The organism is Paraburkholderia sp. GAS333 (genome assembly GCF_050435665.1).
Lineage (GTDB): Bacteria > Pseudomonadota > Gammaproteobacteria > Burkholderiales > Burkholderiaceae > Paraburkholderia > Paraburkholderia fungorum_A.
This window is the reverse complement of the sequence record NZ_JBNDKS010000003.1, coordinates 57,672-114,469: the sequence shown is the minus strand read 5'-3', so window position 1 is coordinate 114,469 and position 56,798 is coordinate 57,672. Positions and strand designations below refer to the sequence as shown.

Genomic DNA, 56,798 nt, shown 5'->3' with positions numbered 1-56,798 from the left:
ACCACATCGCCCCGCCCGTATATTGGCAGCAACCTTGTAGTCACAGCAGCATCACAACAACTTACAGAGGCACGCCGCTCGGGCGGCCCACAGGAGCACAGCGATGAATCGGATCGATCTGGAGGGGCGCGTAGTCGCCATTACGGGCGGCGCGCGCGGTATCGGCTACGCGGTGGCGCAACGCGCGTTGAAGTCGGGCGCATCGGTGGCCTTATGGGACGTCGACAGCGAGCGTCTCGCGCGCAGCCAGGCCGAGCTTGCCGAACTGGGCAAGGTGACGGCCGTCACGGTCGAGTTGACTCAGGAAGCCGCCGTCGCGCAGGCCGCTAGTCAGACCGTCGCCGATCACGGTGCGATCGACGTGCTGGTCAATTGCGCCGGCATCACCGGCGGCAACGGCACGACGTGGGAGCTGGAGCCCGATATGTGGCGCCGCGTGATCGACGTCAATCTGATCGGACCGTATCTCACCTGCCGCGCCGTGGTGCCGCAAATGCTCAAGCAGGGCTATGGCCGGATCGTCAATATCGCGTCGGTGGCGGGCAAGGAAGGCAATCCGAACGCGTCGCACTACAGCGCTTCGAAGGCGGGTCTGATCGGGCTGACCAAATCGCTCGGTAAAGAACTCGCGACGAAGAACATTCTCGTCAATGCAGTCACGCCGGCTGCGGCCAAAACCGAAATCTTCGATTCGATGTCGCAGCAGCACATCGACTACATGCTCTCGAAGATTCCGATGAACCGCTTCCTGTTGCCGGAAGAAGCGGCGTCGCTGATTCTCTGGCTGTCGTCCGAAGACTGCGCGTTCAGCACCGGCTCGGTGTTCGATCTGTCAGGCGGACGGGCGACTTACTGAGTCGCGGTGGCGTAAGCGGGTATCGAATACAAGAAAGGTGAAGCACGTCACGCGTGCTTCGCGAAGGAGACGACATGAATTTGCACGCCTGGCGCGAGCAAGGCGGTGTGTCGCGCGTTGGCGCGGCGTCCGTGAGCGAAACCCTTCGTATTCGTCGTGTTCGTGATCCGCAGCGCTGCTGTTTCGAGACGCCGTCTGACCGGCAAACAATCTTTCCAGAACTTATTGCATCGCGCCCGCGAGGCGCATTGTCGACTGCACGTTCGACGCATCCCTAACGGAGCCCTTTTCATGGCCATGCCTACTATCCGGCACGTGCGTGCCTTCATCGTCCGCGGCGGCGGGGCGGATTATCACGATCAACCCGGTGGACACTGGATCGACGATCACATCGCCACGCCGATGGCGCGTTATCCCGAGTATCGCCAGAGCCGTCAGTCGTTCGGTATCAACGTGCTGGGCACGCTGGTCGTCGAGATCGAGGCGAGCGACGGCACGGTCGGGTTCGCGGTGACGACGGGCGGCGAGATCGGCGCGTTCATCGTCGAGAAACATCTGGCGCGCTTTCTCGAAGGACAACTCGTCACCGACATCGAGAAGATGTGGGACCAGATGTACTTCTCCACGCTGTACTACGGCCGCAAAGGCGTGGTGCTGAATACGATTTCGGGCGTCGATCTCGCGCTGTGGGATCTGCTCGCGAAGGTGCGCAAGGAGCCGGTGTATCAGCTATTGGGCGGCCCGGTGCGCGACGAACTTATCTTCTACGCGACCGGCGCGCGGCCCGATCTCGCGAAGGAGATGGGGTTTATCGGCGGGAAATTGCCGTTGCAGCATGGACCGGCTGAAGGCGAAGCGGGTCTGAAGAAGAATCTGGAAAAACTCGCGGACATGCGCAACCGCGTCGGCGACGACTTCTGGCTGATGTACGACTGCTGGATGAGTCTCGATGTGCCGTACGCCACGAAGCTCGCGCAGGGTGCGCACGAATACGGCCTGAAGTGGATCGAAGAATGCCTGCCGCCCGACGACTACTGGGGTTACGCCGAACTGCGCCGCAACGTGCCACGCGGCATGATGGTGTCCACCGGAGAACACGAGGCGACACGTTGGGGCTTCCGCATGCTGCTGGAGATGCAGTGCTGCGATCTGATTCAACCCGATGTGGGCTGGTGCGGCGGCATCACCGAACTGATCAAGATCTCGGCACTCGCCGATGCTCACAATGTGATGGTTGTGCCGCACGGTTCGTCGGTCTATAGCTATCACTTCGTCGTCACACGGCACAACTCGCCGTTCTCCGAGTTCCTGATGATGGCGCCGAAAGCCGACGAAGTCGTGCCGATGTTCACGCCGCTTCTGCTCGACGAACCGGTGCCGGTGAATGGAAAAATGAAAGTGCCGGACACGCCGGGATTCGGCGTGCGGTTGAATCCGGAATGCGCGTTGGTGCGGCCTTATCCGCGTTGATTTTCGCGGCGCGCATCGAATCGATGTTCGTACCGCTTTCAATCAGTATTGGTGTTGACCTGCAAAGGAGAATGACGTGCTGCTCAAGGACAAGGTCGTGATCGTCACAGGTGGTTCGCGCGGTATCGGCCGTGCGATTGCCGTCGCGTGCGCCGCCGAAGGGGCGGACGTGGCGATCAACTACTGGGGCGATAACGACGCATCCTATGGACGCCGTTCGGCCGTTGAAGAAGTGGTCGGCGAAATCGAGGCGCTGGGGCGGCGCGTGATCGCGGTCGAAGGCAATGTTGCTGCCCGCGAAACGGGCCAGGAACTCGTGCGTCATACGGTCGACGCATTTGGCAAAGTGGACGTGCTCGCGAGCAATGCCGGCATCTGTCCGTTCCATGCGTTTCTCGACATGCCGCCGGAAGTGCTGGAATCGACGGTGGCGGTCAATCTGAACGGCGCTTTTTATGTCACGCAAGCCGCCGCGCAGCAGATGAAAAAGCAGGGAACAGGTGGCGCGATTGTGGCGACGAGTTCGATTAGCGCACTGGTGGGCGGCGGCATGCAAACGCACTACACGCCGACCAAAGCAGGCGTGCATTCGCTGATGCAGTCGTGCGCGGTGGCGCTGGGACCGTATGGCATCCGCTGCAATTCGGTGATGCCGGGCACGATCGCCACCGACCTGAACGCTGAAGATCTCGCGGATGAAGCGAAGAAAGCGTACTTCGAAAAACGCATTCCGCTAGGCCGTCTCGGCCGCCCGGAAGACGTGGCCGAGTGCGTCGTGTTTCTCGCCTCGGACCGCGCGCGCTATGTCACCGGCGCGGCGTTGCTGGTCGACGGCGGTCTGTTCGTCAACCTGCAATAACGTGCAATGCCGAGTTCAATGCACCGGAGCCGGCACGACCCGCAAGTCCGGTTCGGGCGTGGCGGAATCGTCGCGCGTGAGCTTGCGCGAGAAACCGCGCAACAGGTCGATGAAACGCAGCGCGGGTTCAGCGAGCGTTTCTCCCTTGCGCGTCAGAATGCCGAAGCCCGCGAGGCTCTTGCCGATTTCAAGCGGCAACGCGACCAGCAGCTTGCCGCGCAAGTGATCGCGCACCACCGACTCGGGCAGCATCGCCACCGCATCGTAATTTTCGAGCAGTTGCAGCGTGGCGAAAATCGACGCGCATTCGGTCAGGTTCACCGGCGTGGCGAGTCCATCGCGCGCAAGTTCTTCTTCGAACAGCACGCGCGCCGGACTGGTGACGGGCTGCGCCACCCACGGCCAGTCGATCAGTTCGCGCAATGTAATGCGCGAGCGCTGCGCCAGCGGATGCACCGAGCGCACGACCAGCAGCAGGGTTTCGCGCGCGAGCGGCTCGAAGCTGAAATCGTTGTGCTGCAGCGGACTGGTCAGCCGCCCGAGCGCCAGATCGATCTCGCGGCGATGCAGCAATTGCACGACCTGGTCGCTGGTTTCGCCGAGAATGCGCACGTTCAGCAACGGGCTTTCGGTTTTCAACGCGGCCACGGACATGGCGAGCAGATCGGGCGCGGCGCCCATGATCGCGCCGACCGTCAATTGCCCGTGACCGCCGCGCCGCTTGACGTCGAGATCTTCGGCGAAACGGGTCAACTCGGTCAGCGAGCGGCGGGCGTAAGCAAGGGTGACGACACCGAGCGGCGTGGGCGTCATGCCGCGCGCGTTGCGCTCGAACAGCAGGAAGCCGAACGCTTCTTCGATATCGCCGAGCATGCGGCTCGCGCTGGGCTGGGCGACGTTGACGGCTTCGGCGGCCTGGTGGAGATTGCGCGTGTCGTCGAGTGCGACGAGCAGCGCGAGGTGCTTGAACTTGAGCCGATTGACGAGTGCGACGGCAGCGGAATGTTGGCTCATGGATGCGGTGCGATTCGGTTTGTGGATCGCCCAATCCCAACAACGGATTGAGATGCTATCGACGCAGGAATTATAGTCGCATCAGACGCTTCTAAGTTTCACAGGAAAGCGCCCGGATACGACGGGAGACAGGCCGCAATGGAGACAATCGCTTTCCGCATGGTGCTCAACCCCGGCATGCGCGAGGAATACGAACGACGTCACGCGCAAATCTGGCCCGAGCTGGTTGATGCGCTGCACAACGCAGGGGTGCGCGACTACCGGATCTTCTTCGACCCGGATTCCAACTATCTTTTCGCCGTGCTGACGCGCGCCTCCAGTCACACCATGGAGGAATTGCCGCAACTCGACGTGATGCGCAAATGGTGGGATCACATGGCCGACATCATGCACACGGCGCCGGATCACACGCCGCTTCAGCAAGCGCTGGAGCCGGTCTTTCATCTGAATTCGCTAAGTTGACGGCTGTCGCCCTTGCACGGGTTTATACCGGTTCGAGTTGATTGACTTCGAAGTGACTTTCACTGGACGGAGAGTGTTGCATGCAGGTTGTCGATTCACATATCCATCTGTGGGATCTGAAGACGCATCGTTATCCGTGGCTCGAAAATCCGGACGTGTCGTTCGTCGGCGATGCGCGCGATCTGAAGCATGACTACCTGCTCGACGATCTGCTGCGCGAAGCCGGCGATATCGAGGTGCTGAAACTGGTGCACGTCGAAGCGAATTACGATCCCGCCGATCCGGTTGGAGAAACGCGCTGGCTGCAGTCCATCGCGGATCGCAGCGAATCGCGCGGCATGCCGAACGCGATCGTGGCCGGTGTGGATCTGTCGTCGCCGAATGCGCCTGCGTTGCTCGAAGCGCACGCGTCGTTCGCAAATACGCGCGGCATCCGCCAGATTCTGAATGTGCACGACGACAAGCTGTTCGATTACGTTGGCCGTCATTTCATGCGCGAGCCGCAATGGCGTGAGCACTTCGCGTTGCTGCGCCGTCATGACATGTCGTTCGATCTGCAACTGTATCCGTCGCAAATGGAAGAGGCGACCGCGTTGGCGCGCGCCCATCCCGACACGCTGCTGATCGTCAATCACGCGGGCATGTTCGTGGATCGCAATAGCGTCGCCGGTTATCGCGCCTGGCGTGACGGGTTGCGCCTGCTGGCAGGCTGCGAAAACGTGGTCGTGAAAATCAGCGGGCTTGCGATGTTCGATCATCGATGGACGGTGGAAAGTCTGCGGCCTTATGTGCTCGAAACGATCGATACGTTCGGCGTCGGGCGCGCGATGTTCGCGTCGAACTTTCCGGTCGATCGTCTGTTCGGCTCTTATACGGATGTGTGGCACGCGTATGCGGCGATCGTCGACGGTGCGAGCACGAGTGAAAAAGAGGCGCTGTTTCGCCGCAATGCGGAGCGTTACTACCGGATCTGACTGCGGGCGACCAACTCGTGCTTAGCAGGTAGTAATCAGAATCGCGAATAAAGAAGGAGACAGGCAGTGCAGCAGACAACATCCGCAGTGCCACGGCTCGAACTACGGCATGCGAGCAAATCATTCGGCCGCGTGCGTGCTTTATCGGACGGCGACCTCGCGCTGTGGCCTGGCGAAGTTCACGCATTGCTCGGCGAGAACGGCGCGGGCAAGTCGACACTCGTGAAGATTCTCGCGGGCGTGCATCAACCGGACGGCGGCGAATTGCTGGTGAACGGCACGGCACGCCGTTTCGCGACACCCGCGGAAGCACGCGATGCAGGTCTCGCGGTGATCTATCAGGAACCGACGCTGTTCTTCGATCTGTCGATTGCCGAGAACATTTTCATGGGACGCCAGCCGGTCGACCGGATCGGCCGGATTCAATACGACGCGATGCGCCGCGAGGTGGATGGCCTGCTCGCGTCGCTCGGCGTCGATCTGCGCGCGGATCAACTGGTGCGCGGGTTGTCGATCGCCGATCAGCAGGTGATCGAAATTGCGAAGGCGTTGTCGCTGAACGCGAACGTGCTGATCATGGACGAACCAACGGCGGCTCTTTCTCTACCCGAGGTCGAGCGGCTGTTCGCCATCGTGCGCAAACTGCGCGAGCGCGATGTCGCGATTCTGTTCATCACGCACCGGCTCGACGAAGTATTCGCACTGACACAACGCGTGACGATCATGCGCGACGGGGCCAAGGTTTTCGACGGACTCACCGTCGATCTCACGACCGAATCGATCGTCGCGAAAATGGTCGGACGCGATCTGGAAACGTTCTATCCGAAAGCTGACCGGCCGCCTGGCGAAGTGCGTCTGTCCGTGCGGAATCTGACGCGGATCGGCGTATTCAAAGATATTTCCTTCGACGTGCGCGCGGGAGAAATCGTCGCGCTGGCGGGGCTGGTCGGCGCAGGGCGCAGCGAAGTCGCACGCGCGATCTTCGGCATCGATCCGCTCGACTCGGGCGAAGTGTGGCTCGCCGGCGCAAAGATGACGACTGGACGACCCGCCGCCGCAGTGCGTGCGGGTCTCGCGCTGGTGCCGGAAGACCGGCGTCAACAAGGGCTGGCGCTGGAGTTGAGCATCGCGCGCAATGCGTCGATGACCGTGCTCGGACGGCTGGTCAGGCACGGCCTCATTTCCACGCGCAGCGAGACGCAACTCGCGAATCAGTGGGGCACGCGTCTGCGGCTGAAAGCGGGCGATCCGAATGCGCCGGTCGGCACGCTGTCGGGCGGCAACCAGCAGAAAGTGGTGCTCGGCAAATGGCTCGCCACCGGGCCGAAGGTGCTGATCATCGACGAACCCACGCGCGGTATCGACGTGGGCGCCAAGGCCGAGGTCTATAGCGCGCTCGCCGAACTGGTGCGCGAAGGCATGGCCGTGCTGATGATCTCGAGCGAATTGCCGGAAGTCCTCGGCATGGCCGACCGTGTGCTGGTGATGCACGAAGGCCGTATCAGCGCGGATATAGCGCGCGCCGAAGCCGACGAGGAGCGCATCATGGGCGCCGCGCTCGGTCAACCGCTTCCACCGTTGGGACACGCCGCATGATGCGCCATTCTTCAACTCATCCCGCACCGGTGCAGCCGCCGCTGCCCAAGCGCACCGCCAGCACGCCGGGCGGCTTCGTCGCCGGTCTCGCGAAAAGCCGCGAGACGACGCTGTTCGTCGTGCTGATTCTGCTGATCGTCGGCACCGGGCTCGCGAAGCCGCAGTTCCTGAATCTGCAGAATCTGCGTGACGTATTGCTCAATGTGTCGATCATCAGCTTGCTGACGGCAGGCATGACGGTCGTGATCCTGATGCGGCATATCGATCTGTCGGTGGGTTCGACGGTCGGTATCAGCGCGTACGCGGTCGGCAGTCTGTACGTTGCGTTCCCGCATATGCCGGTGCTCGTCGCGCTGCTGGCCGGACTCGCGATCGGTCTCGTCGCGGGCGGCATCAACGCGGTGCTGGTTGCGGTGGGGCGCGTGCCGTCGCTGGTCGCGACGCTCTCCACGCTCTACATCTTCCGTGGCGCGGATTACGCGTGGGTTCACGGCGGCCAGATCAACGCGACCAGTCTGCCCGACGCGTATTCACATCTCGCCACCGGCACGTTGCTCGGTATTCCGAATCTCGCGCTGATCGCCATCGTCGTTCTGCTCGGCCTGGCCTTCTATCTGAAGCAGTTCCGCGCGGGTCGCGAACACTACGCGATCGGCTCGAATCCCGAGGCTGCGCGTCTTGCCGGTGTGAACGTCGAGCGTCGCGTGATGTCGGGTTTTTTGCTGTCCGGCGCGATTGCCGGGTTCGCGGGCGCGTTGTGGCTCGCCCGTTTCGGCACCGTCGACGCGAGCACCGCCAAGGGCATCGAATTGCAGGTGGTCGCCGCGGCCGTGGTCGGCAGTGTCGCGATTACGGGGGGCGTGGGCACGATTCTGGGTGCGACGCTCGGCGCGCTGGTGCTCGGCGTGATCAGCATTGCGCTGGTCGTGCTGCACGTATCGCCTTTCTGGGAGCAGGCCATTCAGGGTGCGCTGATCGTCGCCGCGATCACCGCCGATACCCTGCTGGCCCGCTCCGTCGCCAAACGCATGATGAGGAAACGCGATCATGGCTAAACCCGATTCCGCGCTGCTGACGCGCAAACGCGAAACACCGTTGCAATGGGAAGTGCTGCTTGTCATCGTGCTGGTGTTGTCGCTCGTACTTGGACGCGTGCTGTCGCCGGTATTTCTGACGGGCGCGAATCTGAGCAACGTATTGGCCGATCTGACCGAAATCGCGCTGATGGCGTTGCCGATGACCTTGATCATCGTCGCCGCTGAAATCGATCTTTCGGTGGCGTCGGTACTGGGGGCATCGAGTGCGTTGATGGGCGTGCTCTGGCACATGGGCTTGCCGATGCCGGTCGTGATCGTGCTGGTCGTGATTGCCGGCGCGCTGGCAGGGCTGCTCAACGGCCTCGTGATCGTCAAGCTGAATCTGCCTTCGCTTGCCGTCACGATCGGTACGCTCGCGCTGTTTCGCGGCCTCGCCTATGTGCTGCTCGGCGATCAGGCCGTCGCGGACTTCCCGGCCGGATACACCGCGTTCGGCATGGACACGCTCGGCGCGAGCTTCATTCCGCTGCCGTTTGTGATCGTGATCGTCGGCGCGGTGGTGTTCACCGTGCTGTTGCAGTCCACCGCGTTCGGCCGCAGCCTCTATGCGATTGGCGCGAATCCGACCGCCGCCGCTTTCTCCGGCATCGAAGTGGCGAAGATCCGCTTGCGTCTGTTCGTGCTGTCCGGCGCGATGAGCGCATTGGCCGGTGTCGTCTACACGCTGCGCTTCACCAGCGCGCGCGGCGATAACGGCGAGGGCTTCGAACTGTCGGTGATCGCGGCGGTGCTGTTCGGCGGCGTGAGTATTTTCGGCGGACGCGGTTCGATGATCGGCGTGCTGCTGTCGCTGCTGATCATCGGCGTGCTGAAAAACGCGCTGACGCTCGACGACGTATCGAGCGAAACGCTGACCGTCGTCACCGGCGTGCTGCTGCTCGCGTCGGTGCTGATCCCGAACCTGGTGGCCCGCTGGCGTGCTGCACGCGACCGGCGTTTCATCGCGAAGTCCGCTGCTTCTTCCTAACGATGTCTTGAGAGTTGTTCACGAAAAGAAAGTCCAACGACTGATAACCCGGACACCACCACGTCCAACAACAAAGCAGGAGACGCAACATGTTCAAACCTCTACGTCACACCGGCAAGGCCGCGCTTTGCGTCGCACTGATCGCGATGAGTTGCGCCGCATCCGCCGCCGATCTGAAGAGCGGCCTGAAAATCGCCTTCGTGCCGAAGCAGATCAACAACCCGTACGAAGTGATCGCCGACGACGGCGGCATGGCCGCGATCAAGGAATTCGGCGGCGTGGGCAAGGTGGTGGGGCCGTCGGATGCGGGCGCGTCGTCGCAGGTGCAATACATCAACACGCTGATCACGCAGCATCAGGACGCGATCGTAATTGCCGCGAACGATGCGAACGCGGTCGTGCCGTATCTGAAGAAGGCGATGGGTCAGGGCATCAAGGTCGTCACGTTCGACTCGGACACCGCGCCTGAAGGCCGTCAACTGTTCGTCAATCAGGCGAACGCGGAAGGCATTGGACGCGGCCAGGTGCAACTCGTCGCGAAGCTGATGGGCGGCGAGGGCGAGTTCGCGGTGTTGTCGGCGACGCCGAACGCGACCAACCAGAACACGTGGATCAAGTGGATGCAGGAGGAGTTGAAGAAGCCGGAGTACTCGAAGATCAAGCTCGTGAAGATCGCCTACGGTAACGACGACGACCAGAAGTCGTTCGTTGAAACGCAGGGTCTGCTGCAGGCGTATCCGAACCTGAAGGCGATCGTCGCGCCGACCACCGTCGGTATCGCGGCCGCGGCGCGCTATATCTCGACGTCGTCGAGCAAGGGCAAGGTCGCGGTGACCGGTCTCGGCACGCCGAACCAGATGCGCGCGTTCGTCAAGAACGGCACCGTGACGGCGTTCCAGTTGTGGGATCCGAACCAGCTCGGCTATCTCGCGGCGTATGCGGCGGCCGCGCTGGCATCGGGCAAGATCACGGGTAAGGAAGGCGAGTCGTTCGATGCGGGCAAGCTCGGCAAGCGCACGATCGGGCCGCAAGGCGAAATCATCCTCGGACCGCCGACCACATTCGACGCAAGCAATATCGACAACTTCAACTTCTAAACGCGAACGCTGCGCGCGATGCGTCACAAGCCCCGGGCAATGAAATGCCCGGGGCTTTTTTATCGGCGGATCGTGAAGTGCTTTGCGTAATCGGCGGACTGCGTGCCGCTGCCCCAGACCTCTCCATCGATCAGCGTCCGCGTCACATCATCGCCCGGCACCGCGACGTTCACGCGAGCGGCGGCGTCGCGATACAACTGCGTCTGGTTGATCCGGGCGGCGATCTGCGCGTAATCCGTGCGGGCGTCGATCATGCCCCAGCGTTCGAATTGCGTGAGAAACCACGCGCCTTCGAACGGATGCGGATAGTTCACCGCGCCGCCGTCGAAGAAACGGACCGGCAGACCTGTTTCGACATCGGCGCCTAATCTTTCTGCAATCAGCGCCTCATCAATACCGATGTAATCAGGCCGCGCGAGCCACCGCGCGATCTCCTCGCGATGCCCCGCGCCATCCAGCCAGCGGCACGCTTCGAGCATTGTCTGAACGAGGGCGCGCGTGGTATTCGGATTCGCGTCGACGAAATCGCGCCGCGCCGCCAGCACCTTCTCGGGATGCTCGGGCCAGATATCGCTGGTCAGCGCGACGGTCCGGCCGACCCCTTGCGCCTCGGCCAGCGCATTCCACGGCTCGCCGACACACAGGCCGTCGAGCTTGTCGTCGGCGAGCGCGGCGACCATTTGCGGCGGCGGAATCGCCACGCTTTCAACCTCGCGCAACGGATCGACCCCTTGCGACGCGAGCCAGTACTGCAGCCACATCGCATGCGTGCCGGTCGGGAACGTCTGCGCGAACACCGGCTTTCGACCGAGCGTGCCGAGCGCTTTGCGCAATGTGCCGTGTTCGGCGAGTGCATCCGTGAGACGGGTGGACAGCGTGATCGCCTGGCCGTTGCGGTTGAGGACCATCAGCACGGCCATGTCGGTTCGAGGTCCACCGAGACCGAGTTGCACGCCATAGACGAGGCCGTACAGCGCGTGGGCCGCATCGAGATCGCCAGACAGCAGTTTGTCGCGCACGGCGGCCCACGACGGCTGACGGCATAACTCGAGCGTCAATCCATGCGCGTGACCGAATTCAAGCAGCTTCGCGGCGACCAGCGGCGCGGCGTCGGACAGCGCGACGAAACCGAGCCGCAAATGGGTCTTCTCGAGCGGCCCCGAGGAAGACGACGCGACAGACGACGCAGCGGAAGTGGAAGAGTTCATAAGCGGCACTTCATTTGAGCGAGTCGGCCAGCGCGACGATCGCGCGCGCGACTTCGGCGAGTTTGACGCCCTGGTTCATCGCGCGTTTGCGCAGGTTCGCGTAGGCGGCGTGTTCGGTGATTTTCTGCTGATCCATCAACAGACGCTTGGCGCGGTCGATCAGCTTGCGCTCGGCGAGTTCGTTTTCGACCTGTGCGAGCCGTTCGCGCAACTGCGACTCCTGCGCGAAGCGCGCGAGCGCGACTTCGAGGATCGGCGCGAGCCGTTCGGTGGCGAGGCCTTCGACGAGATAGGCGGTGACGCCCGCGCCGACCGCGTCGCGAATCAGCTGCTGGTTGGCGTCGTGGCTGAACATCAGTACCGGGCGCGGCGCGGTGGCATTCATCACCGCGAGCTGTTCGAGCGTGTCGCGCGACGGCGATTCCGTATCGATGATGATCACGTCGGGCCGCTCGTTCTGCACCACGCGATGCAGCGCCTGCGGCGTGGCGGTGCCGGCCAGCATCTCGTAGCCGAGCCGCGCGAGGGCATCGCGCAGATCGCCGATGGGCTTATCTGTGTCGGTAACGAGGAGAACGCGCAGCATGGGGAAGTTTTATGACGACTGGCTACGTTTAAAGCAATAACCGCGCCAAAGGCGTCTTCATGCCGTGACGGTCGTGCAATCATCGACTTACTACCGCGATGGCCGGCCGTTATTGCACCCGCACGGGGCGCAAGGGGCGAATGCACCGAAGTGGCGCACGGCCTTGCGCCCGGATGCGGTCAACGCCACCGACCGTAGCTGCGCGGCGAGAACAGCAGCGTCACGGCCATCATCGCGACGACGCAACCCGCGAGCATGATCCACGCAGCGCCGAACGCGCCGCTCCAGCCGCGCACGATTCCCGCGACCATCGGCGCGACGGCCGCCACGATAAAGCCGACTCCCTGCGTGAACGCGACGAGTTTGCCGGCCACGCGGTGATCGTGAGCATGATCCATCGCGGTGACCAGGGTCAGCGAGAACGTGCCGCCCAGTCCCGCACCGGCCACGCCGACCCAGATCAACGGCGCGGCGTCCGGCGCGACGATCAGGCCGAGTAGGCCGATCAGTTGCGCGGCGAGTCCGAGCATCAACCAGGGACGCCGATCGCGGAACGACGCCGCAGCCAGCGGCAACAACAGCGCGGCGGCCGCCTGGAAGACGGTCATTCCCGCGAGCAGCGAACCGCTCTGCGCGACACTCGCGCCGTGCTGCTGGTAGAACGCAGGCAGCCACGCGACGAGACTCGTGTAACCGCCGTTGACGATGCCGAAGTAGAGGCCGAGCGTCCAGGCGCGGCGGTTGGTCCAGAGCGATACGGTGGCTGATTGGGCCGAATGAGCGGGTTGTCTCGCCGTGCCCGGTCGATCCGTCGTGCAGCTTTTGCGTTGGAGATTCAACACCCACCAGCCGAGCAGCGCGACGCAGGCAGGCACGGCCCACACGGCTAGCCCGGCGTGCCACGATTGCATCGTGCGACTCACCCACGGACTCAAACTGGCGCCCAAGCCGCCGCCGCCCATGATCGACGCTGAAAACACGCCCATCGCTAACGGTACGCGCGCGGGAAAGCGCTGTTTCATCACTGCCGGTAATAGCGCCTGGATTGCCGCGACACCCGTGCCCGCGAGGATCGCCGTCGCAAGCAGCGCAGCGCCGCTTGCTGCCGCCCAGCGCGCCGCGCAGGCCAGCGCAATCGCGAGCAGGCCGAGCGCAACACCGCGAGTCTCGCCGATGCTGCGGTTCAGCGCACCCGCGCCGAACGCGCCGATACCCATCGCGACGACCGGCAGGCTGGTCAGCAGGGACGCCCCGTAAAAGCTGAGACCAGTGGCGTCGCGGATGGTCGTCATCAGCGGGCTGATCGACGTCAGAAGCGGACGTAGATTGATGCCGATCACGACGATTGCGCCCAGCCAGACGACGTCCTGCCAGTTCAGCGCGGCGGCTTTGTCGGCGGGAACAGGGGAGGAGGTGGCGCGGGAGGGCGAATTCACGGATAGACCTTTGAGTTGACAGAAAACGTGGGCCGTACAAGGCCTGAGCGTGTGGGATGCGGACTTGTCCTCGAATCGGCGTCGCTCTGGACGGCTCATGGTTTGCAGCACATCCCCGCCGTTTCAGGCCATCAAAAAACCCTTGGGCACAGGTATTTTGGTCAACCATAATAACCTGGAATGGTTAACCATTTTACCAATGTCCGGTATAGCTTCCGGCGTAAGCCGATGGCGTCGTCTATCGTCGGCCGCTAGAATGCTCGCCGATCCCGCTCTGTTTCCGCTCCCTGAATCCATGCCCACACGTACGCGGCGCCTCCCGTCCATCGACACTGAAACGCCCACTCCCGCTGCAATCGAGGACGACCCGATCAGCGTCGAAGAGCGCATCTACACGTCGATCACCGCGGCGTTGCTGCAGGGCCGACTGCGACCGGGCGCGCAACTGGTCGAGCGGGATCTCGCGGCGGCGTTCGGCTGCACGCGCGGCGCGTTGCGCAAGGTACTGGCGCGGCTGGGCTTCGAGGGCAAGCTGGTGCTCGCGGCCAATCGCGGCGCGTTCGTGCCGTCGCCATCGGAGGAGGACATCCGGCAGGTTTATCGGGCGCGGCAGATTGTCGAGGCGGGGATTGTGGCGTCACTGTGCGGCGGCTTGAGCGCTGCGGACAGGCGCCGCCTGCGTGCGCATGTCCGCAGCGAAGAAAAGGCGCTGCGCGCGGGAGCGATCGAGGAATCCGTGCGCCTCGCCGGCCAGTTTCACGTGCTACTGACGGAATTGGCGGGCGGCACCGAGTTGCTCGGACTGGTCGGGCAACTGGTCGCGAAAACGGAGTTGTATAAGGCGTTATTCGATCCGTCGAAAGGGTCGACGTGTTCCGCGGACGAGCACACGCAAATCATCGACGCGCTCGACGCCGGCGATTTGCACGCGGCGTTAGCGGCCATGCGCGGGCATCTGTCGGAACTGGAGGGGCGGGTGGTCGAGCAGGTGCGCAAAAGCGCCGCCGGAGAGGATCTCGGGACGGTGTTCGGCGTGTAAAGACGATGAGTTGCTACGCGAGGCGCGCGAAACGCTCGTCGATGGAAAGGATGGGGTGTTGAAGCACTGTGCAGTGCGAGAGGCAGCCCGAGCGGCAAAAATCACCCAAGCTCCGGGCCAGAAAGGCTGGAACCGGCAGCGCCAGCTCCGTGAACCGCCTCAGCGATCCACAGCGAACCCAGCGCGCGGATAAAACTCATGCGATGCCACAGCGCGCCGCCCGGGACAGAATCGGCAAATTAGCGAATTCAGCCTGAGAAGGCGCGCGAAAGGCTTCGCGTACAACCTGTTTCGCAATCAGTCACGCAGTGATCGTGCAAAGCACGACCCGTGCGCCGTCAGAACCTTAGCGGCGACGGAATTGCGAATTGGCCGGACGGGGACCACCGCCGCCAGCACGTTCGTCTTTGTGACGGAAATTGATCCGACCCTTGGTCAGATCGTAAACCGACAGTTCCAGCGTCACGCGGTCGCCCGCGAGAATACGGATGTGGTTCTTGCGCATGCGTCCGGACGCGTAAGCGCCAACCACGACGCCGTTGTCGAGCGTCACGCGGTACCGGCTGTCCGGAAGTACTTCGTCGACGATACCGTCAAGTTCAAGCAGTTCTTCTTTCGCCATGCATAACTCCTGGTCGATGGGATAAGGGTGGCTGGTCCCCGGAAAAGCCGGGTGGCACAGCGGTAAATATAGTTTGCAGCAGGTTTTCAGGCCCGTTGCGTCGCGGTATCAGCCAATACGCTGATATTACCGCTCAAAGATCGGCGACGGACTGGCCATCTACGCGGCCGTCGATCAGTTGCTCTGCATGGGCCATGCACGCAATGCGCGCCTTGCCCGTGCCGTCGAACGGAAACAGGTACTGCAGACGGAACACGCGCCCGTCGGCTGCCGGATTGGCGCCCACGCGGCAGATACGCACCGAAGCGTCGTAGCCAGCGTCCGGGTTGCGGCTCGTCTGGCCGTCAGCCGGGCGGCGCGGATAAACGAGCGGGTGAATTTCGTAACCCTTGTACGTCTTGACAACAGAATTCATAAAGCTCGTGTCCTGTATTACGTGGTCCGCATGTCACGCGTGTTACGCGCGGCAAGACAGGCCGGGCAGCGCAGCACCCAAGGGCGCGCCGCCATGGAAAAAGGTTGGCACAGGCCCGATGGCAAGGGCTTGAGCGCGGCCGCGCAAAATCGCGGATTCGATGGAGAAGAAACACGCTGATGTCGCGCAGACATCGGACGCGTACAAGCTGAACACTCAGCTGCACAACTCGCGACGGCGAATGCATGCGGCGCATTGCCGGATTGACGGGATCGCCGACAGGCGGCGGTCAAACAGTCGGGGGTGGTGCGGAGATGCCGGTTTGAGACTGCCCGCGGTTGCCCGCAGTTGCCAAACTGCCTCGGTTACCCGAGTTGCCAGATACTTCCGGTGCTACGAATGCGGATTGCAACTATTCCCAATATGATGCCCTAAATGGGCCTGATTGGATAGCAAAAACTTCCGGACAAGCGCAAAGCGCCCGCCAGGCGGGGCTTTGTATGCATCACCGGTGTTGCTGGCCGCGCAAAGCACATGAGCTAAACGCCGAGTAGGCGCTGTAACGGGGCAGTGCTGGCGTAGTTTACCGGACAGGGGCGGTGGGAATCACCTGTCAGCGGGCAGTTTCCGCGACGCGTTTCTGCAACTCGCGGGCAGCCGCGAGCGGAATACGGGCGTCGTCCCATTTGGCCAGCCATTCGACTTCCTTCGACGTGAATACCTGGCCGTAATTTCGCAGCGCATATTGCAGCGAATCGATGATGTGGTTGCGAATGATCTCCGGCGTGCCTTCGTCGTCGAGCACGGCGCGAAACGCTTCGAGCGTGGCCATCTGTTGCTCCGTGAAATAGAGGCTTCTGTTATCGCACGAAAAAAAAAGCCTCGCCACGCGGACAAAAATCGCCGCGAGTGTGAAGCGGCGTGGCTGCATGAAAAATATCGGTATCCGCGCGCCGGCCTTTTTGCGGACCCAACCGGCGCAAAGGTCGCGGCCGCAAGTCGAGGTGGCTACAATGGCGAGTCGATTTTTTCATGCGCAAGACCAACGTGCCTCCTGTCCAAGACCTGCTGCTGGAGCGCTATGCTCCGATCGCCGACGGCATCGCCGCGCTCTTCTACCCGTGCGCCGAAGTGGTGATTCACGACTTGCGCACCCAGACCGTCGCCTATCTGGTCAACAATCTGTCGAGGCTGGAAGTGGGTGCTCCATCGGTGCTCGACGACGTGCTGTTCGCCGCGCGCGGCCGCACCATCGGACCGTACGAGAAGCTCAACTGGGACGGCCGCCGCATGCGCTGCGTGAGCAATATCCTGTTCGACGACACCGGCAAGCCGGCCGGCATGCTGTGCATCAACTTCAATATCGCGGTGTTCGAAGACGTGCGCTCCACGCTCGATCTGTTCATCAAGGGCGGCACGCTGACGGACGCACCCGCCGAAGACCTGTTCCGCGACGACTGGCAGGACCGCATCAACACCTATCTGCACAACTGGCTGCGCGAGCGGCAGATCGGCATCAATGCGCTCACGCGCGAACACAAACGCGAAATCGTCGAGGCGCTGCATGCGCAAGGCGCGTTTCGCGGACGCAGTTCCGCCAACTACGTGGCCGCCGTGCTGACGATGGGCCGCGCCACCGTCTACAAAATTCTCAAGCAGATGAAAGAGGCGGGGTGAGGCCGGCTTTCGCACGGAACCACTGCAATTTCAACCATTCAGGGGAATCAGAAATGGTGCAATACCGGCACTACAAAGGCGGCATTTACGAGCACATTTGCGAGGCCACGCTAGAGTCCGATCCGACGATCACGATGATCGTCTACAAAGCCAGCAATGGTACGATCTGGACGCGTCCCGCTTCGGTATTTTTCGAGTTGATCGACAAGGACGGAGTCAAGGTGCCGCGCTTCGAACCGATTTAACCCGGCGCGCGCGTTTGCATTAACGGGCACGTGCGATGACCGTCGCGAACATGCGTAAAACGTCATTGCCATCGCCCTTTACGACCGCACGCGGTCACGCTTACGAACAGGACAATCTGAATGCGTTTATTGCTTGCCATCATCTTGCCGTGGTTCCAGTTTTTCACGATCGGCCGTCCGTTCGCGGGCATCATCTGCCTGATTTTGCAGATCACGCTGATCGGCTGGATTCCGGCTGCCATCTGGTCGGTGTATGCATTGAGCCAGTACACCACCGACAAGAAAATCGCCCGCGCAATGGGCGGCGGCCGCTAACGCCGACAGCCGTGCTCGCGCTATTCAAAGCGCGAGCAATGCAACCGGTTCTGCATGGCGGCGCTCACCACAAGTTTCATTTCGACGACGATAAATCGACGGTATCCGGCGCTTCTATCACCAGGTCAGTTTCGGCTATTGCCACGCACGGCAGGATATAGCCTTCCATTTTTTCTTCACGGCTAAGGCCGGGCCACTCGATCGTGTAGCGCACGCGTCCCTCTGTCATTTTGCAAAGGCAGGTTCGGCAGGTACCGTTACGGCACGAGCGCGGCAGACGCAGATTCGCGAATCCGGCGGCTTCGAGAATGGTCAGCGAATCAGGCGCTTCGAAGCTCTGGCCGAGCGGCTCGACGCGAACCAGAGGCGGGCGGGTAGGGTCGGACATCGTGTGACGTGAGTGGCTGCGTGCGCGACACTTTACACGCTATAGGCAGTCCCGTTCCGGGCGGTTCGACGTGTTGAAGTTTTCGGGGGGTGACACGTCGGACTATATCCGCGATGGCGCACCCGGCGTAAGCAAATCTTTGCGTTGTCTCGCCGTGATGGCTGCAATGCCACGCGCCGTGTGTCTCGGGATCTTTGTACCGCGCTTCGCACGAAACTCGCGGGATGAGCCGTCGATCCCACAACGCGCTCAGCGCGAAGCCATGCAAGAAGCCGTCACTTTCTCACGCGACAACCTTCAGTGCGCGGCCTCACTGCGTCGCAAATACCTGTACACCGTGTTGCGCGCCAGCCCCAACTCGCGCGCTGCCGCCGATACATTGCCATCAAGCCGCGCAAGCGTCTGCGCGATCAACGTGGTTTGCCAGTCCTCCATTCGGCCCGGTGCGTGTTGCTGCGCAGACGCGGCACCGTCTCCATTGCAGGCGTCATTGTTGTTTGAAGATGCAGCGGCCGCCGGATTCGCGTTCTGATCGACACCCACACAATCCTGCAGGAAGTCTTCCGGCAAATCCTCGATCTCGATCTGCGCGGCGCCTTCGGCCATGATGCTCGCGGTGCGCAGCACGTTTGCCAACTGCCGCAGATTGCCCGGCCAGCGGCATTGCGCAAATCGCGCCAGCACCTCGGCGGACACCTGCGTCGGCAAGCGCTCGCCTTCGGCTTGTGCGGCCAGCATCCGCGTGACGAGTGCGGCAAGGTCGGTACGCTCGCGCAACGGCGGCAAGGTGACGACGAGTCCGTTGATCCGGTAATACAGGTCTTCGCGGAAGGTGCCCGCTTCGATCATCTCGCGCAGATTGCGGTGGGTCGCGCAAATAACGCGCAGGTCGACGGGAATCGCGCGGGTGCCGCCGAGCGGCACGACGGTGCGCTCCTGCAGCACGCGCATCAGGCGCACCTGCTGGGCCAGCGGCATATCGCCGATTTCATCGAGGAACAGCGTGCCGCCATCGGCCTGCACGATCTTGCCGACGCTGCCGCGTTTCTTGGCGCCGGTGAACGCACCGTCTTCGTAACCGAACAATTCCGCTTCGATCAGCGTCTCGGGCAACGACGCGCAATTCAGCGCGACGAACGGCGCGGAGCGTCGCGGCGAATCGTGATGGATCGCGCGCGCTAGCCACTCCTTGCCGGTGCCGGTTTTGCCGAGCACCAGCATCGGGATATCGCGGCCGCGCAGTTTGGCGACACGTCGCAGGATCGTGGCAACCTGGGCGTCGCCGGTATCGAGTGTTTCCAGCGTGGCGGGTGGCGCGGAGGGCGTCGTGTCGGCGGATCGCGCTGCCGGACGCGAGCTGGCACCAGCACTTACCGGACGCACCGCGACGCCGGCCAGGTCTTCCCCCGGTGCGACATATCGCGGCGCGGCATATTCGCCGCGCGCCACCACACGCACGCCGCTAGGCAGTGTCAGCGTGATGCTTTCGCCCGGTGCGCGCGTGATCTGCTGCAGGAGCCGGGCGAAGGCGATGCCGAACAGCGCGTCGAACGGCTGCCTTTGCAATTGCGCGAGCGGTTGCCCGAATTGAAACAGCGCACTGCGATTCGCGGACAGAAACGTGCCGTCAGGCGCAAACGCCGCGAGCCCTTCGAACAGCGTGCCGATGAATTCCGCGCGAGCATGAAAGTGCACGCGGATCGCATCGGCGAATTGATTGGAGAACAGATGATTTTCGATCATCTGCGCCGACATTCTGACCAGCGCGAGCGTGTGCTTGTGAAACCCACGCGTGTCGCCGCTCACGTCGAGTGCGCCGATGGTGCGCCCGAACGGGTCCGCGATCGGCGCGCACGAGCAGGTGAGAATGCGGTTCGCGTGCAGGAAGTGCTCGTCGGCGTGTACGACGGTTGGCTGCCCGTCGACCAGCGCCGTACCGATTGCGTTGGTGCCGCGATCCGCTTCGGCCCACGACACGCCCGGACACAGAGCGACGCGGTTCGCCTTCTCGACGAAATCGCTGTCGCCGAGACTGTGCAGGATGACACCGTGGCTGTCGGTGAGCAGCACCATGCTTTGCGTATCGACGATCTGCGCGTGCAGCGTCTCCATGACGGGCAGCGCGTGGATATACAGCGACTGATTGCGCTCCACCAGCTCGCGCAGCGCGACACGCCGCAGCGGATGGAAGTCCGGCGTTTCCGACGCACGCAGCCCGATTTCGAGCGAGCGCGCGTGAGCTTGCGTGATGACATCAGGCCGACCGATGCTGGCCGGCGAGGCAGGACGATGAGTCAAGACATGTCTCCGTAGATCGGACGCGCGACGGATACGTTGCCCGTCGTTCGATGCCGCAGCGCAACATGCACGCTCGCAGCCGAATACCGATATTACAGGACGAATCGCGCTGTGCGCGGCAGGGAAAAGACGGAGGCGGCGCGCGTAGCGCACCTGATAAAAGCACGCACAGCACCAAAATCAGGCAGACAAAAAGGAAAACTTGCGCCTCGCCCGAACTCGTCTACAGTGAATCAATTCACCTCCGCAGGGCGCGAATCGCAGCGCCGATGCGCTCAGGTGACGAGCCCGCGCCGGCAAGCATTGGACCAGGGAGGAGAAAGCGGCAGGCGCGATCAGATGCAACCGGCGCGCATTTCCATGCGACATCATGCGCACCCAACTTCCAGGTGATTCCCATGCAGATCCTTTTCCCCAATGAAACTCCTGAATATTCAGGGCGCGAACTCACCTTGGCGTTCCCCGCGATGGTCGATGGGCAGAGGGTGGAGTGCATGATCACGGCGGAGGCGCTCGAAGATCATTTCGGCGCGGCATCGCCGAGACTGGAAGACATGGTCGATGCGTTCGACGCGCATCGTGCGCGGATCGAAGCCGCCACGCGCCGTTTGCTGTCGGAAACGCGGGCGCAATGTCTGGTGCTCAGGAGCGGTTACGTGCGCTTTTACGAGGCGAACTGGCGCAATTGACACGTTTGTTCTTCACGTCGTCGAGGGCGTAGTCGGGCATGTAACACCACGCCAGCAACCAGGCCGCGCAAACCGGAACAGGGCGGAACAGGGTGATGAAAACCCGGGCGCGGCGTCGGCAAGTCGATATCTGCAAAGCAGATTGACGGCGCTCGTTGCGCAGCGTGTCAATGAACGCGTGCGTGCATGTGTCTATGTGGCTTGCACCCGGTGTGTAGAAAAGCCCCTGTTTTCAGGCACTTTCTGCTGCGCGCAGCAAACCCTTGCGTCAACTCAGATCATCCGCCTCAGCGTCCTGTCCTTGAAGATCACGTGATGCGCGATGGCCGCCAGCGCGTGCAAGCCGATCACCCAATAAAACGCATTGCCGAGCCACTCGTGCGCGTCCTTCAGCAAGGGCCGCGCAATCGAATCCGCGCCCACCAGCGTAAAGCTGATATTGGTCCACGCGAGCGACACTGGGCGTCCGCCTGCATTGACCATCAGGATGCCGAGCAGCGGCTGCACGAAGATAAACAGGTAGAGCAGAAGATGCGCGGCGCGCGCGAGAAACGTCAGGAAGCGATTGCCTTCGAGTTCGGCGGGGGCGTCGGCCCACAGTCGCCATAGCACGCGAAGAACAGAGAGCGCCAGCACGAGCGTGCCTGCCCAGAAATGGATGCCGGTCCAGAAGGCCCGGCTGTCGGAGCCTCGCGGTCCGCGTATTTCGATTGCCAGATACGCCAGCGCGACCAGCAGAAAAATGATCCAGTGAAAGAAAATCGCGGGGGTGGTGTAGCGATCCGTGGAGAGGCTTCTGGACATGCGGGGGCTCCTGTGACAGAGGTCAACCGATTGTTCTTTGCCTTCCTGCCGGTCACCGGATGCTGAACGGTGACCGACCGGAATTGGCCGACACCTTACACCACCGTCCGCACGCTGTGACCGGCCCGCGATTTTCTATCGCTTATTCACTGCCGAGATAGAAATAACGGAACAGGAAGATCGCCGCGATGATCCACACGACGAGTTTCACCTTGCGTGCCTGGCCAGTCAGCAGCTTCAAACCCGCGTACGAGATGAAGCCGAACGCGACGCCATTGGCGATCGAATAGGTGAACGGCATCAGCAGCGCGGTCAGCGCGGCCGGCACGACTTCGGTGGCGTCGTCCCACGGCAGGTCGAGCATTTCGCGCAGCATCAGGCACGACACATACAGCAGCGCGGGTGCGGTCGCATAGCCCGGCACCACGCCGGCCAGCGGCGCGAAGAACAGTGCTGCCAGGAACAGCACGGCCACGGTGATCGCCGTGACGCCGGTGCGTCCGCCCGCCTGCACACCCGACGCGCTTTCGATGTACGCCGTGGTCGACGACGTGCCCAGCATCGAACCGGCGAGGATCGCGGTGCTGTCGGCGAGCAGCGCGCGGTTCAGTCGATGCATCTTGCCTTCGACCAGCAAGCCCGCGCGATTGGCGACGCCCATCAGCGTGCCGGTGGCGTCGAACAGTTCGACGAGGAAGAAAATCAGGATCACGTTCAGCACGCCGGTGGACAGCGCGCCGCGAATGTCGAGCTGGAACAGCGTCGGCGAAATCGACGGCGGTGCGGAAACAATGCCGTGGAACTGGTTGCCGCCGAAGAAAAAGCTCAGCACGGTCACGCCGACAATGCCGATCAGGATCGCGCCGCGAACCCGCAGATAGTCGAGCGTGACGATCGTGAAGAAGCCGATGATCGCGAGGATCACGTGCGGGTCGTGCAGGTTGCCGAGCGTGACGAGCGTGGCCGGGTTGCCGACCACGACGCCCGCGGTCTTCAGCGAAATGATCGCGAGGAACAGGCCGATACCGCCGGTAATCGCGATCCGTATCGAATGCGGAATGCCTTTGACGATTACCTCGCGCACACGGAACAGCGTGACGATCAGGAACAGACAGCCCGAAATGAACACCGCGCCGAGCGCGGCCTGCCACGTGAAGCCCATGCCTTTGACGACCGTGTACGCGAAATACGCGTTCAGGCCCATGCCGGGCGCGAGCGCGATCGGGTAGTTCGCATAGAAACCCATGATCAGCGACGCCAGCGCGGCCACCAGGCAGGTCGCGACGAACACCGAGTCTTTCGGCATGCCGGCATCGCCGAGAATCGCGGGATTGACGAAGATGATGTAAGCCATCGTCAGGAAAGTGGTCACGCCCGCGAGCACTTCCGTGCGCAGGTTGGTGCCGGCGGCGTCGAAGCCGAAGTAGCGTTTTATCGAGTCCATGGGACGGGTCTCTCGTTGTTCAGAAAGCGTTTGTTGTGGTTGAGGCGGGCAAAATCGTGGCGAACCGGTGGCGGCGCGGCGTTGGGCGGCCGTTCGCGTTCGGTGCCGGGTAAAGCTATCACTGCGGCATCACTGCGGATGACCGCCGATAACTGCAACGGCCGCAGCCGCAGGGTTACGGCGGGATTGTAATCACGATTGACGCCCCAGGCCCGCATTACATCGCCGGACCGGCGCGTAAAAGCTTAAGAATCCGGCGTCTGGTCGGGCGAGTGTGGCGTCGGCGCATCAACGGGCGGCGGCTGTCGTGCGAGCCAGCGGTCCAGTTCGCCCGCGAAAGATTTGCTGTCGCGGGCGCTGAAAGCGGCCGGGCGGCCCGTGTCGACGCCGCTGCCGCGCAACTGGTCGAGCATGGCACGCATGCGCAGCCGTTCCTCGATAGTGCCCGGCGTGTACCAGTTGCCGCGCGGATCGAGCGCCTGTGCATTCTTCGCGAGGATCGCAGCGGCGAGTGGGATGTCGGCGGTAATCACGAGATCACCCGGCAGCACGCGCTCGGCGATCAGGTTGTCGGCGGCGTCGAAACCGGCGGGCACCTGGATCGCGCGGATCAGCGGCGACGGCGGCACGCGCAAAAACGAATTGGCGACCAGCGTCAACGGCATGCCGGTCCTGCGCGCGGCGCGATACAGCATGTCCTTGATCACGACCGGACAGGCGTCGGCATCAACCCAGATTGGCATGGTGTGGAGTCCGGCTGCGGGATGGAAAGAAGGGAGGGGCGAGATGATACCTTGCCCGCGCGGCGGCGGTTGTTGCAAGGGGATTGCGTGGAGGAGTGGGGATGCGCATGCGGGCCCGATAGGTATGCGGGACCGATTGCGTCTGCGACTCGTGCAGTCTTGGGCGGTCGGTATGCGGGCAATTGGGGCGGGAGGCAGACGGGCGACCAGCGGCGGACGCACGGCAACAAGCGGCGTGCGCACGGCAACAAGCGGCGTGCGCACGGCAACAAGCTGCGGGCGCACGGTAACAAGCGGCATGCGCACGGACAACAAGCGGTAGGCGTGTGGGCAACAAGTGGCAGGCGCACGGCAACACGCGCCAGCGCGCGCAACAATCGGCACGCTCACGGCAACACGCGGCAACAAACAAACAGTCACACGATCAACGAGCGGCACCCATGCGCGCAGTAACCGTTCAGCATGTGTGCATCCACCACCAACCGTTCAGCAGGCGGCCAGCCGCCACCCAGCTCACTACTGCGTCATCATCGCGCCGCCCTGCTGCGCGCGCCTCGCCGCAACAATCCGGCCCGCGCGCTGCGCATTTTGCGGATAGTCGATCCAGTCCAGCGGATCGTAACCAGCCGCGCGCCACTCGATCAGATCCGCCCGCACCTGCGCGCGCGTTTTCGGCGCCGATGGATCGGACGACTGCGCTGTGGTCTGCGCAAACGCGCTGCCGATGCTCACGGCGACGAGCAGCGCGCCGAGTCCAACTCGAGAAACGATCTTCATGACAGGCTCCTTTGGAGCGGTTAAAGCGACCCTTTTATTGTAGTTTTGGGCGATATCGCGAGTAAGGCGAGGTAAGGCAATGCACCATTTCATCCGCTGATCCAAACGTCCCGGCGACGCCTGCGATTCACGGCCCCGACGGCTTGCTGAAACGGTCCAGCACCGCGCTCAGCAGATCGATCGGCAGCGGGAAAACGATTGTCGAGTTCTTGTCGGCGGCGATCGTCGTGAGGGTTTGCAGATAGCGCAACTGCATCGCCTGCGGCTGCCGCGCGAGCGTCTGCGCCGCCTCCAGCAGATGCTGCGACGCCTGCAGTTCGCCTTCCGCGTGAATCACCTTCGCGCGCCGCTCGCGTTCGGCCTCGGCCTGACGGGCAATCGCACGGATCATCGTTTCGTTGATATCGACATGCTTGATTTCGACGATCGATACCTTGATCCCCCACGCGTCCGTCTGCGCGTCGAGCACCTTCTGGATATCCGCGTTGAGTTGCTCGCGCTCCGCCAGCAATTCGTCGAGTTCGTGCTTGCCGAGCACGGCGCGCAGCGTGGTCTGCGAAAGCTGACTCGTCGCTTCGAAATAACGCGCGACCTGAATCACCGCTTTCTCCGGATCGACCACGCGGAAATACACCACTGCGTTGACCTTCACCGACACGTTGTCGCGCGTGATCACGTCCTGCGGCGGCACATCGAACACGACCGTGCGCAGATCCATCCGCACCGATTGCTGGACGATCGGAACGATCAGCACGAGGCCCGGCCCCTTGACCTTCCAGAAGCGCCCGAGCATGAACACGACGCCGCGTTCGTACTCGCGAAAAATCTTGATCGACGACGCAATCAGAGCGGCTGCCAGCAGAATCAGGATGCTGGTGAAGCCGAAAGTGAAACCGATCATGAGGGTTCTCCTTGTTGTGTCTGTCCGGGCGCGGTGCCTGGAGCGGCCGGAACACCGGGAACACCCGCGCCCGGCGCGCGCGATGCAGTCGATGCGCCCGATGCAGCCACGGCCGTCGTCATCGGCACCGCCGCCGTCGCCACCGTCGCGACCGGCACCACGCTCAACGTGAGTCCGTGCCGCGCGGTCACGCGCACCGGTTGATCCGCTGCGAGCGGCGTTGTGCTGGACACCCGCCAGCGCTCCCCGTGCACGCGAGCCCAGCCAGCCACTGCGTGACCGGGTTGTTCCGTTTGCAAGCCGTCGTCGAGTACCACGCCGACGCTGCCAATCAGCGCCTCCGAACCTGTCACCACAGGCCGCCGCCGCGCGCGCAACGCGAGTCTCGACACGCCCAGCACGAACACCACGCTGAAGACGACGACCGCGGCGATCATCGGCAGGGGGATGCCATAGCCGGGCACGTCGGTATCCATCAGCATCATCGCGCCGATCACGAACGCGACCACGCCGCCGAAGCCGAGCGAGCCGAAAGTCGGCAAAAACGCCTCGCCGATCAGAAACGCGATGCCGAGAAAGATCAGACCGAGCCCGACGTAATTGACCGGCAGCATCTGCATCGCAAAGAGCCCGAGCAGCAGGCTGATCGCACCGACCACGCCGGGCAGCACGAAGCCCGGATTGGCGAACTCGAAGAACAGGCCGTACATGCCGATCATCAGCAGGACGAGTGCAACGTTGGGATCGGTGATGACCGCGAGGAAGCGGCTGCGCCAGTCGGCCTCGACGATCACGAGCGGCGCGTGCGCGGTGTGCAGCGTGACGTTTCCGCCCGCGACGGCGACCGTGCGGCCGTCCACCTGACGCAGCAGATCGGGCACGTCGCGCGCGATCAGATCGACGACGTGCTGCGCGAGCGCGTCCTGCGCCGACAGACTCACGGCTTCGCGGACCGCGCGTTCGCCCCAGTCGGCGTTGCGCCCGCGCATCTGCGCGAGCCCGCGAACGTAGGCGGCGGCGTCGTGAACCTGCTTGCGTAGTTCGGTCGATTGGGTGTCGAGCGGAAGCGCGGCCGAAGACGGCGACGGATTTGACGCGGCCGCAGCCGTAGCGGAAGAGGAGGCGATCCCGGCTGCGCCGGACGCACCATCGTCACCCGTCAACCCCGGTTTTCCCGCCGACGGCAACCCCGGCATTCCACCGCCGGGAGGCTCGGCTCCGCCCATTCCCATCTGGATCGGCGTGGCCGCGCCGAGATTCGTGCCCGGCGCCATCGCCGCGATATGGCTCGCGTAGACGATGTAAGTCCCGGCGCTCGCCGCGCGCGCTCCGCTCGGCGCAATGAAGGTGGCGACCGGAACCGGCGAACCGAGTATCGCCTTGATGATCTGCCGCATCGATGTGTCCAGCCCGCCGGGCGTATCGAGTTGCAGAATTGCCAGTTGCGCATGCTGGTCGGCGGCGCGCTGCAGGCTGCGAACGATGAAATCGGCGCTGCCCGGGCCGATTGCGCCATTCACCGGAACGACCACCACGCTATCCGGTGCAATCGCCGCCCGCAGCGGGGCGGAGGATTCGCACGATGCGAACACGAACGCCAACAGGACGCCAAGCGCGGTCATACCGCGCATCAACCGGCCCGCGAGACCGCCACGGATAAGCGGATGACGCGAACCAGACTGCCGGAACGGGAGACGCGGAGTCGTGCTCATCGCTGACGGCTGCCGCGCTGCATCGACGGTGATCGAACGGCGCGGGCCGATACCTCAGAAGAAGGCTGCTGGCCTGCTCCTTACAGCTTAGTCCGATTCGGCGCGGCGCGTGAGGCCCGGGTGCTTTGGCTCACCGGCTGATCCATTAGCGTGTGGGACGGCTCGCGCGCGGGCCGGTAATCGCCCGGCCGCATCCCCGTCCATTTGCGAAACGCGCGATGAAACGCACTCGGCTCCGCAAATCCGACTGCGCTCGCGATGTCGGCAATCGTCCGCTCGCTGCGTTGCAGTTCGCCGATCGCAATGTCGCGCCGAAAATCGTCCTTGATCGACTGATACGTATAGCCTTCCTGCTTCAGATGCCGCCGCAGCGTGGCCTCCGCCACATGCAGGCGCGCGGCCATCTGATCGGCGGCGGGCCACGCGGCCATCGGCGTCGAACGCAGCAGCTTGCGCACGCGCGCCGCCAGCGAATCCACGTTCCGATACTTGACGATGAAACTGCCGGGCGCGTCGCGCAGAAAGGCTCGCGCCGAACGCGTCGTCTGGATGACGGGCAGGTCGAGGAAATCAGGCGCCAGATCGACGTACGACTCGGGCTGATCGAATGTCATGTGATCGCAGAACATCAGCCGGTATTCGTGCGCGGCGGGCGGCGCGGCGCAGCGAAAGCGTGCTTCGAGCAGCGGAATGCGCCGCCCGACCAACCAGCACACCAACCCGTAGACAAGGATGAAGTAAGTCGCATACGCAAACATGGCCGGAGCCGGCGCGCCTTCGCGCTCGACGAAACGCAGCCGCACGCGCTGCGGATTCGCTGCGCCCTGCAAATCGATCTGCACGCTCAGATCGTCGAGAACCAGCCGCATGAAGCCGACCGCCCGCGACAGCGCTTTTGCGCCGTTACGCGCGCCCAGCGCCGTCTGTGTCATCGCGACAAAACTGCCGCTTTTCATGCGATGCGAGTCCTGGCCGAAGAACTCGTCGTCCAGTGCGCGCGCAATGCCGACCCACAACGCGCCGTATTGCGCCGACGTAACCCGGCTCTTCGGCGACGCGAGCATCGGCGCGGCAATGCCGGCCGCCTCGGCCAGCGGACGCGCGTCGAAACCGCGCGCGCGGGCAAGCGCGAGGGTCTCCGCGACCAGGCTGACCGAAATAGTGCCCTTGTCGTTTTTCATCGATGGCTAGCCTGTCTTGCAAAAGCGCTCAGTGTTTTCCCTATTGCGATTCACCTAACCCTTGAAATCGCGCCTGTCAGCCTGCTTGAATGTTAGCAGTATGGCAAAAGCGCTCAGCGAGATTGATCGGGCTGAGCATCGAAGGCAGCAGACCGCTTCCTTACACTGGTTGTCGAACGAGCGCGGATGCGTCGACCCGATGCATCGCGAATCGTCACGAAAGAGCGCGCGACCCGCGACTCAAGCCTCGCACCGCAACATATGCACCGGACAGGACCGAGCCCATGGACAGCTTCTATACCGACGACCAGCGGATGATCCGCGACGCCGCTCGCGACTTCGCCACCGAACAGCTCGCGCCGAACGCGGCGCAATGGGACCGCGACGCGCAACTGCCCGCAAGCGTCGTCACGCAGATGGGCGAACTCGGTTTTCTCGGCATGATCGTGCCGGCCGAATGGGGCGGCTCCTACACCGACTACGTGGCCTACGCGCTCGCCATCGAGGAGATCGCCGCAGGCTGCGCGTCCTGCGCGACGCTCGTGAGCGTGCACAACTCGGTTGGCTGCGGCCCGATTCTCGCGTTCGGCAGAGACGAGCAGAAGGAACGCTATCTGCAGGATCTCGCCACCGGCCGCCTGATCGGCGCGTTCTGCCTGACCGAACCGCAGGCCGGTTCCGAAGCCAACAATCTGCGCACCCGCGCCGTGCTGCGGGACGGCATGTGGATTCTCAACGGCAGCAAGCAGTTCGTGACCAACGGCAGCCGCGCCGACATCGCGATCGTATTTGCCGTCACCGACCCGGATCTGGGCAAGCGCGGCTTGTCGGCGTTCATCGTGCCGACCGGTACGCCGGGCTTCAACGTCGGCAAGCCGGAGCACAAGCTTGGCATCCGCGCGTCCGACACCTGCCCGATTTCCCTCGAAGACTGCGCCGTGCCGCAAGCGAATCTGCTTGGCGAGCCGGGCGAGGGGTTGCGCATCGCGCTGTCGAATCTCGAAGGCGGGCGGATTGGCATTGCCGCGCAGGCGGTCGGTATCGCGCGCGCCGCGTTCGACGCCGCGCGCCGCTATGCGAGCGAGCGGGTCCAGTTCGGCCGCGCGCTGAAGGATCATCAGAGCATCGCCAACATGCTCGCCGACATGACCACGCGTTTGAATGCCGCGCGCCTGCTCGTGCATCACGCGGCGCGGCTGCGCACGGAGGGCTTGCCGTGCCTGTCGGAAGCGTCGCAGGCGAAACTGTTTGCATCCGAGATGGCCGAGGAAGTCTGTTCGAAAGCGATCCAGATTCACGGCGGCTATGGCTATCTCGAGGACTACGCGGTGGAGCGTCATTACCGCGATGCCCGCATCACGCAGATCTACGAAGGAACCAGCGAAGTGCAGCGGATGGTGATCGCGCGGAATGTCTAAGCGCGGTTCAAATGCTGTTTAAACGCGGGTTGGACGGTGATTTCGGCGCAAAATAGATTGCTGGAAGCTTCGGGTTGCGGGCGCGCGAAGTGTGCGGTTCGGCAGGCAAAGCAGGGAAGCTAGACAGGGAAACGAAACAGGCACGAACCTGAAGCGCAGCACGCAAATGCAGCACTAAAACTCTGCACGTAAGCAGCAAACCAGCAGCAAACCAGCAGCACACCACGCAACACAAAGCAGCACCCAAAACGGCACATAAAAGCGGAGCTTATACCGCGCCATCAGGAGACGACGATGACTGCAGCGAAGGCCTTTTTCGACGCGCGCGATCTGCTGTTGCGCCATCGAACCGACTACGAGCGCGCGTACCGCGAATTCACGTGGCCGGCCCTGGGCGAGTTCAACTGGGCGCTCGATTATTTCGACGTGATCGCGCGCGATAACGACAATCCCGCGCTGTGGATCGTCGACGATCCCGCCGGCGACGGCTTGCGTCTTTCCTATGCGCAGATGTCGGAGCGCTCCGCGCGCATGGCGAATTTCCTGCGCGAAGCGGGCGTCGGTCGCGGCGACCGCTTGCTGCTGATGCTGCCGAACCGCGTCGAACTATGGGACGTGATGCTCGCCGCGATGAAACTCGGCGCGATCGTGTTGCCCGCCACCACCCAGCTTTCCGCCGACGACGTGCGCGATCGCGTGCAGATAGGCGGCGCGAAGTTCGCGGTGATCGACAGTGCGGAACTTACCAAATTCGATTCGCTCGATGTTCCCCTCACGCGCTTTTCGGTGGGCGCGCCGCGCGACGGCTGGATCGATCTGGCCGCGGCGTACCAGGCGTCGCCGCAATTCACGCCGGACGGCATCACGCGCGCCACCGATCCGATGCTGCTGTACTTCACGTCGGGCACCACGTCCAAACCCAAGCTGGTCGAGCATACGCATCAGAGCTATCCGGTCGGCCACCTGTCGACGATGTACTGGATCGGCCTCAAGCCAAACGACATTCACTGGAACATCAGTTCGCCCGGGTGGGCCAAACACGCGTGGAGCTGCTTCTTCGCGCCGTGGAACGCGCAGGCCTGCGTGTTCGTGTACAACTTCGCGCGCTTCGTGCCGAAAGACACGCTGAACGTGCTGGTCCGTTTCAACGTGAGCACACTGTGTGCGCCGCCCACCGTGTGGCGCATGCTGGTGCAGGAGCCGCTCGCTGACTATCCGGTCAGCCTGCGCGAGATTGTCGGCGCGGGCGAGCCGTTGAATCCCGAGATTATCGAGCGGGTGAAGCACGCGTGGGGCATCACGATTCGCGATGGCTTCGGCCAGACCGAGACCACCTGCCAGATCGGCAATTCGCCGGGGCAGCCGGTGGTGGCGGGGTCGATGGGACGCCCGTTGCCCGGCTACACGATCGAACTGCTCGACGCTGACGATCAACCCGTCACCGAAGGCGAAATCGCGTTGCCGCTTGCAGCACGCCCGCTCGGTTTGATGACCGGCTACGCGAACAACGCCAATGCCACCGCGCAGGCCATGCGCAACGGTTTCTACCGCACGTCGGATGTCGCGCTGCGCCGCGACGACGGCTATTACGTGTACGTCGGCCGAGCGGACGACGTTTTCAAATCGTCCGATTACCGGCTCAGTCCGTTCGAACTCGAAAGCGTGCTGATCGAACACGAGGCGATCGGCGAGGCAGCGGTGGTGCCGAGCGCCGACGCGATGCGTCTGTCGGTGCCTAAGGCATTCGTCACCGTGCGGCAAGGCTACGAAGCCGGCCCCGAACTTGCGCGCGCCGTGTTCGCGTTCTCACGCGAAAAGCTCGCACCGTACAAGCGGATTCGCCGTCTGCAATTCAGCGATCTGCCGAAAACCATCTCCGGGAAAATTCGCCGTGTTGAATTGCGACGTCGCGAAATGGAGCGCGCGGCGGAGCCCGCGCGCCTGCCCGATGAATACTGGGAAGAAGACTTCCCCGATCTGCGTTGATCTTTTCTTCATGACTGTCCGGCCGCCGCGCGGCCACTGCACAGGAGTTTCAGCATGAGCACCATTGCTTCGAACCAGGCCGGGCACGATGTTGCCGCCGGTGTTAACAACGCTGCCACCGTCAAGCTGCTGATCAACGGCGAGTTCGTCGAATCGAAGACCGCCGAATGGCGCGATATCGTGAACCCCGCGACGCAGCAGGTGCTGGCGCGCGTGCCGTTCGCGACCGTCGATGAAGTCGATGCGGCGATCCGCAGCGCGCACGCAGCCTTCAAAACGTGGAAGGACACACCGGTCGGCGCGCGCATGCGCATCATGCTGAAGTACCAGGCGTTGATCCGCGAACATATGCCGCGCATTGCAAAAACCTTGAGCGCGGAGCAGGGCAAGACGATTCCCGATGCCGAGGGCGACATTTTCCGCGGACTCGAAGTGGTCGAGCACGCCTGTTCGATCGGCACCTTGCAGCAGGGCGAATTCGCGGAGAACGTCGCGGGCGGCGTCGATACCTACACGCTGCGTCAGCCGCTTGGCGTCTGCGCGGGCATCACGCCGTTCAATTTTCCCGCGATGATCCCGCTGTGGATGTTCCCGATGGCGATTGTCTGCGGCAACACGTTCGTGTTGAAACCGTCGGAGCAGGACCCGATGTCGACGATGCAACTGGTCGAACTTGCGCTCGAAGCCGGTGTGCCGAAAGGCGTGTTGAACGTCGTGCACGGCGGCAAGGAAGTGGTCGACGCGTTGTGCTCGCACGAACTGGTGAAGGCGATTTCGTTTGTCGGCTCGACGGCGGTCGGCACGCATGTGTACCGCCTTGGCAGCGAACACGGCAAGCGCGTGCAATCGATGATGGGCGCGAAGAATCACGCCGTCGTATTGCCCGACGCGAATCGCGAGCAGACCTTGAATGCGCTTGCGGGGGCGGGCTTCGGCGCGGCCGGTCAACGGTGCATGGCGACCTCGGTGGTCGTGCTGGTGGGCGCGTCGCAAAAGTGGCTGCCCGATCTCGTTGCCAAAGCAAAGACGCTGAAGATCAACGCGGGTAGCGAGCCGAATACCGACATCGGTCCGGTCGTGTCGCGTGCGGCGAAGCAGCGCATTCTGGGTCTGATCGAAACGGGCGTGAAAGAAGGCGCGACGCTCGCGCTCGATGGCCGTGACGTGAAAGTGCCGGGTTATGAGCAAGGCAACTTCATCGGGCCGACCGTGTTCACCGACGTCACGACCGAGATGCAGATCTATCGCACGGAAATTTTTGGACCGGTGCTGGTGGTGCTGAACGTCGCCACACTCGACGAGGCCATCGCGCTCGTCAATCGCAATCCGTTCGGCAACGGTGTTGGCCTGTTCACGCAAAGCGGCGCGGCGGCCCGTAAATTCCAGAGCGAAATCGATATCGGCCAGGTGGGCATCAACATTCCGATTCCCGTGCCGGTGCCGTTTTTCAGCTTTACCGGATCGCGCGGATCGAAGCTCGGCGACCTCGGCCCGTATGGCAAGCAGGTCGTCCAGTTCTACACGCAGACCAAGACCGTCACCGCCCGCTGGTTCGACGACGACACCGTCAACGACGGCGTCAACACGACAATCAGTCTGCGCTGAAGCCATCCGCGAGCTAGTCGAAAAACGGAGACGACATCATGAAAATAGGCTTTATCGGACTCGGCAACATGGGTGCGCCGATGGCGCACAACCTGCTCAAGGCGGGGCACACGGTCAACGTGTTCGACCTCAGTGCGCAAGCGGTTCAGGCGTTGGTCGATGCGGGTGCGCAAGCGGCTTCGTCGCCGAAAGCGGCCGTGACCGATGTCGAATACGTGATCACGATGCTGCCGGCAGCGGCCCACGTGCGCAGCGTATTGTCTTCGGACGAAGGTGTGCTGGCCGGCATCGCGAAGGGCGTGCCGATCATCGATTCCAGCACCATCGATCCCGCCAGCGTGAAGGCGTTCGCGGAACTCGCGGCGCAACATGGCAACCCCTTCGTCGATGCGCCCGTGTCGGGCGGCACCGGGGGCGCGGCGGCGGGCACGCTGACGTTCATGGTCGGCGGCAGTGCGGGCGCGTATGAACAGGTCAAGCCGGTGTTGTCGGCGATGGGAAAAAACATCGTGCATTGCGGCGACACGGGAACAGGACAGGTCGCGAAAATCTGCAATAACCTCGTGCTCGGCATCACGATGGCGGGCGTGTCCGAAGCGATGGCGCTCGGCGAAGCGCTCGGTATCGACGTGAAAGTGCTGGGCGGAATCATCAATATGTCGACGGGGCGTTGCTGGAGTTCGGACACGTATAACCCAATGCCCGGCGTCATCGAAACCGCACCGTCGACACGCGGATACACCGGCGGTTTCGGCACTGATCTGATGCTGAAAGATCTGGGCCTTGCTACAGACGCCGCGAAATTCGCGCGTCAACCGGTTTATCTCGGTGCGCTCGCACAACAGCTTTATCAGACGATGAGCACGAAAGGCGCGGGACGTCTGGACTTTTCGGCGGTGATCAAGCTGTATCGCCCGGACGAAAAAGACCGTAAGGATACTGGCGCATGATGTTCGAATACGAATATTCAATCACCCGCGAGGAGACTCCTTGATGAGCGCCTTGCAAAGCGCATTGCCCGACATCGCCGACACCCTCGTTGAGGCGGAACGCGAGATTCTGTTTCGCGTCGTCAACCGTGTGGCGATCATCACGCTGAACCGTCCCGCCGCGCTCAATGCGCTGTCGCACGCGATGGTGCGCGAGCTTGCGGTGCTGGTCGAACATTGCCGCACCGATAGCGGCATCGTCGCGCTGGTGCTGAAAGGCGCGGGCGCGAAGGGCTTTTGCGCGGGCGGCGATGTGCGCGAAGTGCATCGGCTGGCGACTAGCGGCGACAGCCGGTGGCTCGCATTCTTTATCGACGAATACCGGCTCGATTACGCGCTGCATACGTTTCCGAAGCCGGTGGTCGCGCTGCTCGATGGCATTGCGATGGGCGGTGGCATGGGGCTGGGTCAGGCGGCGCGTCTGCGGATCGTCACGGAACGCAGCAAGATTGCGATGCCTGAGACGCGCATCGGCTTTCTGCCGGATGTTGGTGCAACGCGTTTTCTGAGCGTGATGCAGGCGGAAGTCGAGTTGTATGTCGGGTTGACCGGCGCGACGTTGTCCGGTGCCGATGCATTGCGTCTGCAACTCGCCGATCTGTGCGTGCCCGCCGAATGGCTCGCCAGTTTCGAAACACGTTTGCAGCGCATATCGCACGACGGCGATCTGATGAACGCGTTGCGCGGAGTCTTCGAGCCGCCGTGCAACATCGTTCCGCACGCGGCGCTGGGATCGTTCACGCAGTCGATTCTGCGGCACTTCGACCGGCGTTCGAGCATCGAGAGGATCGTCGCGACGTTGCGGCAGGACCTTGAGCGCGAGCCGCCGCGCGAGGCGAAGCAGTGGCTGCAAGCCACTTACGATGCAATGACTGGACATTCGCCGACCATGCTCTACGTCACGCGCGAAGCATTGCTGCGCGGCCGTCAGATGACACTCGCCGAATGTTTCCGGATGGAGTTGGGCATCGTCAAACGGGTGATCGACGAAGGCGACTTTTGCGAAGGGGTGAGGGCGCAACTGATCGACAAGGATCGCAACAGCCGCTGGGCGCCCGCTACGATCGCGCAGGTGCGGCCCGAGCGCGTCAGACACTTTCTGACTTCGCCGTGGAAAAGCGAGGCGCATCCGCTGGCCGGGTTGGGGGCTGAGCAGGGGTGATGGGTTGGTTGGCTCGCTGCGAGGGCTAACGGCGGCCGTATGCCTTAGCAATTCGCGAGGCCGCGCGCTATCGCCGACCTTTGTATTTTTTTCCGACGATGTGCCGCTTGTTCACGTTATTTCGTCCGACGATTGCGTGATTTTTGCCGACTGGCCGTGTCCCCTCGGCACGTGATCTGAAACCTCCGATGCACCTTCATCGGACGGTCCTGATGTCCCTCTCATCCTAAAACGTGCGCTCCAGAGCGCCGCGTGTTCGCGTGCGTTAAGCGCGTGCGTCTAGCTCAATCCCCGCCCTTTCTCCTCCGATCTCCTAGCCAACGTTTCAAGCAGGAACGAACCGTGCTTAACCGGAAAGCCGTCTGAAAGTGGCTCGCAAAAAGCGAAGCTATCCGCGAAACGACACGGGCGATTCGCCGTGCAGATGCGCGGCGCCATCATGCGTATTCCTGACCGCGAACGGACATGACACAGCGGGACAATGAGTCCCACGTCGACTGCCTGTGCGAATGCGGCCAAAGCTGAAAAACGCGTGCAGCGCCTCACGTCGTCTGTTTGCAACTCAACCGTTCTGGGAAACCGTCATGGACAAGAATCGTATGGAAGGTGCAGCGAAACAGGTCAAAGGCTCCGTCAAGGAAGCGATGGGCAAAGTCACCGGCAATCGCACGACTCAGGCCGAAGGCGCAGCCGAGAAGCTGGCGGGCAGGGTGCAGAGCAGGATCGGCGAAGCGGCGGATGCCGTGCGCGAGCGCATGAAGCGTTAGGCCGCACGCCATGTCTGAATAGCGAGCCGTCGTAAGCCGGCTAACCGCATGCAAATCAGTTCAAGGAGAATAACGATGAATACCAACCAGCTCGACGGAACCCTCAAGGATGCGGCAGGCAAGGTGCAGGACGCCGTCGGCGGACTGACCGGCGATCTCGATCTGCAAGCCGAAGGCAAGGCACGCCAGCTCGCCGGCAAGGCGCAGGCGAAGTACGGCGACAGTGTCGAGCAGATCGCGCAGACGGCCCGCAACAACCCGCTCGGCGCGCTGGTGATCGCGGTCGGCGTTGGCTTCCTGCTGGGCCGTTTGCTGTAAACGTTGGCGCGCCGCGTCGCCGGTGCCATGGCGGTGTGCGGCACAGGTGACGCGGCGCTTGCATTTTTTGCCCCGCGGGCGCCTTATTTGTCCGATGTTCCCGGCGCGTTCGAAGCGTCGGATCTCATCGTCTATTCGAGGAAGGTTCATGCTGGGATTCGATGTTTCCACGGCCAGGAAAGTCTGGACCGCGTTTTTGATCGCGCTGCTGTTCTTCGTCATTTATATCGCGTCGTCCACGGTGCTGGTGGTGGTGTTCGCGGTGTTCTTCAGTTACCTGATCTACCCGATGGTCGATCTCGTCGATCGCATACGGCCGCGCCGCGTGCCGCGTGTCGCGTCCATCGCGCTCGTGTTCATCGTGGTCGTTGCGGTGATCGCCGTGGTCGGGTCGGTGTTCGGCGTGCAGTTGCAGGACCAGGCGACGCATCTGTTCGCGCAATTGCCCACATTGATGAAGTCCGATGTACAGAATCGCTTTCCGCTGCCGCATTTTCTCGAACCGCTGCGCGAACGTATCGTCGATTTCGTCAGCAGCCAGATCGAGACTGGCTCCGACAAAGCCGTGCCGATGGCGCGCAGTGTCGGCCTCGGTGTGGTCCACGCGGCCAGCAATCTGATCTACCTCGTGCTGATTCCGATTCTGAGCTTTCTGTTGATCAAGGAAGGGCCGCAAATGCGCGACTCGTTTCTCGATCTGCTGAACGACCGGCATCGCGTGCTGTGGGCGGAGATCGTCACCGATCTGAATGTGCTGCTGTCGAAATACGTGCGGGCGCTGCTGTTTTTGTCGCTCGCGACACTGATCTGTTACGGCGTGGCGTTCTCGCTGCTGGGTGTGCCGTATGCGTTTTTGCTCGCTGTCAGCGCGGGCTTGCTGGAGTTCGTGCCGTTCGCCGGACCGCTCGGCGCGGTCGCGATCACGCTGGTGGTCGCCGTGTTCAGCGGCTATCCGCATCTGCTGTGGCTGGTGATTTTTATCGGACTGTACCGGCTGTTTCAGGACTACGTGCTCAATCCGTATCTGATGAGCGAGGGGGTGGAAGTCAGCCCGTTTCTTGTTATCGTCGGATTGCTGGCGGGCGATCAGTTGGGCGGCGTGGCCGGGATTTTTCTGGCGGTGCCGGTGATCGCGATGCTGAAGATCGTGATCGGCAGAGCCCGGGTTTTTTATGCGGCTTCGCGCGCTGAAGGAGAAGCTGCGCGCAAGGCGTTGACCGGGAAAACCGACTGACGTTGCAGGATGTCTTTACGATCGGGAGACGCACGAGCATCGCGACACCAGGAGGCGACATGATCACACTCTATTCGTATCCGCAGCTTTTCGGCCTTGAGGACAACAATCCTTACGGGCTAAAGGTGTTCGCGTTTCTGACCATGAACGGGCTGTCGTTCGACCATCGACATGTACTCGACACGACCGCTGCACCGCGAGGGCAGTTGCCCTACCTCGATGACGACGGCGAGATTATCGGCGATAGCGACGCGATCATCGCGCATCTGAAACATCGCTATAAATTGCGACTGGACGATGCATTGAGCGCGGAAAACCAGTGCATCGATTTGCTGGTGCGACGCACGCTGGACGACCTGTATTGGGTCATGTCGTATTCACGCTGGCGCGACGATCGTTACTGGCCCAGCTTCCGTGATGCGCTGCTGGCGCAACACCCGGAACTCACCGCTGAAGTACTCGACAACGCGCGCCGCTATAACTTCGAGCGCTATCGTTATCAGGGTATCGGCCGCTATGAACCGGACTCGGCGTATGCGCGCGGGCTGGCAGATTTACGCGCGATTTCGCATTTGCTCGGCGAAGGCCCATTTATATTCGGCGCAGAACCGTCGAGTACAGATGCGGGCCTGTACGGGTTCATTGCGAGCATCTATTTCTACGAAATCGACACGCCGCTCAAACGCTATGTTCTTACGCAGGAAAATCTCGTGAACCATTGCGAAGCGATGCGCGAGCGGATGCGCAACGCGCCGTGAGCGCAGTGCGTAGCTGATTTTTATCGTCCCGGGCAGCCGGACACACCGGGTGTGTGCGCAGTATGCGAGGTGGACAAAAAATCTCACTGGATCGAAACGGTTTGGGTGGCCAACGAGTGACGGAATGCTGGATTTAAGCGTGGCACGGGTGCTTAAACGGTTGCGCTCTTCGCTGGAATTAAAGCGTGACCTGCGTGTGTTGGTCCCTCTCCTATCCGCGTAGCTTGGGTTATGCCATCGCCCGGAAATGATGGCCGGACGTGCGATTGCGGTCGACCACTCCACGATGCGCCGCTGGCCTGTCAGCCATTTGCAGAACCGGTTGTGTGATCGTCAATGCGGAGACGATGTGCTCGATCATCGCAGGCGTTGCCTGCTTCCTTTGGACGATCGGCGGTGCGACCGACTGCAGCGGGCGAAGGGATAAGCTCGGAAAATCGACAGCCCCGAACGTCAGGTCGGCTATCATGCCTATCCTCTTCGAAGTAGCCTCTTATGATTTCCGTCCGTAATCTCACGCTGCGCCGCGGCGTCAATGTCGTCCTCGACCGCGCATCCGTCACCTTCAGCCCCGGCGAAAAAATTGGTCTTGTTGGCCGCAATGGCGCCGGCAAATCTTCCTTTTTCGGGCTTCTTAACGGCACGCTGCACGAAGATAGCGGCGAGTTCTCGATTCCGGCTGCATGGAAGATGGGCCAGGTCGCGCAGGATATGCCCGAGACCGAGCAGGGCGCGACCGACTTCGTCGTCGAGGGCGACACCGTGCTGCTGGCCGCGCAGGGGGAAGTCGCCGCCTCCGAAGCCAGCGACGACGGCATGCGCATGGCGCACGCCTACATGGCTCTGCACGATGCCGGTGCACACGACGCCCCCGCACGCGCGCAGGCGCTGATCCTCGGCCTCGGCTTCAGCACAGAGCAGCTCAACCATCCGGTCAACAGTTTCTCCGGCGGCTGGCGCATGCGACTGCAACTGGCACGCGCCCTGATGTGTCCGTCTGATCTGCTGCTACTCGACGAGCCCACCAATCACCTTGACCTCGACGCGCTGGTCTGGCTGGAAGCCTGGCTCAAGCGTTATCAGGGGACCTTGGTGATGATCAGCCACGACCGTGAATTCCTCGACGCGGTGACGCAGGTGACGGTGCACGTCGACAACGCCCAACTCGTGCGTTATGGCGGCAACTACAGCAAATTCGAAGAGATGCGCGCAGAGCAACTCGTGCTGCAGCAGGCCGCGATGGCGAAGCAGGCGGACAAGATCGCCCACCTGCAGAAATTTATCGACCGGTTCAAGGCCACGGCCTCGAAGGCAAAACAGGCGCAGAGCCGGGTCAAGGCGCTCGAACGCATGGAGAAGATCGCACCGGTGCTGGCCGATGCCGAGTTCACCTTCGAGTTCAAGGAGCCGCTCAACGTCCCGAACCCGCTGCTGTCGATGCTGGACGCGAGTTTCGGCTACCCGGCCCCGGCCGACGCAGCGCCGGGCACGCCGCCTACGGTCATCGTGAAGGGCATCAACCGCTCCGTGCTGGCGGGGCAGCGCATCGGCATTCTCGGCGCCAACGGCCAGGGCAAGTCCACGCTGGTGAAGACGGTGGCGCACTCGCTGGCGCCGATTGCCGGCGAGATCAGCGAAGGCAAGGGCCTGAATATCGGCTACTTCGCGCAGCAGGAACTCGACGTGCTGCGCCCGCTCGATACGCCGATGGAACACATGATCCGCCTTGCCAAGGACACGCCGCCGAACATGCGCGCCCCTGGGCAGAGCGGCACCGAACAATCGCTGCGCACCTTCCTCGGCACGTTCAACTTCAGTGGCGACACGGTTCATCAGGCGGTCAGCACGATGAGCGGCGGCGAAAAGGCGCGGCTCGTGTTGTGCATGATCGTGTGGCAGCGCCCCAACCTGCTGCTGCTCGACGAGCCGACCAACCACCTCGACCTGGCCACACGCGAAGCGCTGGCCATGGCGCTCAACGAATTCGAAGGCACGGTGATGCTGGTCAGTCACGACCGGGCTTTGCTGCGCGCTGTATGCGATGAGTTCTGGCTGGTCACGAAAGGCGGCGTCGAGCCCTTCGACGGCGATCTGGACGATTACCAGCAGTTCCTGCGCGACGAAGCCCGTCGCATGCGCGAGCAGGGTGCGGCGGGGTAGGGAAGGAAGTTATCGACTGGGATACCTCCTTGGCAGGTTCGCCAAGGGGGCAGCAGTCGTGCGTTATGGGCCGGAAGGCCGACCCATACCAACGACGCGAACCGGTCGCTGCGGCTGGACCAGCTTGCTCCGCTCGCGATGCCTGGCGTGAGTTTCGTGTCCATTCAGAAGGGGCCTGCCGAGTCGCAGGCGGCGTCGGCGCCTGAGGGCATGTCGCTGCTCTCGCTGAGCGATGGCATTCGCGATTTTGAGGATACTGCAGCGATTCTGAGCCTCGTCGATTTGCTGATTTCGGTGGATTCGTCGCCGGTTCATCTTGCCGGCGCGATGGGCGTGCCGGCGTGGGTGATGCTGCCGTTTGTGCCTGACTGGCGTTGGCTGATGGGACGCACCGATACTCCGTGGTATCCCGCCACAAGGCTCTTCCGGCAGCCGAAGCGGGGCGATTGGGAGGGCGTCATGGCGAGCATGCGCGAAGAACTGAAGCAACGGTTTGCGCGAGGAGAACACGGTTCGTGAACTCGTTGTCGACGTGTTTCCAGATGCTTTCGGGTTGGCAGGCGAGATCGCACGTATCGTTGATCGCGATCTTCGGGGCGGCGCTCGTGCTTGGCGGGTGCGCAGAACCCGACCGCAACGCGCACGCCGATGCGCTCGCCGCGCCAGCGGGCTTGCAACGCGAGCAGATCACGAGCGCCGGTTTCGTGCTGACCGCGTACGTCAAAGTCACGCGGCAAGACCGGCCAATTGATCTCTATATCGAAGGCGACGGTCTGGCCTGGGTATCGCGAACTCAGCCCTCGCTCGATCCGACGCCGCGCGAAGCGACCGGGCTTGCGCTCGCTGCCGCCGATCCGGCCGACAATGTCGCTTATCTTGCGAGGCCCTGCCAGTTCACACCGATGGATCAGAACACGCATTGCGGCATTCCGTATTGGACAGCGAAGCGTTTCGCACCGGATGTGGTCGCTGCGATGGACGATGCGGTCAGTCGAATCGCCGCGAAAGCGCCGGGCCAGCGCATCAATCTCGTCGGCTATTCTGGTGGCGCGGCGATCGCAATTCTGGTTGCCGCGCGCCGCAGGGATATCGAGTCGATTCGCACGGTCGCGGGCAATCTCGACGATGAGTACATCAATCGCATCCATCACGTCTCGGCAATGCCCGATTCGCTGAATCCCATCGACTTCGCTTCACGGGTGGCGGGCATTCCGCAGATTCACTACACGAGTGATCAGGACCATATCGTGACACCTGAAGTCTCTCGCCGTTTCGTCGAAGCGACTGGGCCACGTTGTGCACAGTCGAGCGTCGTCTCCGGTCTCGCGCACGATGGCGACTGGGCGAGTCGGTGGCCCGATCTGCTGCGACGTGTGCCTCGGTGTGCAGCAAGGTAGGCTTGCCAGGCATCAACTAACCGGAATTCGTTTGCTGAATTCGGCTGCAATGAGAACGCCGCGGCAGTCTGTCACGCCGCGCTCGTTCGCGTGAGATGCACGATTACAGCATGTCGCCGCCTGGCGTCGAGGCCGCGCGGTAGGTACGCTGGCAGAGGCGCTCGATCTGGTGTCTTACCGCGCGCCGATGTTTTCCAGAAACGGTCGTTTGGGGCGGCGGTCTTCGTGAGGGTTTCGCGAGCGCTCAATGGTTAAAACGGCTGCGTTACGTGGCAGAAGATTGAGGATCCACTGCGTCGGGCACGCCATCGTGCGACATCAGAATCGCCAGCCAGCGCGTACTTTGAAACTGAGCTGCTATCACCATCATCAGCACGGTCAAGGGCGTCGCGAGGATCGCGCCGGGCACGCCCCAGAGAAGCGTCCAGATGCCCAGAGCAAAGATCCCGACGAGCGGGTCGGTGTTGGTGCTTTTGGCCTGGACTTTCGGCATGATGAGATTGTGCGCGATCTGGAACACAGTCAGCACGATCACGAATACGCCGAGGGGCAACGCAATCGATCCGCTATGGATGGCCGCAAATAGCGCGGGCACGATGCTCGCAACGAAAGGCCCGACCACCGGCATGAATGCGAGAAGAAATACGGTCACCGACCAGAACGCCGTGTCAGGCAACTGGGCAAAACGGAAGACCGCAGCAGAAATCGCGGCAATTGCCAGATTGATGGCAGTTTGAGAAATCAGGTACATCTGCACTCGGCTTGCGATCTTCGAGAGAACCACGCGTTGTGAGTTTGCTCTCGCTCCGTTGCTCGTGATGCCGATGATCTTCGGATCGGAGTCAGTGCCTGGCCCCAGAAGCATGAACACGAAGAAAAATAATGTAAGGAATGCTTTCGACACGGCATCGCCGATGCCGGAAGCGAGACCGTGTTCCAGCGACCGGATGTCGATCAACCCAAGTACGGTGGCGAGATCGAACCGCCGGCCGAATCCCACGCTGACCGATCGAATCAGACTGTCGACTCGAGCTGGCAGCAGAGGAGCCTGTTTGGCGAGATCGCTCATGCCCTGAAGGATGACAATGAAAATGCTGTAGGCGCTAAAGGCGACAATCACCGCCGTCGCTATCAGGATCAGCCATCTGGGCGCACGAGGAAGCAGGCGGACCACGAGCGACACGATGCCCGCGATGAGGATTCGCAGCAGCACCGCGAGGAAGAAAGGGACCAGCACGGGGCGTAAAAAATACAGAATCGCCAGACCCGCCGCGACGCCGGTAGTGGTCTGTGCGACAGAACCCGGTGTTGTCGTCATGATTAAATCTCTCAATGATTCGAGCAAATAAATGCGCTGCTATCGATCGCGCAGCTTTTCCGTCGGCGAGGATAGCAGGAATGATTCGATTTGCGCACACGGTATAGCGAGGCGCGACCGTCTTCCGCGCGGCGCACTCTGGCAAATGAGATGTTGGCTGACGTTGGGGGAATACCATGCGGTTGCATCATTCGGAACGCTGACACAATTCGACGTTCATGCTTGCAAGTAGAATCGTCAACAATTGGCGAATGCCGCCCAATGCCCGTTTCAATTTCGCGAGGGATACCGTGAAGGTAACTGTTGCTTATATCGAAGAGCCTCCTTTTGGGTGGACAGAAGCGGGCGGCAACGTCAGAGGCGCCGACATTGATCTAGCCAACGTGGTTCTCCGTGCGATGGGTGTCACACAGATTGAGCATCACAAGACCACATTCAGTGAACTGCTGCCCGGCGTGGAGGCGGGGCTGTGGGATATGAATGTTCCGCTCTTCGTTACGCCGGAACGCGCGGACCGGGTCGCGTTCAGCGTGCCCGTGTGGGCGATAGGAGACGGGTTTCTGGTTCGCGCGGGAAACCCGAAAGCGCTCGACAGTTATGCGGCATTGGCCAGACAACCGGATGCACGGCTCGGCGTTATCACCGGACAGGTACAGCATGATTCGGCCAAGGCGTCGGGCATTCATGAGCATCAGATTTCCACTTTCGCGGATCAAGCTCTGGCTATTGAAGCGCTACGCTCTGGAGATATTGATGCGTATGCAAGTACGGCCTTAGGAAATCGGATTCTGGCGCAGAGAATGGGGGAATCGCTACTGGAGGCTGTCGAGCACAAGCTGGAAGCGAGTGACGCTCGGCAATCACGCCCACTGGGAGCATTCTCTTTTGCCCGAAGAAACATTAGGCTGCGCGATGCGGTTAACGCGCAACTTCGCTTGTATCTCGGCTCACCAGCCCATCGCGCTCTTATGACGGGATTCGGTGTGACGCATAATGAAATCGACCCGGCCCTTCACCTGTCAGCAAGGGACGGCGATAGGTGACGTAGATTCTGGTTTTATAAATCGAGCGTCTCAGTTTGCGCAGGACAGCAGTCGATACATGACAGTCGGCCAAAAAGTTTTTTGAGGGACGAGATGCGTCGACTGTATCTGGCAGCTTTCGGCCAATGGCGGCCGCTTAGACCTGCGCCAAATCTGTCATGCGGATGGCTTCTCAAGCTTCAGAAGCGGTCGTACAGGTGCAGCGCAGAGATGTGTGAGGAATGAGTTTCATGCAGGGAAAAGGAACGTGACGATCGCGCGGCCTCCCCACCCGTGCGGGCCAGAGCTGGGACTCGCTGCCCAATACCGAACGCCTCCGCCGATGCTGATGTGCTGGCCGCCCACCTTGATCAGTTTGGTGACCGTGCCGTTGATGGGGGTCGACCACTGTCTGTGCGACCAGTCGTACGTCGATTCGGTATCGATGCCGAAAGTCCACGCGTCTTTGGTCGTGTAGTTCAGGAATGGCTGGAGGAATGTCGAACTGACGCTATCGCGGCTGCTTTGACCGGCAAACGACCAGATATGGTTAGCCAGCATGCCGTAGGTCCATCCGCCCGATTGCATGAGGGCGACCGCGGTCGGTCCGGCACCCCACTTGCGGCTGGACAGCAACGCATCGCTGCCGGTTGGAAGCAGGAACGCCGGACCCACTCCCCAGATCAGCCCGCTTGCGGTCGGCTTTTGCGGCGACAGAAAAAGGCTCTGAACCACATCGTCTATCCCTGTTTGCGACCCGGAGCCCGGCGTGATGTCACTCTGCGAGACGACCGGCACAATGGTGCGGGAAATCAGGTTCCACGTGTCGTTCAGATGAAACGGAATGACCGGCTGGAAGTTGAGCAGGAACTTGTTGCCGTCTCGCTCCGGGCCAATATTGTCGTCATAGTTGAACTGGAACGGGACGCTGATCAGCGCTGCCACGGGATTGCTCAGTTGCTTGGCAAGGTCCTCGTCGGATTGAGCTTGCGCCGATGCCGCCACAACCATCAGGGCGGCCGCGAGCATGGCAGGGGTTGCCTTCCTGCCACCACTGGAGCCATACGTTTGCCCGAAGCCAAACGCCATCATGATCGGATCGCCCTCGCAGTAAGAAATCGGGTCGAGTGGGAATGCCGCGCATCCAGCCGATTCGGTACGACGTCGAGCGAATCCGGCCAGTGCGGGTGACCATCAGGCCAATTGAAAATCCGGCATTTTGAAAGTCTTGTTGTTGATCTCTTCGGTGGGACCGTAAAGACGCATTGCAGGTAGCGGACGTCGTCCGGATGTCGGTATCCAGTTGGACGCGAGGCCTCCGGGAGCATTTGGGCCGACATAAATCGTGACGCTGCCGTCCGCATTCTTCTTCATCGAATCGAGATCGTATGAAGAGAGCGTCGTGCGATTGGAATCGCTGTAGATGAATGCATTCGTGGCCCGGTCATAGACTGTCAGTGCCCAGAATTGCTTGACCGGCATCTTCGCCGGCACGTCGAGCTTGTAGAGTTTGCCTGCCTCGAGCAGACTGCCGTTGTTGTCCTCCAGCGCCATCAGATACTGCGTGGCGGGATCGTCGGTCAGAACGCGCGGCATGTACGTGCACCAGAAATACTCGGCCGCCCGATTGATCAGATCGATCCTGTCGTCGTAGACGAACGTGAAAGTTTTGTTCGCGTCCGCCTGAAGGAGCGACGCGTAATGACGGTCCGGCCAGAACAGCTTCTCACGCGGGAAATGGTCGAACCAGTCCTGCAGGAAGAACCACGCGTCGATCGCCGCCTGGCGCATGGCCTTCTTTGTCGTGTCATCCGGCGCGAACGGTTTGCCTCTTTCGATCCCGAGTGAGGTGAGCATCCCCATCATGACCTTGTCATGATCGTTCACGGGCTCGACACTCATGATGGCGTACATGTCGTCGAAATGACGTTCGTCGAAAAACGGCAGAGTGGGGTAACGATCGTTGATGGGATCGATAAAGCGCTGCTTCGGCGGATTGGCGGCTTCCGACAGGTAGTACATCCGCAACCGCTGGGCATAGTGATAAGCGTCGGTTGCGCTCTTGCCGGGCGCGCGAACCGAGCGGAATGCCAGCGCGATCCTGAAGTTCGGCGACGCGACGTGCAGATATCCCTTCGGAACGGCGCCTTTATACCCTGGGGCCGTGAAAAGAAACTTCGCGCCTTTACCCTTGTCGAGCCCCGAAGGCCCGACGTCTGCGATCGTGAATTGCCACGCGTCAACAACCTGTCCATACACGCTGCCCTCTGGGCCGGCAGTGGGGACTTCCAGAACCACCGGACCTTTTCGCAAATCCGTGAATGCCGTGATGTAGGGTGTCGTGCTGTTTGCTGTAATCGCTTCAAGCTTGGGCGTGGCTGGGGCGGAATAGGAAATGATGTCGTTATCCTTGACGCCCAGATTGTCGAACGCAGCCCGCCGGAAGCTGTAGATCGCGATGGCGGGCATGTTCCAGAGAACCGCTTCGAACGCGCGCTGATACTTGATCTGATAGTCGAAGTCTTTGACCGATGGCGTCGATCCGGCCGGGGGTTGGCCGCCGAGCGGCTGCATCGGGCTGCCCGCTCCGACCGCCAGCGGTGTCGGCGCTTCTTCGGCTGCCGACTCGGGGACTTTACCGGCAGCGATCCCGGCCACCATGGCCATGCTGACCTTGTGAAAATCTCTACGCGAAAGAGTCATCGTTACGTCCTCTGAGGAACATCGAATCTTCGATGCATGCCCTATGGATATTCTCGGGTTGCTTACTCCTCGGAGGATCGATTTTTTTTTCGAAGTATTGCTATCGGGACAAAGGGCAACAGAATTGCCCGTAGGGGAAATGAGACTGTGCTTTGATGTATTTAGAGTGAGGATTTGACCGGAAAGCCCTGATAGCGGCCTTTGCACGTGTCTTAGCTAGACTGGCTGCTTCCGGGTCGCCGACGCTCCGACGCGAGTCGAACGCTGGCGAGAACTGCATCCAATCGGCACCGACCGATTGAATCCGCCACCATCTACGGACATTCGACATCGTCACCCAGATCGCTGACAGTTTGGGCTGCCGTGTCAGCTTCCGTTCATTCGGCTGTCCATCTGGCCTTCCCGCTATCAACAGCCGCTCCCACCGGGTTTCGAACGTCGCCCGGATAGTTGCGCGCGCCGGTACGCGACGACTGGCAGAATGAGCCTATGTGCACTGCAAATGGCGAATGTCAGAAGCAATGCTGACGATATCATTACGATTTATTGACGGAAATAAATTGCAAATCAATGCGCCAGAAGAGTAGTTAAAATCGGTCCACTTATTATCTTCGGGGAAAATAAATTGAATAAGAAAACATTCGCTTTACTTTTTGCCTTCAGTGCCCCTCATCTGGCAATGGCGCAGACAGTAACTGCACCCACGCTGAAGGAAGGGGATAGCTGGACATACGTAGACACCGTTGAAACCGGCCCGACAGGATGGCGTCAAACTCACGACGCGGTCACGGTACAGCGCGTAACTGGCGCGCACATTTACGTTGTGTCGAAACAGACGGGATCTTCTGGTGAGGGTCCCGAAACAATTGTCGACGCAGACTGGAGTCGCACTCGTGAAATTGGCGGCAGCGAAGTCGTCGTGAACAAGCCGTTGGCGTTTCCTCTGGAGACAGGCAAGACCTGGAAGATCGAGTATACGGAGCCGCATCCGAGCGGAAATGTGAGGCTCAGTTCGGCAACCTGGACGACAAAATACAAGGTCGTCGGCTACGAAGACGTACAAGTCCCGGCCGGCAAGTTTCATGCGCTGAAAATCGAAGCTGAAGGCGACTGGCGTGGCGAACTGGCGCCCTCGAACACTGTCGTTCAGGCCGCTCAGGTGCAGTCGGGTCAGACGACGATGGTTACACAGGCACGGCGGGTCACCCCTCAAGCGACGGCCGGCAGCACTTACAAAGCGTTCTGGTATGCGCCCGAAGTGGGTCGCTGGGTGAAGTCGGTGGAGGAGTATTACGGCAGCAACGGTGTGCGCAGCCAGCGCTTTTCAAGCGAACTCGAAGCTTATAAGGTTGGCGGGTAATAACGCGCTGTTCGCAATGCGCCCAGTGCATCCGTTGCGATCGATCTGAATTGGTGGGCTGATTGTTTTCGCACTAACGTAACCAAGCAGGCGGAAATTTATTTTGTAGCATGGTGTACTTCCGTACCATAAATTGGAATACGTATCGCGTCAGGTGTCGACGGACATGCTCGCCTGAGCGCGGCGCGATATGTGCATGTGGCCTGCGTCTGCTGCGCCCGCCGCTGCATGTGTCGCGTGATGCTAAAACTGAAATGCGCCAGGTTGAACGCAAAGATTTTTTTCACCGATAGTGGCAGTCGTAGGGCACTGGCTGCGTTGTAATGTGAAAAGTCTCGCCACTCGTGTCATAGATGATGAACGTTCTCTTGACGTTGCGAACCTGGAACTGGATCGAGCACAACTAGGGCGGAAATTGCGGATGTGGCTGATGTATCAATGCTAAAGATAATCATCAGGAAATCTCTTCCTGTGAATTTATCCTTCGCACTACGCCGATCTCATTTCAACCGACCCCCAGCGCCTGCAATATCGGCAGATGAATCTGAGCAAAGCGGTTCGCTTTCTCCGTCAGATCGGCCAAAGTAGCCGCAGCGCCCGGCTGCAACCCTGTTGTTGCACTCGCAGGCGGGGGCGTTGTGCGCAGAACTGTCTCAGCGAACTCAGCCCATTGCGCCGGCTGCTGCATGTGATGCAGTCTCGCCAATAAAAAGAGTTGCGCCACACGCGGCATCAAAATACCCGAGCCTGAAACCGGACTCACTAGAAACTGAACATCGCCATGATGCCGAGCCTGTTCGCAAATCGTCGCGTTCAGCTTATTAGCCGACGCCTGGGCGGCACTGATTTGTGCATCATCCTGGGCATTCAGCAACACGCCCATACCAACCAGTAGCGTCACGGCCTTGACGATTTGCGCCAGGACGATGCCCCGTCCACTAATGCTGTTCTCGATATCGGACAGAGTCATCGGGCGATAGCTGTGCAGCGCGTTGAGAATAGGGCCGTATAGCGTTTCCGGTAGCTGCGTTTCACCGAGCGCACCGCGCACCTTCAGCACCACGGAAGCTCTCGGCACCGCCAGAATCACCCGATGATTGCGCAAGCTCGCGTCCCGCTCGTCGTCATTGAGCGCTGTTGGGGCCTTGATCCAGTAATCGCGCCGCAACGAGCGGTTCACGCAGAAATCGCGCACCGTTTCTCGCAAATTCGTATCCGCGACGTTTGATAACAACGCGCGCTGGGCCGGGTTGAGGTTGATCTCATCGACGTGATCGCGATAGTCCGCGGACCCGGCATAAGTCAATCCCGCCTCAACAAGCGACGAGGCGACCTGCGAGAAAGTCATCGGGTCCCAGTCACGGTTGAAATACTCATGCGCGAGATAGTTCGGGCTCTCCCCCGACAATGCGTCGACGCGCTCGGCAAGCAGTGGATTAACCAGTGCATAGCCCGGTTGGGTCGCAAATACTGCCCGCGCAAAATCGACGGCGGCTTCGATGCGCGTTTGCGTATGCCCTTCGGCGACCGTGCCGCCGCGCGGCCCGGATACCGTACTAAGTCGAAAATGCTGATGCATCAATTCGCGCACGGGCAGCATCGGGGTCCATCCCGGCTGAGTGTTGTAACTCAGGTACAGCACGCCGCCGGGCTTGAGCTTGCGGCGTATGAATTCAACAATCAGCGCGCGATTTTCTTCGGAAACCCAACTCCAGATACCATGCGCGCCGATGAAATCGAAATCCGGCAAATCGTCGCGTCGGCAGAACGCCGAAAAAGGCTCGCCGAACAATTGCGCGTCCGATCCGGCACTGTCCGCCAGTCCCTGGGCGAAGTTCGCGTGAGCCTCGTGGAAGTCGGTGCCATACCATCTGGAGGGCGACCCGGCAGCGTGAATATTGACGCTCACGCCGTGGCCAAAGCCCAGTTCGCAAGCGGTATGGACCGTTGGCGCGGCAAGTCCGGCCTGCAATAAGGGAAGGCCCAGCCGTAGCGGATTCAGCTCATCGCAATAGCCGAATGTGTATGCAATCTCATCAACGTAACCTGTGTCCGACGCGCTCACCTTGTTCGCTCCCGTTCGTTGCGCGGGTACCCGCATCGGCTCTGCAGATTGCGGAACCGGCTGTCCGGCAATGCCCGACACGATAACGCGAGCGGCATGGAATGCAAAGCATCCCTGACGCGAAATTGAGCCTTGAAATTGACGCAATCTTCCAACCGCGCGGAAAGCCGGGGAGTGTCGGCATGGCGCGTTCGAGCGGAAACGTTGGGCTTGAGGATGGGCCGTGGGTGCTCTATCGCGGATGCAGTGCCGAGCGCTCGGTCGCGCGGCTAAGGTCATTCAAACCGATCGCATTCAGGTGGCCTCGGTGAATGGCCAATGAAACGCAGACTAACGCGAAAACCGAACGCGAAAGCTGAACAGCCCTCGTACGTTGAAAGCGAATTTAAAGCGTACGCATGGCCGGAGGACCGGTGTGGGCCACTGCAAACCGATCATCATCATCGAGCTAAGTGCGCCCCAAAATTGGACACCCACGCAACATCGAAAAGAATCGCCGAAAAGCAAAATATCAAGCCACGTAACGCAACACCAACGCGACTAAAGTGGTCAGTACGGCGACGCCACCCAGGGTGATCGCTATCGCCATAAGATGTGCGGCTAGCACGATGCAGACCAACCTCGACGAGTTGTTCGATGTAGCCAGTGGCATTGCCGCACGGACGCGCATTGGACCTCCGCGATGTCGTGCAAATCACGCCGCAATACCGGCTTCGAGTGTATGCAACAACGGGCGCGCAAGATGCAGGATCTGCCATGCGGTGCCGGCAAGCGAGGGCGTCGCGCCTGGTTCCATTTCGGTGAGAAGCGTGCGTGTGATGGTCCAGTGCTGTGTATCAAGACTGACGATCGACGCAACCACGCCCGGCATCAGTGCCTGTTCACAGTTGCGGTCGATCTCGCGCGCGAGCGTCGCGTCGAGGTCGGCGTCAGCGTGAATGGCGATCGTGTCCAGAGACGCAAAGCGGGCCGCGGATGAAACACCGGCCCGCGCGTCCAATACACTCGCGGTGTGAATCCCCGCGCGACCGAAACTCCGCGTGACGTTTTCATAACGACCGCTCACGATGAAATCGCTGAAGGCTTCATCGTGACGCCACAGATAAAGTGACGCATAGTTGTTCTCCGTGGCGCCGAAGCGTCCATCCTCACGCAGCAGAAAAGCTTTGAAATAAAGATCGGGAGCGTCGTCCCAAAGAGCACCCCGTTGGCGTGCGCGCGTGTGGATGGTGCCCGTATCATAGTCAGCAGGCAGGCGATGTCTGTAGAAAGCAGTCAGCATGGTTGCGCTCCTCGTGAAAATGGATGAACCGTCTCGATGAGTGCGAGCAGAGTATCAGCGCAAACCGCAAACATGGCGGTGACGGCGTCGTATTTCAGTGATTCGATTTTCAAATGGGGATACGCGATGAAAAGCCTCGATGTTGAAGCAGTACACGCGTTTGTGCTGGTGGCCGATCTAAAGAGTTTTACGCAAGCGGCGCAGGCGTTAGATACGACGCAATCTTCAATCAGCCTGCGGATCAAGCGTCTGGAAGAACAGTTGGGACGGAGGCTTATCGAGCGTACGCCTCGGCAGGTGCGTATGTCCGTAGACGGCAGTGCGTTTATCGAACCGGCGCGAGCGCTTGTCGCTGCTCATGGAAATGCGCTCGGTGCATTCGGGGTAGAGCGGCGCAAATTCGTGATTGGCATGAGTCATCATGTCGTCGGCGCAGAACTTCCGCTGTTATTGCGGCGGATGAGCGACTCGAATCCCGATGTCGTTGTAGACATGCGTATCGCTTCGTCGCGTGACCTGCTTGATGCATTCGACAAGGGCGCACTGGATGCGGCCGTGGTGCTGCAGCACGACAGTCGGCGTCTCGATGGCGAGACGATCCTGACCGAGTGTTTCAGATGGATGGCCGCGCGCGATTTCAACCATGATCCGTCGCGCCCGTTAAAACTCGCGACACAAGCGGAACCGTGCAGTGTTCGCCGCATGGCAGTCGATGCGCTGGACGAAGCGGGACTGGCGTGGACCGAAGTGTTCGTGGGCGGCGGCGTGACGACGGTCGGGGCGGCGGTATCGGCGGGACTGGCTGTCGCGGCGCTCGGCCTGCGTGTATCGCCGGCCGATGCGATCGACGTTGGAGCGCGTTTCAATTTGCCGCGACTGCCTGCACGCGATGTCGTGCTCTATACGGCGCACACCGATCCGCTGGCGAGGCGAACGCTTCGTGCATTAAGCGAGGCAGTGCGCTCGACCGTTGCCTCTTGTCCGGCGACGACTGAAACATCGTCAGTTGAATAGGGCCGACGTCGCTTTACGTTATCGGCCCTGCACGGAGTGCGTTGGACCCGGCTGTTCGCCCTCGAGCCGAGTGCGGACCGTCACAGTTGAAACAGCGGACATTACGCTTCAGAAGGCTGCAATGGGAATTTCACACCCGTCAGCGTCTCGCACACATCCCACAACCGTCGCGCTGATTCGACATCTTGTGCCTGCTGCGCAATCGCAGCGTCGCCGACATGGTCGCCGCGCATCTCCATCCAACCTGTCGGACCGTAATACCCACCACCGGCGACGTTCGGCGAGGTTGCCGCATACAGCGTCGGTAGGGCCCCAGCGTCGTCGCTATTCAGAAATGCGCCGATCAGATGGCTTGCCACGGCGCGCATGGCGCTATCCAGCGCGGAACGCTCCCCGGCGCGAAACAGGTTGGTATTTGCGACGCCCGGATGGACGGCAACCGACATCACACGCGAGCCATTCGCGCGCAAGCGGCGGTCGAGTTCGAGTGCGAACATGAGATTCGCGAGCTTCGATTGCTGATACGACTGCATCGGCGAATAGCGTCGAGTGGATTGCAGGTCGTCGAAGTCGAGGCGCCCCCGTTTGTGGGCAATCGACGCGACCGTTACCACACGCGGAGGTTCAGACACGGCAGCCCGTTCGAGCAGCGGCATCAGCAAGCCTGTCAGCGCAAAATGCCCAAGCACGTTAGTGCCGAACTGAAGCTCAAAACCGTCGGCGGTTTCGAGCCTTTTGGGCGGCGCCATCACCCCGGCGTTATTGATGAGCATATGAAGCGGACGTTGCTCCGCAAGCTCGCGACGCGCGAATTCCCGAATCGATTCAAGCGATGCAAGGTCCAAAGAACTCACCTCGGCACTTGCTTCTGGCGCGGTGGTCTTCAGTCGGGTTAGGGCGGTTTCTGCGCGATGCGCATCCCGGCATGCCAGAATGACGTGCGCTCCCTTTTGCGCGAGCACCAACGCGGCGTGATAACCGATGCCACTGTTTGCGCCAGTGATCAGAATTCGTTTTCCGTTCAGTGACGGGATGTCTGCAGGCGTCCACGTTACTTTCATATAGGATTTTGCTTCAGGCGTGATGGTCGGGTACTCAGCGTATCACTTGCGTGAGTCGACCGTTCGGCAGACCAGTCAACTTCGCCAATCGTTTTTGCGGCGTCGAATTCAACCGGTGAAAGTTGTGGCTGGATTCGTCATGCACGCGCGACGTTTGCGTGGATTCAATGCTGCTGCGTTCCGCTGAATTAAGTCGATGCCCGCCGACCTGAAGAAAAGGCGATGATGGTGAACTGCGTCAGCGCGAGCGGCCACAGCAAATGGCGTTTGTGCTTTGCGCTGATTGAAGACATCGTTCGAACCGGGTTGTTGTAGCTGCGCGCGGCGGTTCGCCTTTGCGTGTTCTTCGTTGTATTCAAACGATGCGGCACTGTCTGCGTGCTTCACGCGGACAGTGCCGTTGGCTGTTTATTGCATCGCCGGGGTCGTGCAATCCCGGCGAGCGAGGCTCATGCAAGACGTTGCAACAAGCCCGCAAAAGCGCGAGCGCTTAGTCGTCGAGCGATTCGTGTACGGCTTGCGCACCCTGTTTCCAGTAGCTCGACGCGCGAATCCGCGATTTGTCGACGCCGCGTTCGGTGCACAGATGTTGACGCACCGCACGGATCGTGGCGGATTCACCGGCGGCCCACACATAGCCTTCGCCGTCCTTCGGCAGATAGGTGTCGCGGACCGCGCGCAACAGCGCCTCGCCGCGCGGACCGGAACCGTCGCGATAGCACCAGACGAGATGCAGTTCGGCTTGTGTGCTGAATTCGATCTGCGCGGACGGATCGGCCACTTCGACCACTACCGCAACGCGCTTGCCGGCCGGCATTTCTTCGAGGCGTCGGGCGATGGCGGGCAGCGCGGTATCGTCGCCGATCAGCAGATGCCAGTCGAAGCCGGTTGGCACCACGAACGAGCCGCGCGGGCCGCCGACGCCAAGATACTGGCCGACTTTCGCTTGCGCTGCCCAGGTCGCGGCGGGGCCGGCTTCGTGCATCGCGAATTCGATGTCGAGTTCGCGTGCTTCACGGTCGTAGCGACGCGGCGTGAAATCGCGCGCAGTGGGGCGCGTGCCTTCGGCGAAGATCGGGCCATTGGGACCGGCTTCCGGTAGCGTCGGTTTGTCCGCGCCGGGTTCGGGGAAGAACACTTTGATGTGGTCGTCGAACGAGGCCGAGACGAAGTCGTGCAGATCGTCGCCGGTGAACGTGACGCGGATCAGGTGAGGCGTCAATGCCTGGACCTGTTTGACCTGCAGCAGACGGAATTTCAGCGGATGCCGCACGCGTTGCACGGCCAGGTCGGCTTGATGATCATTGCTCTGCATAAAGTAATTCTCCTGTGTCGACCGGAGTTAGCGCTTTAGCGCTTACTCCGGTCCCATGAACTGGTTGGTTTAGTTAGCGCTTTAGCGCTTACTCCGGTCCCATGAACTGGTTGGTTCAGTTAGCGCTTTAGCGCTTACTCCGGTCCCATAAACTGGTTGGTTCAGTTAGCGCTTTAGCGCTTGCTCCGGTCCCATGAGCTGGTTGGTTCAGTCAGCGCTTTAGCGCTTACTCCGCTTCGCCCACGGCATCGCCGGACTTACCGTCACCTTCAATTTCTTTCACCGCCCGCATCAAGATTTCGGCGATGCGGCGCTGTTCGGCGGCAGGTGCGTTATCGCGGCGCAGCATCGCCTGCTTCAGCGTACGGCGTGCTTCGTTCAGTTCCGGTGCCCAGCCACCTTCGCTGATATCGGCCGGTTCTTCACCGGCAAACGCGCGGCGCACCGAATCCATCTTGCGGGCGATGTGCGCCAATCGGGCCAGCATCAGCTCGACGCGCTCACGGTTGGCGGTGAGATAGTCGCGGCCTGCATCCGCGAGTTCGTAGCGCTTGCGGTTGCCCTCGAGTTGCACGGTCACGTAGCCCAGTTCTTCCAGATACGTGAGCGCCGGATAAACCATTCCCGGACTCGGGCTGTAGAAGCCGTTCGAACGCGTTTCGAGCGCTTTGATCAGTTCGTAGCCGTGACTGGGCTGCGCGTCGATCATCGACATCAGCAGCAGCTGCAGATCGTCGGAGCTGAATTTGCGGCCGCGCGGAAAGCCGTCGCCATCGCCGCCGAAACCGCCAGGGCCACCGCCACCGCCAAAACCGCCGGGGCCGCCACCGAAGCGTCCGCCGCGCCCGCCGCCACGCGGATCGTGTTGGCGCCCGCCCGCTTGCCAGATGCCGCGCTCAGAGCGGTCGCGGCCATGGCGGCCACGGCCTTCGCCGCGTAGACCGCGTTCTCCGCGTTCTACTCGCGATTCCGGCTGGAAATCCTGACGGTTG

54 protein-coding genes and 1 pseudogene (1 of these 55 only partly in view) are annotated in these 56,798 nt (G+C 61.7%); 29 read left to right on the top strand and 26 right to left on the bottom strand.

Features of this window, described 5'->3' with window-relative positions; genetic code table 11:
- Positions 1-103: 103 nt before the first annotated feature.
- The 3 genes from ABH945_RS16335 (at position 104) to ABH945_RS16325 (ending at position 3,185) form a co-directional block, all read left to right on the top strand.
- Complete coding sequence (locus tag ABH945_RS16335; protein ID WP_074769332.1) at positions 104-856, top strand: SDR family NAD(P)-dependent oxidoreductase; 753 nt, start codon at positions 104-106, stop codon at positions 854-856.
- A gap of 291 nt (positions 857-1,147) precedes the next feature.
- Positions 1,148-2,326, top strand: a complete 1,179-nt coding sequence (gene rhmD / locus ABH945_RS16330) for an L-rhamnonate dehydratase (protein WP_429251182.1) — start codon at positions 1,148-1,150, stop codon at positions 2,324-2,326.
- 76 nt (positions 2,327-2,402) lie between these two features.
- Complete coding sequence (locus ABH945_RS16325; RefSeq protein WP_429251181.1) at positions 2,403-3,185, top strand: SDR family NAD(P)-dependent oxidoreductase; 783 nt, start codon at positions 2,403-2,405, stop codon at positions 3,183-3,185.
- Between the two features lie 15 nt (positions 3,186-3,200).
- Here the strand turns inward: ABH945_RS16325 and ABH945_RS16320 are convergent, their stop codons facing one another.
- The gene (locus ABH945_RS16320; RefSeq protein WP_429251180.1) at positions 3,201-4,199 is read right to left on the bottom strand and encodes a LysR family transcriptional regulator; all 999 of its coding nucleotides are present in this window, start codon (positions 4,197-4,199) and stop codon (positions 3,201-3,203) included.
- Between the two features lie 138 nt (positions 4,200-4,337).
- Here ABH945_RS16320 and rhaM point away from each other — a divergent pair, with 138 nt between their 5' ends.
- The 6 genes from rhaM to rhaS all read left to right on the top strand — a co-directional run bounded on the left by rhaM (position 4,338) and on the right by rhaS (position 10,392).
- On the top strand, positions 4,338-4,661 hold the full coding sequence (rhaM, locus tag ABH945_RS16315; RefSeq protein WP_429251179.1) for an L-rhamnose mutarotase: 324 nt from the start codon (positions 4,338-4,340) through the stop codon (positions 4,659-4,661).
- Positions 4,662-4,741: 80 nt separating this feature from the next.
- Positions 4,742-5,635, top strand: a complete 894-nt coding sequence (locus ABH945_RS16310) for an amidohydrolase family protein (protein ID WP_429251178.1) — start codon at positions 4,742-4,744, stop codon at positions 5,633-5,635.
- Between the two features lie 66 nt (positions 5,636-5,701).
- Positions 5,702-7,231 carry a sugar ABC transporter ATP-binding protein gene (locus tag ABH945_RS16305; RefSeq protein WP_074769320.1) on the top strand — a complete coding sequence of 510 codons (1,530 nt, stop codon included), beginning with the start codon at positions 5,702-5,704 and terminating at the stop codon, positions 7,229-7,231.
- Positions 7,228-8,286 (top strand): ABC transporter permease, encoded by a 1,059-nt coding sequence (locus tag ABH945_RS16300; protein WP_429251177.1) that lies wholly within the window; start codon positions 7,228-7,230, stop codon positions 8,284-8,286. The genes ABH945_RS16305 and ABH945_RS16300 overlap by 4 nt, the downstream gene beginning before the upstream one ends.
- A complete protein-coding gene (locus ABH945_RS16295) occupies positions 8,279-9,295 on the top strand; it encodes an ABC transporter permease (RefSeq protein ID WP_429251176.1) in 1,017 nt (338 codons plus the stop codon). The genes ABH945_RS16300 and ABH945_RS16295 overlap by 8 nt, the downstream gene beginning before the upstream one ends.
- Positions 9,296-9,384: 89 nt before the next feature.
- Complete coding sequence (rhaS, locus tag ABH945_RS16290; RefSeq protein WP_074769314.1) at positions 9,385-10,392, top strand: rhamnose ABC transporter substrate-binding protein; 1,008 nt, start codon at positions 9,385-9,387, stop codon at positions 10,390-10,392.
- A gap of 59 nt (positions 10,393-10,451) precedes the next feature.
- Here rhaS and ABH945_RS16285 read toward each other — a convergent pair whose 3' ends face one another.
- The 3 genes from ABH945_RS16285 to ABH945_RS16275 form a co-directional block, all read right to left on the bottom strand.
- Positions 10,452-11,600: a CmpA/NrtA family ABC transporter substrate-binding protein gene (locus ABH945_RS16285; RefSeq protein WP_429251175.1), complete on the bottom strand. Its 1,149-nt coding sequence runs from the start codon at positions 11,598-11,600 to the stop codon at positions 10,452-10,454.
- Between the two features lie 10 nt (positions 11,601-11,610).
- Positions 11,611-12,186 carry an ANTAR domain-containing response regulator gene (locus tag ABH945_RS16280; protein WP_074769310.1) on the bottom strand — a complete coding sequence of 192 codons (576 nt, stop codon included), beginning with the start codon at positions 12,184-12,186 and terminating at the stop codon, positions 11,611-11,613.
- Positions 12,187-12,365: 179 nt separating this feature from the next.
- The gene (locus ABH945_RS16275; RefSeq protein ID WP_429251174.1) at positions 12,366-13,622 is read right to left on the bottom strand and encodes a cyanate transporter; all 1,257 of its coding nucleotides are present in this window, start codon (positions 13,620-13,622) and stop codon (positions 12,366-12,368) included.
- 295 nt (positions 13,623-13,917) lie between these two features.
- Between ABH945_RS16275 and ABH945_RS16270 the strand changes: the two genes are divergently transcribed.
- Positions 13,918-14,661 carry a GntR family transcriptional regulator gene (locus ABH945_RS16270; RefSeq protein ID WP_429251173.1) on the top strand — a complete coding sequence of 248 codons (744 nt, stop codon included), beginning with the start codon at positions 13,918-13,920 and terminating at the stop codon, positions 14,659-14,661.
- 346 nt (positions 14,662-15,007) lie between these two features.
- On the opposite strand, the gene infA is transcribed toward ABH945_RS16270, so the two are convergent.
- The 3 genes from infA to ABH945_RS16255 form a co-directional block, all read right to left on the bottom strand.
- Positions 15,008-15,283 (bottom strand): translation initiation factor IF-1, encoded by a 276-nt coding sequence (infA, locus tag ABH945_RS16265; protein WP_074769306.1) that lies wholly within the window; start codon positions 15,281-15,283, stop codon positions 15,008-15,010.
- Positions 15,284-15,416: 133 nt separating this feature from the next.
- Positions 15,417-15,698, bottom strand: a complete 282-nt coding sequence (locus tag ABH945_RS16260; protein ID WP_035557986.1) for a hypothetical protein — start codon at positions 15,696-15,698, stop codon at positions 15,417-15,419.
- A 613-nt stretch (positions 15,699-16,311) separates the two neighbouring features.
- Positions 16,312-16,530, bottom strand: coding sequence for a hypothetical protein (locus tag ABH945_RS16255; protein WP_074769303.1), 219 nt, complete (start codon positions 16,528-16,530; stop codon positions 16,312-16,314).
- A 200-nt stretch (positions 16,531-16,730) separates the two neighbouring features.
- Here ABH945_RS16255 and ABH945_RS16250 point away from each other — a divergent pair, with 200 nt between their 5' ends.
- The 3 genes from ABH945_RS16250 to ABH945_RS16240 all read left to right on the top strand — a co-directional run bounded on the left by ABH945_RS16250 (position 16,731) and on the right by ABH945_RS16240 (position 17,935).
- A complete protein-coding gene (locus ABH945_RS16250) occupies positions 16,731-17,375 on the top strand; it encodes a helix-turn-helix transcriptional regulator (protein WP_074769301.1) in 645 nt (214 codons plus the stop codon).
- Positions 17,376-17,428: 53 nt separating this feature from the next.
- On the top strand, positions 17,429-17,620 hold the full coding sequence (locus tag ABH945_RS16245) for a DUF1653 domain-containing protein (protein ID WP_429251172.1): 192 nt from the start codon (positions 17,429-17,431) through the stop codon (positions 17,618-17,620).
- Between the two features lie 120 nt (positions 17,621-17,740).
- Complete coding sequence (locus tag ABH945_RS16240) at positions 17,741-17,935, top strand: YqaE/Pmp3 family membrane protein (protein WP_429251171.1); 195 nt, start codon at positions 17,741-17,743, stop codon at positions 17,933-17,935.
- 76 nt (positions 17,936-18,011) lie between these two features.
- Here the strand turns inward: ABH945_RS16240 and ABH945_RS16235 are convergent, their stop codons facing one another.
- Positions 18,012-18,323 (bottom strand): 2Fe-2S iron-sulfur cluster-binding protein, encoded by a 312-nt coding sequence (locus tag ABH945_RS16235; protein WP_074769295.1) that lies wholly within the window; start codon positions 18,321-18,323, stop codon positions 18,012-18,014.
- A 297-nt stretch (positions 18,324-18,620) separates the two neighbouring features.
- On the bottom strand, positions 18,621-20,621 hold the full coding sequence (locus tag ABH945_RS16230) for a sigma-54-dependent Fis family transcriptional regulator (protein ID WP_429251170.1): 2,001 nt from the start codon (positions 20,619-20,621) through the stop codon (positions 18,621-18,623).
- A 398-nt stretch (positions 20,622-21,019) separates the two neighbouring features.
- Here ABH945_RS16230 and ABH945_RS16225 point away from each other — a divergent pair, with 398 nt between their 5' ends.
- Entirely contained in the window at positions 21,020-21,310 is a 291-nt protein-coding gene (locus tag ABH945_RS16225; RefSeq protein WP_074287282.1) for a DUF1488 domain-containing protein, read from the top strand.
- A gap of 273 nt (positions 21,311-21,583) precedes the next feature.
- On the opposite strand, the gene ABH945_RS16220 is transcribed toward ABH945_RS16225, so the two are convergent.
- The 7 genes from ABH945_RS16220 to ABH945_RS16190 form a co-directional block, all read right to left on the bottom strand.
- Positions 21,584-22,114 carry a cytochrome b gene (locus ABH945_RS16220; protein WP_074769291.1) on the bottom strand — a complete coding sequence of 177 codons (531 nt, stop codon included), beginning with the start codon at positions 22,112-22,114 and terminating at the stop codon, positions 21,584-21,586.
- 142 nt (positions 22,115-22,256) lie between these two features.
- On the bottom strand, positions 22,257-23,558 hold the full coding sequence (locus ABH945_RS16215; protein ID WP_074769289.1) for an NCS2 family permease: 1,302 nt from the start codon (positions 23,556-23,558) through the stop codon (positions 22,257-22,259).
- 245 nt (positions 23,559-23,803) lie between these two features.
- The gene (locus ABH945_RS16210; RefSeq protein ID WP_429251169.1) at positions 23,804-24,301 is read right to left on the bottom strand and encodes a YaiI/YqxD family protein; all 498 of its coding nucleotides are present in this window, start codon (positions 24,299-24,301) and stop codon (positions 23,804-23,806) included.
- A gap of 516 nt (positions 24,302-24,817) precedes the next feature.
- Positions 24,818-25,078 (bottom strand): DUF4148 domain-containing protein, encoded by a 261-nt coding sequence (locus ABH945_RS16205; RefSeq protein ID WP_429251168.1) that lies wholly within the window; start codon positions 25,076-25,078, stop codon positions 24,818-24,820.
- Positions 25,079-25,205: 127 nt separating this feature from the next.
- Complete coding sequence (locus ABH945_RS16200) at positions 25,206-25,979, bottom strand: slipin family protein (protein ID WP_429251167.1); 774 nt, start codon at positions 25,977-25,979, stop codon at positions 25,206-25,208.
- Entirely contained in the window at positions 25,976-27,691 is a 1,716-nt protein-coding gene (locus tag ABH945_RS16195; protein ID WP_429251166.1) for an NfeD family protein, read from the bottom strand. The genes ABH945_RS16200 and ABH945_RS16195 overlap by 4 nt, the downstream gene beginning before the upstream one ends.
- 80 nt (positions 27,692-27,771) lie before the next feature.
- Positions 27,772-28,872: an AraC family transcriptional regulator gene (locus ABH945_RS16190; RefSeq protein ID WP_429251165.1), complete on the bottom strand. Its 1,101-nt coding sequence runs from the start codon at positions 28,870-28,872 to the stop codon at positions 27,772-27,774.
- A 284-nt stretch (positions 28,873-29,156) separates the two neighbouring features.
- Between ABH945_RS16190 and ABH945_RS16185 the strand changes: the two genes are divergently transcribed.
- The 9 genes from ABH945_RS16185 (at position 29,157) to ABH945_RS16145 (ending at position 39,109) form a co-directional block, all read left to right on the top strand.
- Positions 29,157-30,290, top strand: a complete 1,134-nt coding sequence (locus ABH945_RS16185) for an acyl-CoA dehydrogenase family protein (RefSeq protein ID WP_074769281.1) — start codon at positions 29,157-29,159, stop codon at positions 30,288-30,290.
- A 294-nt stretch (positions 30,291-30,584) separates the two neighbouring features.
- Complete coding sequence (locus ABH945_RS16180) at positions 30,585-32,276, top strand: AMP-binding protein (protein ID WP_429251164.1); 1,692 nt, start codon at positions 30,585-30,587, stop codon at positions 32,274-32,276.
- Positions 32,277-32,330: 54 nt separating this feature from the next.
- A complete protein-coding gene (locus ABH945_RS16175) occupies positions 32,331-33,881 on the top strand; it encodes a CoA-acylating methylmalonate-semialdehyde dehydrogenase (RefSeq protein WP_429251163.1) in 1,551 nt (516 codons plus the stop codon).
- A gap of 38 nt (positions 33,882-33,919) precedes the next feature.
- Complete coding sequence (gene mmsB, locus ABH945_RS16170) at positions 33,920-34,831, top strand: 3-hydroxyisobutyrate dehydrogenase (RefSeq protein WP_429251162.1); 912 nt, start codon at positions 33,920-33,922, stop codon at positions 34,829-34,831.
- A gap of 43 nt (positions 34,832-34,874) precedes the next feature.
- Positions 34,875-36,032: an enoyl-CoA hydratase/isomerase family protein gene (locus ABH945_RS16165; RefSeq protein ID WP_429251161.1), complete on the top strand. Its 1,158-nt coding sequence runs from the start codon at positions 34,875-34,877 to the stop codon at positions 36,030-36,032.
- 584 nt (positions 36,033-36,616) lie between these two features.
- A complete protein-coding gene (locus ABH945_RS16160) occupies positions 36,617-36,799 on the top strand; it encodes a CsbD family protein (protein WP_429251160.1) in 183 nt (60 codons plus the stop codon).
- Between the two features lie 75 nt (positions 36,800-36,874).
- A complete protein-coding gene (locus ABH945_RS16155; protein WP_074769269.1) occupies positions 36,875-37,117 on the top strand; it encodes a CsbD family protein in 243 nt (80 codons plus the stop codon).
- Positions 37,118-37,265: 148 nt separating this feature from the next.
- Positions 37,266-38,351 (top strand): AI-2E family transporter, encoded by a 1,086-nt coding sequence (locus ABH945_RS16150; protein ID WP_074769267.1) that lies wholly within the window; start codon positions 37,266-37,268, stop codon positions 38,349-38,351.
- Positions 38,352-38,410: 59 nt separating this feature from the next.
- A complete protein-coding gene (locus ABH945_RS16145; RefSeq protein WP_429251159.1) occupies positions 38,411-39,109 on the top strand; it encodes a glutathione S-transferase C-terminal domain-containing protein in 699 nt (232 codons plus the stop codon).
- Between the two features lie 229 nt (positions 39,110-39,338).
- On the opposite strand, the gene ABH945_RS16140 is transcribed toward ABH945_RS16145, so the two are convergent.
- A complete protein-coding gene (locus ABH945_RS16140; RefSeq protein ID WP_429251158.1) occupies positions 39,339-39,578 on the bottom strand; it encodes a hypothetical protein in 240 nt (79 codons plus the stop codon).
- 26 nt (positions 39,579-39,604) lie between these two features.
- On the opposite strand from ABH945_RS16140, the gene ABH945_RS16135 reads away from it, so the two are divergent.
- The 3 genes and pseudogenes from ABH945_RS16135 (at position 39,605) to ABH945_RS16125 (ending at position 42,666) form a co-directional block, all read left to right on the top strand.
- Positions 39,605-41,269 carry an ABC-F family ATP-binding cassette domain-containing protein gene (locus ABH945_RS16135; RefSeq protein WP_429251157.1) on the top strand — a complete coding sequence of 555 codons (1,665 nt, stop codon included), beginning with the start codon at positions 39,605-39,607 and terminating at the stop codon, positions 41,267-41,269.
- A gap of 21 nt (positions 41,270-41,290) precedes the next feature.
- Positions 41,291-41,788: pseudogene (locus ABH945_RS16130) on the top strand (glycosyltransferase family 9 protein); the annotation flags it as partial.
- A 23-nt stretch (positions 41,789-41,811) separates the two neighbouring features.
- Positions 41,812-42,666 (top strand): alpha/beta hydrolase, encoded by an 855-nt coding sequence (locus ABH945_RS16125; protein WP_429251907.1) that lies wholly within the window; start codon positions 41,812-41,814, stop codon positions 42,664-42,666.
- A gap of 265 nt (positions 42,667-42,931) precedes the next feature.
- On the opposite strand, the gene ABH945_RS16120 is transcribed toward ABH945_RS16125, so the two are convergent.
- Positions 42,932-43,984 (bottom strand): AI-2E family transporter, encoded by a 1,053-nt coding sequence (locus tag ABH945_RS16120; protein WP_429251156.1) that lies wholly within the window; start codon positions 43,982-43,984, stop codon positions 42,932-42,934.
- A gap of 290 nt (positions 43,985-44,274) precedes the next feature.
- Between ABH945_RS16120 and ABH945_RS16115 the strand changes: the two genes are divergently transcribed.
- Positions 44,275-45,027, top strand: coding sequence for a transporter substrate-binding domain-containing protein (locus tag ABH945_RS16115; RefSeq protein ID WP_429251906.1), 753 nt, complete (start codon positions 44,275-44,277; stop codon positions 45,025-45,027).
- 228 nt (positions 45,028-45,255) lie between these two features.
- Here the strand turns inward: ABH945_RS16115 and ABH945_RS16110 are convergent, their stop codons facing one another.
- Together ABH945_RS16110 and ABH945_RS16105 are read right to left on the bottom strand one after the other, a co-directional pair.
- Complete coding sequence (locus ABH945_RS16110) at positions 45,256-46,035, bottom strand: transporter (protein ID WP_429251155.1); 780 nt, start codon at positions 46,033-46,035, stop codon at positions 45,256-45,258.
- Between the two features lie 165 nt (positions 46,036-46,200).
- On the bottom strand, positions 46,201-47,916 hold the full coding sequence (locus tag ABH945_RS16105; protein WP_429251154.1) for a DUF1254 domain-containing protein: 1,716 nt from the start codon (positions 47,914-47,916) through the stop codon (positions 46,201-46,203).
- 418 nt (positions 47,917-48,334) lie between these two features.
- Here ABH945_RS16105 and ABH945_RS16100 point away from each other — a divergent pair, with 418 nt between their 5' ends.
- Positions 48,335-49,069, top strand: coding sequence for a hypothetical protein (locus ABH945_RS16100; RefSeq protein ID WP_429251153.1), 735 nt, complete (start codon positions 48,335-48,337; stop codon positions 49,067-49,069).
- A 505-nt stretch (positions 49,070-49,574) separates the two neighbouring features.
- Here ABH945_RS16100 and ABH945_RS16095 read toward each other — a convergent pair.
- Together ABH945_RS16095 and ABH945_RS16090 are read right to left on the bottom strand one after the other, a co-directional pair.
- On the bottom strand, positions 49,575-51,215 hold the full coding sequence (locus tag ABH945_RS16095; protein ID WP_429251152.1) for a class I SAM-dependent methyltransferase: 1,641 nt from the start codon (positions 51,213-51,215) through the stop codon (positions 49,575-49,577).
- Between the two features lie 613 nt (positions 51,216-51,828).
- Complete coding sequence (locus ABH945_RS16090; protein WP_429251151.1) at positions 51,829-52,416, bottom strand: DUF4865 family protein; 588 nt, start codon at positions 52,414-52,416, stop codon at positions 51,829-51,831.
- A gap of 126 nt (positions 52,417-52,542) precedes the next feature.
- Between ABH945_RS16090 and ABH945_RS16085 the strand changes: the two genes are divergently transcribed.
- The gene (locus ABH945_RS16085; protein WP_429251150.1) at positions 52,543-53,430 is read left to right on the top strand and encodes a LysR family transcriptional regulator; all 888 of its coding nucleotides are present in this window, start codon (positions 52,543-52,545) and stop codon (positions 53,428-53,430) included.
- Between the two features lie 101 nt (positions 53,431-53,531).
- On the opposite strand, the gene ABH945_RS16080 is transcribed toward ABH945_RS16085, so the two are convergent.
- The 4 genes from ABH945_RS16080 to ABH945_RS16065 form a co-directional block, all read right to left on the bottom strand.
- A complete protein-coding gene (locus tag ABH945_RS16080) occupies positions 53,532-54,491 on the bottom strand; it encodes an oxidoreductase (protein ID WP_429251149.1) in 960 nt (319 codons plus the stop codon).
- Positions 54,492-54,599: 108 nt separating this feature from the next.
- Positions 54,600-54,878 carry a hypothetical protein gene (locus tag ABH945_RS16075; protein WP_429251148.1) on the bottom strand — a complete coding sequence of 93 codons (279 nt, stop codon included), beginning with the start codon at positions 54,876-54,878 and terminating at the stop codon, positions 54,600-54,602.
- A gap of 103 nt (positions 54,879-54,981) precedes the next feature.
- Positions 54,982-55,806: a siderophore-interacting protein gene (locus tag ABH945_RS16070; RefSeq protein ID WP_074769241.1), complete on the bottom strand. Its 825-nt coding sequence runs from the start codon at positions 55,804-55,806 to the stop codon at positions 54,982-54,984.
- A gap of 226 nt (positions 55,807-56,032) precedes the next feature.
- A protein-coding gene (locus ABH945_RS16065; RefSeq protein WP_429251147.1) for a PadR family transcriptional regulator crosses the window boundary here: on the bottom strand, positions 56,033-56,798 show its 3' portion. It continues 299 nt past the right edge of the window; 766 of the gene's 1,065 nt are visible here — the last part of the coding sequence; its start codon lies beyond the right edge, outside the window; it ends in the stop codon at positions 56,033-56,035.

What these genes read in the sequence shown, in the direction of transcription:
- infA (WP_074769306.1), bottom strand. Translation starts at nt 15,283, where the DNA reads ATGGCGAAAGAAGAACTGCTTGAACTTGACGGTATCGTCGACGAAGTA.
- ABH945_RS16175 (WP_429251163.1), top strand. Translation starts at nt 32,331, where the DNA reads ATGAGCACCATTGCTTCGAACCAGGCCGGGCACGATGTTGCCGCCGGT.
- ABH945_RS16135 (WP_429251157.1), top strand. Translation starts at nt 39,605, where the DNA reads ATGATTTCCGTCCGTAATCTCACGCTGCGCCGCGGCGTCAATGTCGTC.
- rhaS (WP_074769314.1), top strand. Translation starts at nt 9,385, where the DNA reads ATGTTCAAACCTCTACGTCACACCGGCAAGGCCGCGCTTTGCGTCGCA.
- ABH945_RS16260 (WP_035557986.1), bottom strand. Translation starts at nt 15,698, where the DNA reads ATGAATTCTGTTGTCAAGACGTACAAGGGTTACGAAATTCACCCGCTC.
- ABH945_RS16190 (WP_429251165.1), bottom strand. Translation starts at nt 28,872, where the DNA reads ATGAAAAACGACAAGGGCACTATTTCGGTCAGCCTGGTCGCGGAGACC.
- ABH945_RS16235 (WP_074769295.1), bottom strand. Translation starts at nt 18,323, where the DNA reads ATGTCCGACCCTACCCGCCCGCCTCTGGTTCGCGTCGAGCCGCTCGGC.
- ABH945_RS16180 (WP_429251164.1), top strand. Translation starts at nt 30,585, where the DNA reads ATGACTGCAGCGAAGGCCTTTTTCGACGCGCGCGATCTGCTGTTGCGC.
- rhaM (WP_429251179.1), top strand. Translation starts at nt 4,338, where the DNA reads ATGGAGACAATCGCTTTCCGCATGGTGCTCAACCCCGGCATGCGCGAG.
- ABH945_RS16215 (WP_074769289.1), bottom strand. Translation starts at nt 23,558, where the DNA reads ATGGACTCGATAAAACGCTACTTCGGCTTCGACGCCGCCGGCACCAAC.
- ABH945_RS16140 (WP_429251158.1), bottom strand. Translation starts at nt 39,578, where the DNA reads ATGATAGCCGACCTGACGTTCGGGGCTGTCGATTTTCCGAGCTTATCC.
- ABH945_RS16310 (WP_429251178.1), top strand. Translation starts at nt 4,742, where the DNA reads ATGCAGGTTGTCGATTCACATATCCATCTGTGGGATCTGAAGACGCAT.
- ABH945_RS16085 (WP_429251150.1), top strand. Translation starts at nt 52,543, where the DNA reads ATGAAAAGCCTCGATGTTGAAGCAGTACACGCGTTTGTGCTGGTGGCC.
- ABH945_RS16160 (WP_429251160.1), top strand. Translation starts at nt 36,617, where the DNA reads ATGGACAAGAATCGTATGGAAGGTGCAGCGAAACAGGTCAAAGGCTCC.
- ABH945_RS16150 (WP_074769267.1), top strand. Translation starts at nt 37,266, where the DNA reads ATGCTGGGATTCGATGTTTCCACGGCCAGGAAAGTCTGGACCGCGTTT.
- ABH945_RS16200 (WP_429251167.1), bottom strand. Translation starts at nt 25,979, where the DNA reads ATGATCGGTTTCACTTTCGGCTTCACCAGCATCCTGATTCTGCTGGCA.
- ABH945_RS16220 (WP_074769291.1), bottom strand. Translation starts at nt 22,114, where the DNA reads ATGTCCAGAAGCCTCTCCACGGATCGCTACACCACCCCCGCGATTTTC.
- ABH945_RS16255 (WP_074769303.1), bottom strand. Translation starts at nt 16,530, where the DNA reads ATGGCCACGCTCGAAGCGTTTCGCGCCGTGCTCGACGACGAAGGCACG.
- ABH945_RS16205 (WP_429251168.1), bottom strand. Translation starts at nt 25,078, where the DNA reads ATGAAGATCGTTTCTCGAGTTGGACTCGGCGCGCTGCTCGTCGCCGTG.
- ABH945_RS16110 (WP_429251155.1), bottom strand. Translation starts at nt 46,035, where the DNA reads ATGCTCGCGGCCGCCCTGATGGTTGTGGCGGCATCGGCGCAAGCTCAA.
- ABH945_RS16185 (WP_074769281.1), top strand. Translation starts at nt 29,157, where the DNA reads ATGGACAGCTTCTATACCGACGACCAGCGGATGATCCGCGACGCCGCT.
- ABH945_RS16120 (WP_429251156.1), bottom strand. Translation starts at nt 43,984, where the DNA reads ATGACGACAACACCGGGTTCTGTCGCACAGACCACTACCGGCGTCGCG.
- ABH945_RS16165 (WP_429251161.1), top strand. Translation starts at nt 34,875, where the DNA reads ATGAGCGCCTTGCAAAGCGCATTGCCCGACATCGCCGACACCCTCGTT.
- ABH945_RS16270 (WP_429251173.1), top strand. Translation starts at nt 13,918, where the DNA reads ATGCCCACACGTACGCGGCGCCTCCCGTCCATCGACACTGAAACGCCC.
- rhmD (WP_429251182.1), top strand. Translation starts at nt 1,148, where the DNA reads ATGGCCATGCCTACTATCCGGCACGTGCGTGCCTTCATCGTCCGCGGC.
- mmsB (WP_429251162.1), top strand. Translation starts at nt 33,920, where the DNA reads ATGAAAATAGGCTTTATCGGACTCGGCAACATGGGTGCGCCGATGGCG.
- ABH945_RS16280 (WP_074769310.1), bottom strand. Translation starts at nt 12,186, where the DNA reads ATGCTGCGCGTTCTCCTCGTTACCGACACAGATAAGCCCATCGGCGAT.
- ABH945_RS16300 (WP_429251177.1), top strand. Translation starts at nt 7,228, where the DNA reads ATGATGCGCCATTCTTCAACTCATCCCGCACCGGTGCAGCCGCCGCTG.
- ABH945_RS16145 (WP_429251159.1), top strand. Translation starts at nt 38,411, where the DNA reads ATGATCACACTCTATTCGTATCCGCAGCTTTTCGGCCTTGAGGACAAC.
- ABH945_RS16335 (WP_074769332.1), top strand. Translation starts at nt 104, where the DNA reads ATGAATCGGATCGATCTGGAGGGGCGCGTAGTCGCCATTACGGGCGGC.
- ABH945_RS16240 (WP_429251171.1), top strand. Translation starts at nt 17,741, where the DNA reads ATGCGTTTATTGCTTGCCATCATCTTGCCGTGGTTCCAGTTTTTCACG.
- ABH945_RS16125 (WP_429251907.1), top strand. Translation starts at nt 41,812, where the DNA reads ATGCTTTCGGGTTGGCAGGCGAGATCGCACGTATCGTTGATCGCGATC.
- ABH945_RS16320 (WP_429251180.1), bottom strand. Translation starts at nt 4,199, where the DNA reads ATGAGCCAACATTCCGCTGCCGTCGCACTCGTCAATCGGCTCAAGTTC.
- ABH945_RS16210 (WP_429251169.1), bottom strand. Translation starts at nt 24,301, where the DNA reads ATGCCAATCTGGGTTGATGCCGACGCCTGTCCGGTCGTGATCAAGGAC.
- ABH945_RS16225 (WP_074287282.1), top strand. Translation starts at nt 21,020, where the DNA reads ATGCAGATCCTTTTCCCCAATGAAACTCCTGAATATTCAGGGCGCGAA.
- ABH945_RS16155 (WP_074769269.1), top strand. Translation starts at nt 36,875, where the DNA reads ATGAATACCAACCAGCTCGACGGAACCCTCAAGGATGCGGCAGGCAAG.
- ABH945_RS16285 (WP_429251175.1), bottom strand. Translation starts at nt 11,600, where the DNA reads ATGAACTCTTCCACTTCCGCTGCGTCGTCTGTCGCGTCGTCTTCCTCG.
- ABH945_RS16295 (WP_429251176.1), top strand. Translation starts at nt 8,279, where the DNA reads ATGGCTAAACCCGATTCCGCGCTGCTGACGCGCAAACGCGAAACACCG.
- ABH945_RS16080 (WP_429251149.1), bottom strand. Translation starts at nt 54,491, where the DNA reads ATGAAAGTAACGTGGACGCCTGCAGACATCCCGTCACTGAACGGAAAA.
- ABH945_RS16195 (WP_429251166.1), bottom strand. Translation starts at nt 27,691, where the DNA reads ATGAGCACGACTCCGCGTCTCCCGTTCCGGCAGTCTGGTTCGCGTCAT.
- ABH945_RS16250 (WP_074769301.1), top strand. Translation starts at nt 16,731, where the DNA reads ATGCGCAAGACCAACGTGCCTCCTGTCCAAGACCTGCTGCTGGAGCGC.
- ABH945_RS16070 (WP_074769241.1), bottom strand. Translation starts at nt 55,806, where the DNA reads ATGCAGAGCAATGATCATCAAGCCGACCTGGCCGTGCAACGCGTGCGG.
- ABH945_RS16245 (WP_429251172.1), top strand. Translation starts at nt 17,429, where the DNA reads ATGGTGCAATACCGGCACTACAAAGGCGGCATTTACGAGCACATTTGC.
- ABH945_RS16090 (WP_429251151.1), bottom strand. Translation starts at nt 52,416, where the DNA reads ATGCTGACTGCTTTCTACAGACATCGCCTGCCTGCTGACTATGATACG.